Genomic DNA, 53135 nt, shown 5'->3' on the forward strand with positions numbered 1-53135 from the left:
GGGCGGCGCCTTGGCGTAGGTGATGCCGCGGTCGCCCTCCAGAACCCAGGACACATCCTCAGGCGCCTTAACGTCGGCCGCGGGGCGCCCGCCGAGGGTCACGAGGCGGCCGCGCATCATCGGCACGCGCTCGATCTGGGCATCGGTGGCCTGCTGCTTGAGAAAGTCCTCGAACGCGTCCGCCTGCTGGTTGGGGATATCGAGGAAGAAGAAGCTCGGCGCGCGCTGCGGCAGGCTCTGGGTGAGCTGCCGGGTGAGGTTGGTGTCGATGAGCGCGAGCGTCACCAGGAGGGTGATGCCGAGCCCGAGCGACAGCACCAGCGAGGGGGTGAGCGCCCCCGGCCGGTGGATGTTGGCGAGCGCGAGGCGCGGGGACGTGCTGCGGGGGCGCGGCAGGCGGCGGGCGAGCGCCATGATCCCGAGCGCCACGAGGCGCAGGAGCACGAAGGATCCGGCAGCCGCCCCGACGAACATGAGGGCGATCCGCTGGTCGTAGGCGGCCAGCACGGCAAGCCCCACGAGGGCGGCCACGGACAGCGCGAGCGCCGTAAGATACCGCTTGCGCGGCCAGCGCCGCTCGGGATCGACCTGATCGCGGAACAGGCCGGACACCTGTACGTCATGGGCTCTCCCCAAGGGAGCCAGCGCAAAGACCAGGGCCGTGAGAACCCCATAAAGAAGCGCGATGCCGAGCTCGCTCCAGGCCAGGGTCGGCTGAATCGGGATGGGCAGCAGATGGCCGAAGAGGCCCGTCACGATGAACGGCAGGGCGGCGCCGAAGGCGAGGCCGATGCCGATGCCGACCATCGCGATCAGCATCACCTGGATCAGATAAAGCATCACCACCTGCCCGCCGGGCGCGCCGAGGCTCTTCAGGGTGGCGATGGAGGCGCGCTTGCGGTCGACGAAGCCGCGCACCGCGTTGGCGACACCGACGCCGCCCACAAGGAGCGCCGTGAGGCCAACAAGCGTCAGGAACTGGGTGAAGCGCTCGATGTTGCGGGCAAAGCGCGGATCCGCATTGAGGCGCGTGCGAATGTTCCAGCCTGCTTCCGGAAGAACCCGGTTCGCCTCCGCCTCGATCCGCCCAAGCCCCTCCTCCGTGGAGAGCGCCGGCGGCAGAGTGATCCGATAGGTCCAGCGCACGAGACTGCCGGGCTGGACGAGGCCGGTGGCCTGCAAGGCCTCCTGCGAGACCAGGAGGCGCGGCCCGAAGCCGATGCCGTCGGCGATCTTGTCGGGCTCGGAGACGAGGCGCGCCCGCAATTCCACAGGAGCGCCGCCCACCGTGACCCGGTCGCCCACCTTCAGGTCGAGCCGCGCCAGAAGAGCCGGATCGACCGCGGCCCCGAAGGCGCCGTCGCGCTGGGCCAATAGCTCGGCGGGCGGGATCTGCGGATCGGTCTCGAGCGCGCCGACGGTGGGATAGCCCGCATCGACGGCCTTCAGCTCCACCAGCCCCGAACCCTTGTCGCCGGCAATCGCCATCGCCCGCATGGTGGCGATCACATTGACCCGCCCCTGCGCATCGAGAAAGGCCCTCTCGGGAGCGCCCGCCTCGCGCTGGAGCAGGGAAAAGGCCATGTCGCCGCCCAGGATCCGCCGGCCCTCCCGGGAAATGCCCTCGGTAAGCGAGCGGGACAGGGACGAGACGCCCGCAATCGCCGCAACGCCGAGGGCGATGCAGGCAAGAAAGATCCCGAAGCCCTTCAGGCCGCCGCGCAGCTCACGCAAGGCGAGGCGCAGCAGGAGAGGCAGGCGGGATGCGGATGCGGGCCGTTTCTGCGGCGTCGCGGGAAGGGTGCCGTGCATGATGCGCTTTCCTTCAAGCCACGGCCGAGGCCGCACCGGCCTCCACCTGCCCCGAGCGCAGGCGCACCATGCGGTCGCAGAGCCGGGCGAGGGCGAGATCGTGGGTGACGAGCACCAGGGTCGCGCCGCGGTCGCGCTTCAGGGCGAAGAGCAGGTCGACAATGGACTGCCCCGTGTTCTCGTCGAGATTGCCGGTGGGCTCGTCCGCCACGAGGATCGCCGGGTTGGGCACGATGGCGCGGGCAATCGCCACCCGCTGCTGCTCGCCGCCCGACAGCTGCGCCGGATAATGGTGCAGGCGGTGGCCGAGACCCACGGCCTGCAATTCGGCCTCGGCCCGCTCGAAGGCGTCGTCGTCGCCTGCAAGCTCCAGGGGCAGGGCCACGTTTTCCAGCGCCGTCATGGTGGGAACGAGGTGGAAGGACTGGAACACGATGCCGATCCGGCGGCCGCGAAAGCGCGCCAGCGCATCCTCGTCGAGGCCGGACAGATCGGTGCCGTCGACGATCACCTTGCCCGAATCGGGGCGCTCGAGGCCTGCCATGGTCATGAGCAGGGTCGACTTGCCCGAGCCGGAAGGTCCGACGAGCCCTACCGCCTCGCCCTTGGGGATATCGAGGGAAATCCCCTTGAGGATGTGCACCCGCGCGGCCCCGCGCCCGAGGCTCAAATCGACATCGTGCAGCGCGATGGCCTTGTCCTGCATGCCTACTCACCCGATCTGTTGGAAAACCGCGACGTATCCGGTTCTAGTCCGGCATAGATGGGAAGCCTATTGATGAAGCGCCAATCCGGCCCGTTCAGATCGATCATTTTTGCGTGTGCGGCGGCCCTGGCCGTGGTGATCGCCCCCTTGTCCGAAGCCTTCGCCCAGACCCGGCCCATCCGCCTCGTGGCGCTGGGCGACAGCCTGAGCGCCGGCTACGGCCTGCCGCAGGAAGCGGCCTTCCCGGTGGTGCTGGAGCGGGCCCTCAAGGCCCGGGGCCACATCGTGGAGGTTGCCAATGCGGGCGTGTCCGGCGACACCTCCTCCGGCGGCCTCGACCGGCTCGACTGGTCCGTTCCCGACGGCACCGATGGAGTCATCCTGGAACTGGGCGCCAACGACATGCTGCGCGGTCTCGATCCTGCCGTGACCCGCAGGTCCCTCGAGGCCATCGTGGAGCGCCTCAAGAGCCGCAATATCCCGGTGATGCTCGCCGGCATGTATGCCTCGCGCAATCTGGGGCCGGCCTATGTGCAGAATTTCGACAGCATCTATCAGGACATTGCGAAGAAGCACGACCTTGTGCTCTATCCCTTCTTCCTGGACGGAGTCGCCGGCGAGCGGTCCCTCAACCTGCCCGACGGCCTGCACCCGACGGCCAAGGGCATCGAGATCATCGTCGAGCGCATCCTACCCAGCGTCGAGCGTTTTCTCGCCCGCCTGTCCCAGCGCTGACACGTTTCAGTGCCCTCTTCCTGCCTGAACGCGGCGGATCGTTTCGCCGCGAGGAGTTTTGAACGATGGAATACCGCCGCCTCGGCCGCACGGACCTCAATGTCAGCCTCATCTGTCTCGGCACCATGACCTGGGGCCAGCAGAACACGGAGGCCGAGGGACACGCGCAGATGGATTACGCCCTCGACCGGGGCATCAACTTTTTCGACACCGCCGAGCTCTACCCGATCCCGCCCAAGTCTGAGACGCAAGGGGCCACGGAGCGCTTCATCGGCTCGTGGTTCAAGGCGCGGGGCACCCGCGACAAGGTGATCCTGGCGACCAAGGTCGTCGGCCGCTCCGACAACACCTGGTTCCGGGACGACGGCTCCAAGGCCGAGCTCTCGCGGGCGCAGATCGAGGAAGCGGTGAACAAGAGCCTGAAGCGGCTCGGGACCGACTATATCGACCTGTACCAGATCCACTGGCCCGACCGCCCCATGCCCTGGGGCTCGAACCCGACGATCTTCCGCCACCAGGAGGGTAACTCCCATCCTGTGGCCGAGACGGTCGAGATCATGACCAGCTTGGTGAAGGCCGGAAAGATCCGCCATTTCGGCCTCTCCAACGAGAGCGCCTGGGGCACCATGAGCTTCCTCAAGCATGCGGATTCCAAGGGCTCCGCGCGGGTGCAATCGATCCAGAACGCCTACAATCTTCTCAACCGCACCTACGAGGTGGCGCTGGCCGAGGTCACCACGCACGAGAACGTGAGCCTGCTCGCCTATTCGCCCCTGGCCCAAGGCTACCTGACGGGCAAGTACCTGGACGGCGCGCGGCCCGCGGGAGCGCGCACCACCCTGTTCGACCGGGGCCAGCGCTACGAGAACCCGACCGCCGAGGCGGCGATCCGCAAGTACCTGGCGCTTGCCCGGGAATTCGGGCTCGACCCGGCCCAGATGGCGCTCGCCTTCGTCAACTCCCGGCCCTTCGTCACGTCCAACATCATCGGCGCCACCTCCATGGAGCAGCTGAAGACGGACATCGCCTCGGTCGACGTGACGATCACGCCCGAGCTGGAAAAGCGCATCAACGCCATCCACGTCGAGCACTGCAATCCCTGTCCGTAAGTACATCTGCATGATCGTCGTGCCGGACGGCATGAGCCGATCCGGGATCGGGTGACAAGCAGAGCGCGGGCTTCCCTTGCTCCTTGTGGGGAGGAGAGCAGTTTGCACCTTGTGGATTCCGGCTCACGCAAGAGTAAGGCAGGTCTCGGGTGAGCCCGAGACCTGTGAGGAGGGCTCATTGTGCTGTCCCGGAACAAACCCCTTCACCGATCGTCTAGATCGACACTGCAAGCCCTGGGAGCTGCCGCATGCCACGCCTGTTCACCGGCATCGAGATCCCGGCCGATATCAGCCTTGCCCTTTCCGGGTATCGCGGCGGCCTTCCGGGCGCCCGCTGGGTCGAGCCCGAAAACTACCACATCACCCTGCGCTTCATCGGGGATGTCGACGAGCGCATGGCGGACGACGTGTGCTCGCTCCTAGGAAGCACGCGCAGACGAGGCCCGCTCACGATCACCATCGACGGCCTCGACAGCTTCGGCGGGAGAAAGCCCCGGGCCGTCTTCGCCCGCACCTCCGGCAGCCCTGCGTTGAGCGAGCTCCAGGCCGAGCAGGAGCAATTGATGCGCCAGGTCGGCTTAGCCCCGGAGACGCGCAAGTTCACCCCCCACGTGACCCTGGCGCGCCTGAAGAACGCCTCCGCGCTCGATGTGGCGGACTACATCGCCATGCGGGGCCATTTCCCGAAGCTGACTTTTACGGCCGAGCGCTTCGTCCTGTACTCGTCGCGCGCTTCCGTCGGCGGGGGCCCCTATGTGATCGAGGCGGCCTATCCTCTGGCCTGACTCGACCGCCATGGTCGATGCGGCTACGGTCGGCTCATGGCCCTGCTGATCTTCATCACCCATCCCGAAGTGGTCATCGACCCCGGCCAGCCCGTTCCCGAATGGCCTCTGAGCGAGACCGGACGCAGGCGCATGGCACATTTCGCAGGCCTACTGGCGGACCGGAACGTCTCGGCCGTCTACGCCAGCACCGAGCGGAAGGCGATGGACGGCGCGGCCATCGTGGCGGAACGTCTGGGTCTCCCCTATCGAACGGATGCGAATTTGGGCGAGAACGACCGATCGTCGACGGGCTATATCGCGCCGCCGGAGTTCTGGGAGGTGGTGCGCGCGTTCTTCGGCCGCCCGCACGAGAGCGTCCGCGGCTGGGAGCGCGCCATCGACGCGCAGACCAGGATAGTAGGGGCCGTGGACGGGATCGCCCGCGAAGACGAGACCTCCGGCGACATCGTCATCGTGTCCCATGGCGGGGTCGGCTGCCTGCTTGCCGCCCATCTCCAGGGGGTCGAGATCGGCCGGGAAAGCCGTCCGTCCCATCCGGGCGGCGGCTGCTTCATCGTGATCGAGCGCGAGACCCTCACCCTGCGCCAGGATTGGCGCGCAATCGAGGATGGGTTTGCGCCCTGATCCTCCTGCAGCATCTTGATCACCTGAACGTCGCTTGTGCGAATTCCGGGCTCTCGTTGTAGTCGCGCCGGAACGACCGTGATCCATTCGGGACTTGCATCGCCAGAACCTTCGGACTAGCCCCTCCAGGACGAGGCGCAGGACCACAACAACTCGATGAACCGCAACCGCATCGCGCAACTCGCGCCCGGCATCGCCTTGTGCGCTGCCATTGCGCTTGCGGCCATGGGCCTTCAGCGTCTCGAAGAGCATTGGACCGGACGGCCTTGGCTCGAGGCGCTGGTCATCGCGATCCTGCTCGGCACGATGATGAGAACCCTATGGACGCCCGATTTACGCTGGGCTCCCGGCATCGCCTTCTCGGCCAAGACCCTGCTCGAGATCGCCGTGATGCTGCTCGGCGCCTCGATCAGCTTCCAGGCCGTTCTGGATGCGGGCGCCGCGCTCATCGTCGGCATCGCGGCGGTCGTGGCAGTCGGCATCTGCGCGAGCTACGCGCTCTGCCGCTGGCTTGGCCTTCCCAAGCGCATGGCGGTGCTGGTGGCCTGCGGCAACTCGATCTGCGGAAACTCGGCCATCGCGGCGGTCGCCCCCGTCATCGGGGCGAAGCCTGGAGATGTGGCCTCGTCGATCGCGTTCACGGCGGTTCTTGGCGTGATCGTCGTGCTCACCCTGCCGCTGCTTGTGCCGCTGCTCGGCCTGTCGCACAGCCAATACGGCGTGCTCGCCGGGCTCACCGTCTATGCGGTGCCTCAGGTGCTCGCAGCCACCGTGCCGGTCGGCCTCGTCAGCACGCAGCTCGGCACGCTGGTCAAGCTCTTGCGGGTGCTGATGCTGGGGCCGGTGGTCGTCCTGCTCTCGGTTCTCGTGGGTCGCGGCGCATCAGCTCCGAAACCGGGCCTGTCGCTCGGCCGCCTCGTGCCGTGGTTCATCGCGGGCTTCTTAGGTCTTGCCCTGCTCCGGTCGCTCGGCGCCATTCCCGATATCGTCCTGCAGGCCGTGATGCCGGCCGCGACGCTCCTGACCGTCATCTCCATGGCGGCCCTGGGCTTGGGGGTGAATCTCAAGGCTCTTGGCCAGGTGGGCGGGCGGGTGACGCTTGCCGTCACCCTCTCGCTTCTCGTGCTGATCGCCATCAGCCTGGGACTGATCCGGCTGCTCGGCGTCGCCTGAGGCCTTGAAACCTCCCGCATCCGCGTCATCACTAAGGCTGATCCTATCCTCACGGTGAAGCCGGCCCATGCCCCGTTTGACTGATACCGAGCGCCAGGAGCTCCTGCCCGCCCTCGACGGCTGGACCCTCGTCGAGGGTCGCGACGCGATCCACAAGCGGTTCGTTTTCGACGATTTCAACGCCGCCTTCGGCTGGATGACCCGGGTGGCTCTCGCGGCCGAACCGATGAACCACCACCCGGAATGGTCCAACACCTACAACAAGGTCGACGTGACCCTCTCCACCCACGACGCCAAGGGCCTGACGCGCCGCGACGTCGAGCTCGCGCAGCGCATGGACCAGCTGGCCGCCGGGCTGGCAAAGAGGTAGGCCATGACGCAAGCACGCATCCTGACGGGCGGCTGCGCCTGCGGCCGGCTGACCTTCGAGACGAAGGGCGAGCCGAAGCGGGTGGGCCTGTGCCACTGCCTGACCTGCCGCAAGGTTAGTGGAGCCGCCTTCAACGCCTTCGTGATCTTCCCCGTCGATCAGGTCACGATCTCCGGCGAGATGCGGGGCTGGTCCGCGACGCCTGAAAGCGAGCGCTGCTTTTGCCCGGTTTGCGGCTCCCAGGTATTCGACCGGGATGCGGGCGACGAGATCGAGATCAAGCTCGGCGCCTTCGACGGGACGAACCTGTTCACCCCCACCTACGAAGCCTGGACGAAACGGCGCGAAGACTGGCTCTGCACCCCGGATCTCAAGAGCTTCCCCGAGAACCGGGAATGAGCGCATGAAACCGGAACCTCTCTTCCGGCCAGCCGTCCGCGATGGACATCATGGCAAGGAAAGAACCGCCATTATGCAGAAGCCGCTCGGCTCTACCGCTGCGCACAGGTGAGGCACAACGCCTGCGTTGAACGGAGGCTCACTCGAAGGAGTGCCGGATGAAACCCGCCCTGGATGACATCGAGGATACGGTGGTTCGCATGGAGCAGCGCTTCAGAGGCTCCAAGATCCCGGAGGCACGTTCCCTGATGCAGGCTTACGACGATCTCAACAGACGGTTCGAAGCCGACCTGTCGGATCGCAGGGATCTTGCCCTGAGCCGGGGCGGAGCTCTGATGCTGATCAAGGCCCTCGTCGAGGACAAATCGCCTTGACCTCCAGCGGCCAAGGCGATGGCAGCGGCGTGGCGCCTCCTCCTACTTCGGCTGCATCCGCAGCGCACCGTCGAGACGGATGCCTTCGCCGTTGAGCATGTCGTTCTCGATGATGGCCTTTACGAGGGTGGCGTACTCCTCGGGCCGTCCGAGGCGCGATGGGAACGGCACGTTGGCCTCCAGCGCCTTGCGGTAATCCTCGGCGATGCCCTCGAAGAGCGGCGTGTGGAACAGGCCCGGCATGATCGTCATCACCCGGATGCCGAAGCCGGAGAGATCGCGGGCGACGGGAAGCGTCAGACCGAGCACGCCGCCTTTGGAGGCCGAGTAGGCCGCCTGCCCGATCTGCCCGTCCTGGGCTGCCACCGACGAGGTGTTGACGATGACGCCGCGCCCGCCGTCGGGCGTCACGGGATCCAAGCCCGCCATGGCGGCGGCGCATTTCGAGATCATCGCATAGGTGCCGATCAGGTTGATCTCGACCGCGCGGCGAAAGCTCGCGAGGTCGTGGGGGATCAGCTCGCCCGTTTCACGCTTCTTGGCCACCGTGCGCTTGCCCGGCGCGATGCCCGCGCAATTGACCAGGATGCGCTCGATGCCGTTCGCCGCACGGGCCGCCTGCAGGGCCGAATCGATGGAGGCCTCGTCGGTCACGTCGGCCCGGCAGAAGACGGCGCCGATCTCCCGGGCAACCTCCTCGCCGCGCTCCGCGTTCATATCAAGGATTGCAACCCTCGCGCCCTGCGAGGCGAGCATGCGGGCCGTGGCCTCGCCGAGGCCCGAAGCGCCCCCGGTGACGACGGCTGCCATAGATTCGTCGAGCTTCATCGCTTTTCTCCCTAGGTGAGGGGATGTCTTACGGTATCCTCGTTCGCACGGGAACGCAGACCATGGAAGGAGCAGACCACATGAGCGACCCCATCCTAAAGCCTTTCAGCAAGGCGGAGATGGAGGCCATGCGCAAAGCGACCCGTGACGAGGAGGGCCTGAAGCGCCGGTTCTGGGACAAGCTCAAGCGCGTTGCGGGCAAAATCCCCTTCGCGGAGGATCTAGTCGCCGCCTTTTTCTGCGCCACGGATCCATCGACTCCGAGCCGCGTGAAGCTGATTCTTCTGGGCGCCATCGCCTATTTCGTCTTTCCGACGGATGCGATCACCGACCTCCTGCCCCTGATCGGCTTTGCCGATGACGCTGCCGTCTTGGCCGCAGCGATCACGCAAGTCGCCGGTTCCATCACGGAAGAACACAGGATCAAGGCCAGACAGGCTTTGACCGACAATTCAGAGCAAGCTTAGCATTAAGTGCGAATAGGCTTCTTTTCAGAACAAAGAATATTAACTTGTTGCAATGTTATTTCTTGTCGCTATAAGTCTTCTTCGTTCGCAAAAAAGTTATTTCAACTCCTCCGGCTTTTTAAAAGACGAACAAGCTTTTCAAAGACACCTTCAGGGTCGCTTCGGCGGCCTTTTTATTTCGCTGCCGTTCAGACGCAACCACCATGCTCCCGGTACCGCCGCGTTTGGACGCATCGCCAAGCAGGCTTTCGCCCCTTAACGGGGGTGGTGAAGAGTTCTTAACCATCCGGTTTTATGATCCGCCCCATGATTACTGCATCTCTCCAGCGCGGCATCGCCGCAGGCATCCTGTCCGCCATCGTGGCCATCGGAACCGGTCCTGCCGCTCAGGCTCAATCCCAGCGTTCGACAGGGCAATCCTCCCGTTCGGCTCCGGCCAAGCCGGCCGCGGCCTCAAAGCCTGCGGCAAAGCCGGGCTCCACGGCCAAGACCTCCCCGGCAAAGCCTGCTGCGGCTGCGGCAGCCGGGGCAGCGGCTGGCGCAGGCGCCGCCAAGGCAACCCAGGCAGCAACAGGCCCGGGTGGAGCCTCGCTGCTCACGTCCTATGGCGACTGGGGCGTCTATACCGCCCAGACCGGCCGCTCGAAGATCTGCTATGCGCTCAGCCAGCCCAAGGACCGGCTGCCCAAGAACGTGAACCGGGATCCGGCCTATCTGTTCGTGTCCTTCCGGCCCGCCGAGAACGTGAAGAACGAGGTTGCCCTGGTGCTGGGCTTCACGGCCAAGGAGAACGGCCCGGCGGAGGCTGCGGTGGGCAATGCTTCTTATGCGCTCCTCACCAAGTCCGCCAATGCCTGGCTGAAGAACCCGGCAGAGGAAGGCCAGGCCATCGCCACCATGGCGCGCAGCGGCACCGTGACCGTGAAGACGCAATCGGTCCGCGGCTCGAGCCTTACGGACCGCTACTCCCTGAACGGGTTCAGCAAAGCTCTGGAGCACGCCCGCAAGGAGTGCGCCTCCTAGAAAAGAAGTCCCACACCGGCAGATCTCACTCCCATCAACTTCGACGCATGCGCCCGGAACCGTATGCGTCGCCATGCTGTCCAATGTAACATAGTAGCGTCCGATGGGGAACGATGATAGTTTTCCTGAGGATGTGGGGTCTTCCACCCCGTTCTTGAGGGGAACAGTGTATGACCCGGTGGGTGGCGATTTTTGACGATGCTCCCGGCATGCTGCAGGTCCGCCAAGAGCATGCGGATGCCCATTTCGAATATCTGAAGCGTCATCAAGACCAGATTCGGATTGGCGGAGGCCTGCGGGAGATCCCGGGGGCTCTTTCGTTGGAGCTCTCTGGGTTCTCGAAACGGAGAGCCGCGAAGAAGCCGTGCGGTTGATCGAGGAAGATCCCTATTTTCAGACCGGCTTCAGGCGATACCGGCTGTTCGTCTGGGGCAAAGCGTTCGAAGATGTGGCCGTCACCCTTTAAAAACGTCGCGATGGACCTCACCTTTCTGACGTAATCGTGCTATAGACGATTTTCGTTCCCCACAACAAAGGCTGAGATTTCCCATGGCGACGGTGCTCGACATCGCCAAGCGTAACCCTAATGCGGCCCCGGTGGCCGTAAGCGATGCCGCGCGCGCGGCCGGGTTCATCGAAAAGACGGCGGAGCTGAGCGTGGCGGCAGGCGCCGCCCCGGGGGGCGCATCCCTTGTTGGACTCACCCGCGACCAGCTGAAGGATTCGCTCTCCGCCATCGGGGTGCCGGAGCGCGAGCTCAAGATGCGCGTGGCCCAGCTGTGGCACTGGATCTATTTCCGTGGGGCCAAAGACTTCGCCGAGATGACCAATATGGGCAAGGAGCTGCGCGCCAAGCTGGCTGCCGCCTATACGCTTGCCCGCCCGCAGGTGGTCTCCGAGCAGGTGTCGAAGGACGGCACCCGCAAGTGGCTGATCCGCATGGCCTCCACGGGCCCCCTCGACAAGGGCGCGGAAATCGAGTGCGTCTATATCCCCGAGACCGACCGCGGCACCCTGTGCGTGTCGAGCCAGGTCGGCTGCACCCTCACCTGCTCCTTCTGCCACACGGGCACCCAGCGCCTGGTGCGCAACCTCACCTCGGCCGAGATCGTGGCGCAGCTCATCGTTGCCCGCGACGCCATCGGCGACTGGCCCGACGCCGTACCGCCGGAAGGGGCCTTCGTTCCCAATGACGGTGGGCGCTTCGTGTCCAACATCGTGTTCATGGGCATGGGCGAGCCGCTCTACAACACCGACAACGTGGTGGCTGCCATCGACGTCATGTCGGACGGCGAGGGCCTCAGCCTGTCTCGCCGGCGCATCACGGTCTCCACCTCCGGCGTCGTGCCGCAGATGGAGCGTCTCGGAACCGAGGCGAACACCATGCTGGCGATCTCGCTCCACGCCGTACGCGACGAGCTGCGCGACGAGCTGGTGCCGATCAACCGCAAGTACGACATCCAGCAGCTGCTCGACGCCTGCCGCGCCTATCCGGGCCTGTCGAACGCGCGTCGCATCACCTTCGAGTACGTGATGCTCAAGGGCGTGAACGATTCGGATGCCGATGCGCGCAAGCTCGTGCAGCTGCTGAAGGGCATTCCGGCCAAGATCAACCTGATCCCGTTCAACCCCTGGCCCGGCTCGAAATACGAGTGCTCGGACTGGGAGCGGATCGAGCGCTTCTCCGAGATCGTCTACCGCGCCGGCTACGCCTCGCCCGTGCGCACCCCGCGTGGTCGCGACATCCTGGCCGCCTGCGGCCAGCTCAAGAGCGAAACCGAAAAGCTGCGCGCCCGCGCCCGCATGATGGCCGAACAGGGCATCGGGGCGGAAGGCGTCTATGCGGTGAGGGATGGGGAGTAGGTTCCTGAAGCCTCAGGCCCCGCAGTTCCCAGATGCATCAGGTTTGTGGGGCCGATAAGATGTGATAGCGTTCTCCAACTTCCCGTTGGAGAACATCATGCTGCGCACGGTGGGGGCTATCCTCGCGGCTCCCTATGTCGCATCGCTTCTCATTCACGTTCTAACCGCCCTGGTTGGCGCCTCCACCGAAACCAGCCTTCTTCTCGCAGCCCCATCGTATTTCGATGGGTTTCTTGATCTCCTCAAGTTTCTGGTGATCGGCACCTTCGGTGCCATGATGTTCGGCGTCCCGATCATTCTTGGAGCCAGCCTCGTCGCTTGTGCGCTCCATGCCTTTGCTCTGCACACGAAGCGTTACGTCATCGCGAGCGGAAGCGGGCTCGGCTGTGTGTCCCTCACCCTGCTCTTCGTGCAGGAGCGAAGCGACCCATGGATCTACCCGATGGCAGGTCTGATTTCGGGCGCCATCTGCGGCTGGGTCTACTGGCGCATCGCCATCGGGCGGACACCTGAGGGCCCGCATGCTATAGACCCGGCATGATCCGCTGGCTTCTTCTCATCCCCTTCGCGCTTCTCATCGCCATCGGCGTCAGCGGCACCTTCTTCCTCATTGCCTCCATCGTCGACCCGGCGATGGCGGTGCTGACGGGCGATGCGCTTTTTGTCGGCTTCTGGTCGCTGGTGGACGCGGTGTTTTCCGCCGAGGATCCGGGGCCCATCGTGGAGGACGCCTTTCTGGCCATCGGCCGGATAATGTTCACGCTGCTCATCTTCCCGCCGCTTCTGATTGCAGTCATCAGCGAGGTCTTAGGGATGCGCAGCCCCCTCTGGCACACCCTGGCCACCGCGGTGCTGACCGCGGCGGTGCCATGGATTCTGCGCGGTGACGCCCGCATCACCACGCCCGCGGAGCTGCATGTGAGTCTTGTGCTCGGTCTGACCGGAGCTGTTGCGGGTTTCGTCTTTTGGGCGATTGCCGGGCCCGAGCCCCGGCGCCCCAACCCTACCGCGCCGATGTCGTCAGGATCTTGATCGCAAAGACCGAGAACAGGCCCGCGAAGGAGTAGTCGATCCCGCGCATGAATTTCGGGTGGCCGCGCAGGAGCGCGATCACTTTCTCCGCGCCCAGGATCATGAGAACACCCATGGGAGCGGTGAGCGCGATGAAATAGAGCCCGAGGAACATGAGCTTGTCGGCCACGTGCGGATCGTGGGAATCGACGAATTGCGGCAGGAAAGTCACGAAGAACAGCACCACCTTGGGGTTCGTGAGGTTGATGCCGACGCCCATGAAGAAGGTCTTCCAGAACGAGACCTCCGCCCGGTCCTCCTCCTTTACGTTGAGCGCTGAGCCGTTGCGCACGGCGTCGAACGCCATCCACAGCAGGTAAAGCGCACCGACCACCTTGAGCACCGTGAAGGCAGTGACCGAAGCTGCCAGCAGGGCGGACAGGCCAAGGGCTGCCAGCAGCGTGTGGACGGCGCATCCCGCCATCGCTCCCAGCATCGAAGCCATCCCGGCCTTGCGTCCGCCTGCCATGGTTTTCGCCAGGGACAGGCTCATGTCCGGCCCAGGCGTGATGAAGAGCAGGGTGGCGGCCAGCGAGTAGGTGAGCAGGGTGCTGACATCGGGCAGAAAGGTCATCGGCGTGATCCGGTGGGCAAAGCGGCTGGATCATGCCCTAATCCGATGTGCACGGCCATAGCAAAGCGGCTTGTTCCAGGAGCAGCCCCGCCCCATGTGTTGACCCGGCAAAAAGAACAAGAATCGCAACGCGAGAAGGACACCCATGAAGGCCTTGCTTTGGCAGACCCGGATCCGCGCCGCCCTTGTCGGCATGATCCTGGCCTTCGGGCTGTCCGCCTGCGGCGTCAACGCCATCCCGACCCTGGAGGAGCAGGCCAAGGCCGCCTGGAGCGAGGTGCAGAACCAGTATCAGCGCCGGGCCGAGCTGATCCCGAACCTCCTCGACAGAGTGAGAGGCTCCGCTCAGCAGGAGCGCGAGGTGCTGACGCAGGTCGCAGAGGCCCATGCTCGCGCAGCCCGGATTCAAGCCGATGCATCGACCGTGCACGATCCTGAAAGGTTCCGGCAATTCAGGGAGGCGCAGAACCAGCTCTCAGGGGCCCTCGGGCGCTTGCTTGCCGCCGTGGAGCGCTACCCCGAGCTGAAGTCCGACGCCGGCTTCATAGCCCTGCAATCCCAACTGGAAGGCACGGAAAACCGCATTGCGGTCGCCCGGCGCGATCACATCGCGGCCGTGGAGGCCTACAACGCGGAGCTGCGCACGATTCCGGGCCGCTGGATCGCCGGGTTTCTCTATCCGGACGCCAAGCCTATGGAGACGTTCACGGCCGCCAAACCTGAGCCTGCATCGCCGCGGATCTGACTGCCTTCGACGGAAGCGTCTTCACAAGGTCTTGCTGCGGGCTAGAGACCTGGCCCCTTCGCGGCTCCAAGGATCACCCCAGGCCTTGCCGCATCGGTGCTTTGCAGAAGCACCACATAGGCGTCCCCGCCCTTCCGGGCGGTCTCGAGGGGCATCTCGAAGCGGGCTGAACCGCCGCGCCATTCGCCCAGGCGGTTGAGACCCCGCACCACGTTGGCGTAGGTGATCGTCTTGCCGCGGTTCTCGCCGCGCTCGATGGGCACCGTCTGCGTCCGCAGGACGGGCAGCACCCACACCTCGGCCTCGCGCTGGGTGGTGTCCGGCGTCTCCTCGACCTGGATGACCACCGTTCCGTCCTGCTCGTCGAGGGTCACGTTCACCGGCAGGGTCTTGCGGCCTTTCGAGGTGTACTGGATCGCCTTCTCGATCTGGGTCCGGTCGGAGCCGATGCACGACTTCTTGCCGTTCACGATCATCTGCGGCGTGAAGACCTGCCGGTCGCTGCGGGAATGGGCATAAGCCTTCTGCCGCTCGGTGAAGGCCACATGGGCCAGCGTGTCCTTCCAGCCGAGATAATCCCAGTAATTCACAGGCAGGGACAGGGCGATGATGTCCGGCTGGCGGGAATACTCCACCAGCAGTTCATCGGCCGGCGGGCAGGACGAGCAGCCCTGGCTGGTGAACAGCTCCACCACCGCACGCGGCGGATCCGCCAGAGCGGGTTGCAGGAGAGCGGCAAAGCCGAGAGCCGCCAGGGCCAATGTCAATCGAGACGCCATGATGGAAGCCATGGAACACGAATTGCGCCTCAAGGGAAACTCACGTTAGCTTGAGCGCCAGCGCATCGTGCGAAAAAGTGGACCCGGTTTTTCGCGCTCAACGATGTGCTCATTAAAGATTTAAGCATCGGATTAGATCCCAAAAGTGGAATCCACTTTTGGGTCCGATGCTTTGGCAGGCACGCGCCAGCGGCGGTGCATCCACAGCCATTGCTCCGGGTACTCCCGCACCCATTCCTCCACCACGGCGGTCATGGCCTGCATGGCGCCCTGCACGTTGATCTGACCGTCGTGATCGCGGGGCAGATCGAGGGGCGGCGTGAGCTGCAGGCGGAAGCGGTGGCCCGGGAGCCGGATCACCCGGACCCCGTGAACCGGGCAGTCGAAGCGGCGGGCGAACTTGCCGAGGATCGGGTTCACCAGGGCCGTGCGCCCCATGAAGTTCACCAGCACGCCCCGGGTGAAGTGCTGGTCGATGAGCATGCCGAGATGGCCGCCCTTCTCCAGCGCCCCCTGCATGGCGAAGGCCGCGCCCTGGCGGGCCGCCTCGAGATTGCCCATGGTCTCGCTGCGGATCTCGTGCAGCACGCGGGCGATCGCCGGATCGTTGGGCGCGCGGAACACCGCCGTGGTGTCGAGCCCGAAGCGCGCGGCGCAGATGGCCGGCAGCTCCCAGTTGGCCAGGTGGGCGGAGAAGATGAGGCCGGGCTTGCCGTCGTCCCTCAGCTTGAGGAAGTGATCGATCCCGTCGACCTCGGTGCGGCCGGGGACCTCGCTGTCGGGGTCGAAATCGAACAGGCGGCCGAGATGCGGGTACTCGCCGGCCGTGCGGCCGAGATTGCTCCAGGCGGCCATCGCCAAGGCCTTCACCTCGGCCTCGGTTTTGTCCGGATAGGCGGCGCGGATGTTGGCCAGCGCCGTCTTGTGGGCGCCAAGCAAGGGGCCGAACGTGCGGGTGAGCGCCGCGCCGACCGCGCCGGAGCGCTCGGGGCCGAGAGCCCGTGAGAAGGCGAAGACACCCCGCACGACGCCGACCATGACCGTCTCCGTGAGGCGCGAGACGAGGCTTCGGGGGCGGTGGGTCTGCTGCACGTGGTTCCGGTCCTGGCATAAAAAGCCGGCTGGGGGCCGGCCGTATGAGGGGAAAGGTCCCACGGTTTTTTGCCGGGAGCCCGTTTCGTCTAGATCTGTGGTTGCGCGGCCGTCTGTTCCAGGGGTCCGACCCGGGTTAGAACGTCACGATCACCTTGCCGAAGACCTTGCGGCCTTCAAGCCGCTCCAGCCCCTGCTGGAACTCGTCGAGCGGAAAGACCGCGTCGATGACCGGGGTCATGCCCCCGGCCATCTTGTCCAGGGATTGGGAAATGTTCTCGATCCGGCAGCCGAAGGAGCCGAAGATCCGGTATTGCTGCTGGAAGAGCTGCATCAGGTTCATGGTGGTGGAGACGCCCGAGGTGGAGCCGCAGGTGACGAGCCGTCCGCCGCGCTTGAGGCAGAGCAGAGACCCGTTCCAGGTTTCCGCGCCCACATGCTCGAACACCACGTCGACCCCTTTTCGCTTGGTGAGCTGGCGCACCTCGCCCTCGAAGCGCTCGGTGCGGTAGTTGACCACGTAATCGGCGCCCAAGGCCTTCGCCTTCTCGCCCTTCTCGTCGTCGCCCACCGTCGTGTAGACGGTGCAGCCGATGGCCTTGGCCATCTTGATGGCCGCCGTGCCGATGCCGGATCCGCCCGCATGGACGAGGATCGACTCGCCGGGCTCCAGCTTGGCGTTGTCGAACAGCATGTGCTGCACGGTGCCGAAGCCGATGGGCGCGCAGGCCGCCTGCTCGAAGGACACGCCCTGCGGCACCGGGATGACCAGACGCTCCGGCCGGTTGATCAGCTCGCGGGCAAAGCCGTCGATGTGGAAGCCCATGATGCCGGCGACGTTCTCGCAGAGATTGTCCCAGCCCTTCCGGCAGGCCGCACAATGGCCGCAGGTCTCGGCCCCGTACATGGTGACCGGATCGCCCGCCTTGAACCGCGTGACGCCCTCGCCCACCGCCGCGATCTCGCCCGAAGCCTCGACCCCCACGGCCTGAGGCATCTTGCGCTTGGCGAACGCCATGCCGCGAAAGCCCCAGACATCGAGGTAATTGAGGGCCAGCGCCTTCACCCGCACCTGAACCTCGCCGGGGGCAGGCGGCGGAGGCGCCTCGATCTCGGTGATGCGAAGGTCACGGTCGCCGAAAAGCTGAAGGGAGCGCATGCTTTAGATCCTTTTGGCCGTCACCCCCGGACGGGTTCCGGGGATCCATGTCTTTTCAGCGGTCGGTTGAAGACGTGGATGGCCGGGACAAGCCCGGCCATGACGCGAGAAACTGTTTGCGGCGGCTTAAAGGGCTGGTGGAGGAATGGCAAGTTCCAGAACCCCGAGCTGCCATCCCGGGCCGGGTTTCCAATTGTGCAAGCTTAGCGATGCACGCCCAGCATCGATGTGAGCCCGCCGTCGATGGGCAGCACCGCGCCGGTGATGTAGGCGGCGGGGTCAGACAGGAGGAAGGCGGCAAGGCCTGCGATCTCTTCCGGCTTGGCGAAGCGCCCGGCCGGGATCTGCTTTTCCATGTTCTCGCGATAAGCCGCGTAGGGCGCCATCATGTCCGTGTCGATGAAGCCCGGCGCGATGACGTTGACCGTCACGCCGCGCTTGGCAGTCTCGACGGACAATGTGCGGCAATAGGAGATCAGCGCGCCTTTCGAGGCGGCATAGGCGGCGTTGCCGGGATTGCCCTGGAGCGCCGCCACCGAACCGATGGCCACGATGCGGCCCTGCTTGGCGCGGATCATGCCGCGCATCAGCGCCTTGGCGATGCGGGTGAAGGACCAGAAGTTCACCTGCATGGCGGCTTCGGCCTTGTCCTGCTGCATCATGGCGGCGAGCGCGTCGTAGGGCTGGCCGGCATTGTGCACGAGCCCGAAGAAGCTCTCGCCCTCGATGGTCTCGCAGAAAGCGTCGAGCGCCGCCTTGTCGGCAAGATCGATCTCATGCGCCGTGACGGTGCGGCCGGAATGGGCCTCCATCAGCTCGCCGGCAAGGGTCTTCGCGGCATCGCCCGAGGAGCGGTAGGTGAAGTCGACATCGTGGCCGGCCGCGACGAGCGCCCGCACGATGGCGGCGCCCACGCCTTTGCCGCCGCCTGTGACGAGAACGCGGGTCATGATCAAGCCCCTTTTGGCTCGGCCCCGAAGACGAGGCAGGTGTTCTGGCCGCCGAAGCCAAAGGAGTTGGACAGCACGTAGGACACCTTGGCGTCACGGGCGACGTTGGGCACCACGTCGAGGGGGATCGCCGGATCGGGCACCTGATAGTTGATCGTCGGCGGGATGCGGCCTGTAGAGATGGTGAGAAGCGACATAACCGCCTCCACCGCACCGGCGGCCGTCAGCGTATGGCCGATCATCGACTTGTTCGACGAGATCGGAAGGCTCGCCATGCGCTCGCCGAAGACGGCGGTGCAGCTCATGGCTTCCATCTTGTCGTTCTCCGGCGTCGAGGTGCCGTGAGCGTTGATGTAGTCGATGTCGTCCGGCTGAACGCCCGCATCGGCCAGCGCCTGCCGGAGCGCCGCAATGCCGGGGGCGCCGTCCGGCGAGGAGCGGGTGCGGTGGAAGCTGTCGCCCCTCTCGCCGCAGCCGAGCACGTAGCCGAGAATCGTCGCGCCGCGGGCCCTGGCGGCTTCGGCATTTTCCAGCACGAGGGCCGCGCCGCCCTCGCCCATGACGAAGCCGTCGCGGTTCTTGGAGAAGGGTTTCGACGCCCCTTCCGGGTTCTCGTTCTGGGTCGAAAGCGCCGAAAGCAGCGAAAAGCGGATCAGGGATTCCGGGTTCACGGAGCCGTCAGTGCCGATGCACAGCGCCGCATCCGTCTCGCCGCGGCGGATCGCCTCGACGCCGAGCTGGATCGCGGTGGCGCCGGACGAGCAGGCGGTGGAGAGCGAAATGGGCGAGCCCCGGGTGCCGAAACGGTCGGCGACCCGGTCGGCAACCGTGCCGAAGATGAACAGATCGTGCCACGGCTTGAACGCGCCGGAGGCCGCCGCCTTCAGCAGGTCCTTGTAGGTGACGTCGCCCTCCTGGCCCGAGGCCTCGGCCAGAGCCTTGCGCTGCGGCCACTCCATCTCGACGGGCGGAACGGCGATGAAGAGCGCGCCAGGGAAATCACCCGGCGTCAGCCCCGACTGCCCGACCGCCTCTTCGGCTGCCAGCATGGCAAGGCGCTCGGAGAGCACCGGCGCGCAGAAGGGTTCCACGTCCACATGGTCGACGGTGCCCGCAATCGTGGTGCGCAGGCCATCCGTGGGGAAGCGCTCGATGCGGTGGATGCCGGACTTGCCGGCCGTGAGGGCTGCCCAGGTGTCGTCCTTGCCCTGGCCGAGGGAGGTGACCACGCCCATGCCGGTGACGGCAACGAGCGGACGTCCTTTCGTGTCGCGAAGCGCCATGTGCCTTCTCCTCAAGCCTTGGTGAGCCGGATGGCGCCCTCGCCGCGCCAGTGGCCGACGGAGGTCACGAGCGCCTCGGAGGCCTTGCGTCCGGCAATCAGACCGGCCGCGAGCGCAACGCCCGTGGGGGCCTGGGCTTCCATGGTATGGCCGACCAGATCGCCGGTGGCGTGAACCGGGGCGCCCGGAGCGATGTCCTTCAAGGCGGCCTGCTCGTCCTCGGTGATGCCCTTGATGCCGGTGGCGCCCGAAATCACCACGTCGGGCTTGGCTTCGAGCTGCTTCGCGAGCCTGTGGAGCGAAGCCTCGGCGCTGCCGGGCTTGCGGCGGCTGCGGTCGGACGCGATGCCCGCAACTGCGGCCAGCGGCTTCGCCCCGCGGGAGGCGGCGTGCTCGCGGGATTCGAGCACCATGAAGCAGGCGCCGCTCCCTAAGATCATGCCGCCGCCCTCGGCCGGGCGGTTCCAGACCGGCGCATAGGGCTTCTTCCAGAGGAAGCCGCCCATCTCGTAGATCAGGAGCACGTCGGGGCGCTCGGCATTGTAGGCGCCGCCGACAAGGAAGATGTCGTCCTGGCCCGAGGCGATGCGCTCACGGGCGATGCGGAGCGCATCGACGCCGCTCGACTCCTCGCCCATGAAGGTGCGCGACGCGCCGGTGACGCCGTGAACGATGGCGATGTTGCCGGCGAGCAGATTGGATAGTTGCGCCAGGAACAGGGTCGGGCGCAGGTCGCCCATGAGGCGCTCGTTGAGGAAGACGCCCGGATTCTCCGCGTTGCGCAGACCTGTGAGGATCTGGCCGTCCACCGCGTAATCCCGCTCGCCGCCGCCGGCCGAGACGATGAGCTGCATGCGGCCCTTCAGGGCCGCGTCCTCTTTCGCGCCGGCCGCATTGAGGGCGAGGCCCGCCGCATAGCAGCCGAGCTTCTGCCAGGGCTCCATCTGGCGCTGATCGGATTTCTTCGGGATCTGCCGGTCCCATTCGAGCGCCGTGGCCGGGTGCACCGGGAAAGGCTCGAAGGTGGCAAGATCCGTGTGCGGGGCACCGCCGCCGGAAAGCGCGTTCAGATGAGCCTCGAGACCTTCGCCCGCGGAGGAGACGAGGCCGATTCCTGTGATGACGACGTCACGCATCAAGCCGCCTCCTCCATGAGGCCGATGCGTTTGGCCTGAGCGCGCATCTGGCCGTCCATGCCTTCCGGGAAGGGCATGATCCTGAACCGCAGCTCCGCGTCGCAGATCGGCTTGCCCTCGACCACGATCCTGGCCTTCGTCACCGCATAGCCCGAGCCCTCGTGCTCGAGCTGCGCCGTGACGGTGAGCACCGTACCCGGTCCCACGAAAGTGCGAAAGCGCGCCTTGTCGACCGCCATGAGGAACGGCATGTGGGTAAAGCCCGTCAGGCCCAGCACGAGATAGCCGGAGGCCTGGGCCATGGTCTCGGTGAGGAGAACGCCCGGAACAAGGGGATGGCCCGGGAAATGCCCCTCGAAAACAGGGCTTTCCATGGGCACGGTGGAGGAAACCTCGATCCGCTTGGTCTCGCGGTCGAGGCTCGTCACCCGATCGATCATTTCAAAATATTCGAGGCGCATCGGGATCCCGTACCATGCTGCTCCCGGAAGGGCCATGACGGACAGGGAATCCATGAGGCGGGGCGCTTGATGGATCGCCTCTCCGAGCCGGCCCACGAGGCCGGCCCGCCGGGATGCAAGTGTCGTCTCTTAGGCCTATGTCGTCTCTTAGGCCTGCTTGGCGGCCACCAGGGCGTCGATGCGCGCCACGAGGTTCTTCAGCACGAAGTACTCCTCGGCGGGCGCCTTGCCCTCGTTCACTTCCTGCGTCCACTGCTCCAGGGGCAGCTTGATGCCGAAAGCCTTGTCGATCGCAAAGGCGATGTCGAGGAAGGCGAGCGAGTCGATGCCCAGATCCTCGATGGCATGGCTTTCGGGCGTGATCTGCTCGCGCGGGATATCGGCGGTGTCTGAAATGATGCCGGCGACGGTCTCGAAGGTGGACGACATGACGCCGCTCTCCTAAAAATGCGTGGTCTCGACGATAGGGCCCCGCCAAGCCTTAAGGCCCGGTTTCCAGCCGCTCTTTTCGCCAAGGAGGGTTGTTTCGAACGGCACCCCTTACACGACGGGCGGCAGACCGGCAACCGATTGGTTGCATTCCCTTGCCGTCGGCCCATCCCGGAGCGCCCGATTTCGCCTGCGGCAACGGCTTGAGGGGCAACCGATTGATTATTCGGCGCCTATCGTCGATAAGGGCCGCCTCCGGCCGAAAGGCCGGTTTACCCTTTCTAGGCACCCATCGCTGGATCAACGTGCTCAACAGGTTCCGCAGACCTGCCGTCCGTCGCGCGCGACGCATGGCCCGCATCGCTCGATGGAATAAGCCCATCGAGGGCCCTGCCGGCCGCCTGCGCGCCTGGGCCCACATGCTGCTCGTCGATCACGGGGTGTTCCGCCTCTTCTACCTGAACAAGCACCAGGTCACCGACCGCCTGTGGCGATCCGCCCAGCCGGCGCCGCACCAGATCGCGGCGCTGAAAGCCGAGGGCGTCCGCACCATCATCAACCTGCGCGGCGGCCGGGAGCACGGCTCCTGGCAGTTGCAGAAGGAGGCCTGCGAGCGGCTCGGGATCCATCTGGTGGAGTTCGTCGTCCGCTCCCGCGGCGCGCCGGACCGGCAGACCCTGCTCAACGCCAAGACCTTCTTCGACACGGTGGAATATCCGGCCGTCCTGCACTGCAAGTCGGGCGCGGACCGGGCCGGCTTCGTCGCCGCCCTTTATCTCGTGGTGTACGAGGGAAAGTCCATCGACGAGGCCCAGCGCCAGCTCTCCATGCGCTTCGGGCATTTCCGCTTCTCGAAGACCGGCATCCTGGACGCATTCTTCGACATGTACCGCCGGGAGGGCGAGGCCAAGGGCATTCCGTTCCTCACCTGGATCGAAACGCAATACGACGCCGAGGCCCTGGAGCGGAGCTTCCGCCCCGGCTTCTGGTCCCATCTGCTGGTCGACCGGATCATGCGGCGGGAATAGGCCGAAACCGGCCAGGCACTGTCGTCCCGGGGCTGCGCCGGAGCAGGTGGTTCTCCCTGAACACGGATGCTTCATCAGGCTGCGATCCCCGGAAACGATCCGGGACTGGGTGCAGGATGAGGCTCGGTTTCCCTCCCCTTTGTGGGAGGGCCAGGGTGGGGGTGTGAGCGATAGCCTATCCGCGTGTGGCGCCCACACCCCCACCTCCAACTCCTCCCCACAAAGGAGAGGAGGGCTCCCGCGAGATAGCTGTGATGCGGTCCCGGATCTTCGCTCATGCTTCATCCGGGGTGATGCTGGAGCGACTTGTCAAAGATCCAGCGCCTTCGGGCCCGCAGCCTTGGGCTGCGAGCCTGAAGAGCACACGAGGGTGGCGCGCGATGCAGCCCGGCTCGCTGTGGTATGAAAGGGAAGAGCCGAACTGCCTCTTCGCGCACGGTTCTTTTCAGGCGGACTGGTGCGCCCGGTGCGGCGCTGGCCCAAGGCGGCCATGCTGGAGGCCCTGGGCCCAACCCGCTTCCGGCCCCTCACCAGGGCCTCCTGCCCCATGAGCCTGCGTCACGCTCATGCACAGGACCGTGCCTGCTCCCACACTGCGACGCCTCGCGAGCGCGCCCCTCGTCAGGACCAGGCTGTGCAACGATATAGCCAAGGTTGCAGCAGAAGTCAAGAACAAATACGGAACATAAGCCGCATCAGGAGGAGACCGCCAGGTGGGCTTCCCCGTCGTCGGAGAGCTGCAGGCGGTGGAGGCGGGCGTAGGCTCCCGCCCGGGCGATCAGCGCCTCGTGCGAGCCCGTCTCCACGATGCCCCCGTTTTCCATCACCACGATCTTTTCCGCGTTGCGCACGGTGGAGAGGCGGTGGGCGATGACGAGGGTCGTGCGGCCCCGCATGAGCTTGCGGATGGCGTCCTGCACCAGGCGCTCCGATTCGGAGTCGAGCGCGCTCGTCGCCTCGTCGAGCAGCAGGATCGGAGCATTCTTCAGGAAGGCCCGCGCCAGCGAGATGCGCTGGCGCTCGCCGCCGGACAGGCGCCCCCCGCCGGGCCCCACCACCGTGTCGTAGCCCTCGGGCTGCTTGAGGATGAAATCGTGGGCCGCAGCCGCTTTCGCCGCCTCCACGATCTCTTCGTCGGAAGCGCCCGCCTGCCCGAAGGCGATGTTGGCCCGGATGGTGTCGTCGAAGAGAACCACGTCCTGGCTGACCACCGCGATGGCGCCGCGCAGGCTTTTCAGGGTCACGTCCCGGATATCCTGCCCGTCGATCAGGATCCCGCCGTCCGTCACGTCGTAGAGGCGCGGCACCAGGGACAGGAGGGTCGACTTGCCCGAGCCCGAGCGGCCCACCAGAGCCGTGGTCTGGCCGGCTTCGGCCGTGAGATCCACGCCTCGCAGAGCGGCCGCTTCGCCGGTATAGGAGAAGGACAGGTTCGAGAACCGGATCTCCCCGCCCGCCAGGGCGAGCGGCCTGGCCTCCGGCTTGTCCTGGATCGCCGGCGCATCGTCCATCATGGCAAAGGTGCGCTGGAGGGCAGCGGCCGCCTCCTGCACGATGGCGTTGAGGTTGCCCAAGGCCCGAATCGGCTGCGCCGCCATGACGAGCGCGCTGACGAAGCCGGTAAAATCGCCGACCGTGCTGTCGCCGGAGAGAATCCGCTGGCCGATCAGCACCAGCACGGCGGCCACCGCGAGGCCGCCGCCCGTCTCGAGCAGGGGATCGAGACGGCCTCGGGCGTTGGCCGCCTTCATCTTGAGGCCGCGCACATCGTCGAAAGTTTTGGCGGCCTTGGCCTTGAGGTAGCCCTCGAGCCCATAGGTCTTGGCGATCCGGGTGCCGGCGAGGCTCTCGGTGATGAGGCTTGCCATCTGGCCCGTCTGCTCCTGGGTCGAGGCGGCCACCCGGCGCAGCTTGCGGCCGATCTTCTCGATCGGGTAGGCGAAGAAGGGCGCGGCGATGCCGGCCACGAGCGTCAGCACCGGATCGATCCAGAGCATGGCGGCGATGAGCGCGATGACTGTCGAGACCTCGCGCAGGAACACCGTGGAGAGGCGGGTCAGCGCCTCACGGATGAAGGAGAAGTCCGTGGTGAAGCGCTGGGTGAGCGCCGCCGGGCTCTCGCGCCCGATCTGCGCAAGGTCCGCTTCGATCATGTGCCCGTAAAGGGCGGTCTGCATGTCGGCCTCGATGCGCGTGACCACCCGGTTGGTGAGAACGGTGAGCGCCAGCAGCGAAAAGCCTTTGACGGATGTGACCGCGATCACGAAGAGCGGCGCCAGCATGATGGCGCTCACGTCCTTGGCGTCGAAGGCGTCGAAGGCCGCCTTGATCAGCACCGGGTAGAGGCCTGTCGCGCCCGCCACCAGGAAGACGAACACCAGCACCAGGGCCAGCGTCTTCGCATGCGGACGCATCCAGTCCCGCCACAGGCGGCGGATCAGGGGAAGGGTATCGCCTCGGATGAGGCTTTTGCGGGCCATGATCGCTTGGAACTCTCGCGCTGAAGGGCCCGCGGTTACCACGCAAAGCCCCTCAGCGGCAAATTCCGCCCTGCCGCACCCGTCACACCGCCTTCAAATGCCGGATCGGCCGCCCCGGCGCGATCATCTCGGCGGCCGAGATGATGCCCTGGGCGTCGATGCCGAAGTGGCGGTAGAGGTCCTTGACCGTGCCGGTCTGGCCGAAATGCTCCACGCCGAGCGAGCGGGTGCGGTGGCCCATGACGGAACCCATCCAGGCGAGCGTCGCCGGATGGCCGTCGATCACCGTGATCAGTCCGCAATGGGGCGGCACGTCGGCGAGCAGGCGCTCCACATGGGACCGCGCATGAACAAGGCCGCGCTCGCGGGCGCGCTGCGCCGCCGTCCAGCCCGCGTTGAGCCGGTCGGCCGACGTGATGGCGAGAAGCCCGATGTCGCGCCGGTCTTCGGCCATCAGGCCCACCGCCTCGATGGCCTCCGGCGCCACGGCGCCCGTATAGGCGACGACCACCTGCGCGTTGGGCCCGGGCTTCCTGAGCCAATAGGCGCCGGCCCTGATGTCATCGGCCAGGTCCGGCGTCATCTCCCGCTGCGGCTGCTCCAGGGTGCGGGTGGACAGGCGCAGATAAACCGAGCCGCCGGTCTCGTCGCGCAGCCAGGTCTTCTCGTCGGGCTCGCCGCCCTCCCGCTGCATGTAGTCGAAGGCCCAGCGCATGATGACGGCCAACTCGTCCACGAAGGCGGGCTCGAAGGAGGCGAGCCCGTCCTGCGCCATGCCGACCAGCGGGGTGCCGATGGATTGATGCGCGCCGCCCTCGGGCGCGAGCGTCACGCCGGAGGGCGTGGCCACGATCATGAAGCGGGCATCCTGGTAGCAGGCATAGTTCAGGGCATCGGCGCCGCGATAGATGAACGGATCGTAGAGGGTGCCGATGGGCAGGATCCGCTCGCCGAACAGGGAGTGCGACAGGCCCAAGGCCGAGAGCACGATAAACAGGTTCATCTCGGCGATGCCGAGCTCGATATGCTGGCCGGACGGCGAGAACTCCCAATTGTAGGTCGAGGGAATCCGCTCCTTCTTGAAGGTGTCGACCAGGCTCTCGCGGGCATAGAGCCCGCGCCGGTTCACCCAGGCGCCGAGATTGGTCGACACCGTCACGTCCGGCGCGGTGGTGACCACGCGGGAGGCGAGCGCATGATCGGAGCGGGCGAGCTCGTTGAGGATGAAGCCGAAGCCCTGCTGGGTCGACATGGCCGCATTGGCCGGAAAGGTGAGCTTTTCCGGCACCGGCACCTGGGGGGCGCTATACCGGCGGGTGCCCTTTTGGACGAAGGGAACTTCGGCCAAGAAGCGCTCGACCTCGGCCTGGGATGTCCTCATCCCCTCGAACTTGTCCCATTCGTGGCCCGGCCGCACCCCTTGGGCCGTACGCCAAGCCTCCATCTGGGTGGGCGTGAGCAGGCCGGAATGGTTGTCCTTGTGGCCGGCGAGCGGCAGGCCGAAGCCCTTGATGGTATAGGCCAGGAAGCACACCGGCCGGTCGTGCTCCCGCGCCTTCTCGAAGGCGTCGAGCAGGCTCGGCAGATCGTGCCCGCCGAGATTGGACATGAGCCGCGCCAGCTCCTCGTCGGAGCGCTTCTCGATGAGGCGGGTCACCGGCCCCTGATCGCCGAGATCGTCCAGCAGGCGCTTGCGCCAGGCGGCGCCGCCCTGGAACGTCAGGGCCGAGTAGAGCTGGTTCGGGCACGAGTCGATCCAGTCGCGCAGGCGCTCGCCGCCGGGCTCCTTGAACGCCTCCTGCATCAGGGAGCCATGCTTGAGGATCACCACGTCCCAGCCGAAATTGCGGAAGAGCGCCTCGAACCGCTCCCACAGGCCCTCGCGGATCACCGCGTCGAGGCTCTGGCGGTTGTAGTCGATGATCCACCACGTGTTGCGGATGCCGTGCTTCCAGCCCTCGAGCAGCGCCTCGAAGATGTTGCCCTCGTCCATCTCGGCATCGCCCACGAGCGAGATCATGCGGCCCTCGGGCCGGTCCTTCATCCAGCCATGGGCCTTCACGTAGTCCTGCACGAGGCTGGCAAAGAGCGTCTGGGCGACCCCTAAGCCCACCGAACCGGTGGAGAAGTCCACGTCGTCAATGTCCTTGGTGCGGGACGGATAGGATTGCGCGCCCTTGTAGCCGCGGAAGTTTTCCAGCTTCTCGCGGGTCTGGCGGCCGAAGAGATACTGGATGGCGTGATAGATCGGGCTGGCATGGGGCTTGACCGCCACCCGGTCCTCCGGCCTTAAGCCCGAGAAGTAGAGGGCACTGAGGATCGTGGACAGGGAGGCCGAGGAGGCCTGGTGCCCGCCGATCTTCATGCCGTCTTCGCTGGCGCGCAGGTGATTGGCGTTGTGAATGGTCCAGGTGGAGAGCCAGAGCACCTTGCGCTCGAGTTCCTCCAAGATGCTCAGGTGCCGCGCGTCAGCCATGTGGTCTCTCCCGGTTTCACCGAGATATAAGCCTGAAGAATTGGCGAGGCGAGGCCAAAGCCCACGCACCGGATCGTCTTTTGGAATGAGGCAAGGGGCCTTGGAAAAACGAAAAGCCCGCCTGACGGCGGGCCTTCGTAAAACTCTCATCTCTGAGAGAATGGAGCGGGCGAAGGGATTCGAACCCTCGACCCCAACCTTGGCAAGGTTGTGCTCTACCCCTGAGCTACACCCGCGCTCCGCGGCGCCGAAGCACCGTTGCGAGGCCGCTGATTTGCCCCAAAACGCGGCGCATTGCAAGGGGGTCCTGTCGATCTTTTCAACGGAAGCCTTGAGCCTGCTTCATCCGGTCGCTAGAACCTGGGCCCGTATGGAGGTTGCAAGCTTGGCCCATCTGTCCCCGCAGAACCTTTTGGATCGACTGAGCGAACTCGGCATCAAGGCCGAGACCGTCGAGCACGACCCAGTCTTCACGGTAGCCGAATCGGCCTCGGTGAAGGAGCAAATTCCAGGGGCTCATTCCAAGAACCTGTTCGTGAAGGACAAGAAGGGGCGCTTCTTCCTGATTTCCGCCAAGCACGACACCGCCATCGACCTGAAGCGGACGCACGAGGCCATCGGCGCCTCGGGCCGCCTGTCCTTCGGCTCCGCCGACCAGTTGCGCGCGCTCCTCGGGGTGGAGCCGGGTTCGGTGACGGCCTTCGCCGTGGTGAACGATACGGACGGCAAGGTGACGATGGTGCTCGACGCCAATCTCATGGAGCACGAGCGGGTCAATTTTCACCCGCTCGTCAATTCCATGACCACCGGGGTGTCGCGGGACGACCTGGTGGCGTTCCTGCGGGCCACGGGGCACGACCCGCTCATCCTGCGCCTGCCCGAACCGCCGGCGGAATTGCCAGACGACACCCAAGCTCCCATGTAAAGCATCGGACCCATAAGTGGGCACCACTTTTCGGGATACAGCCGACGCTCATTCATGCCGAACGCATGGCTGGGCGCGGAAAACCGGGACCACTTATCCGCGCGATGCGCTAAGACGTTCTTCTCACGATGTTCACCCTTCGAGGATCGCATGCTGTCCGATAACCCCACCCCCTCCGACGATCTCGTGAAGGACACCACCACGGCGACGTTCCGCCAGGACGTATTGGCCGAGTCCATGCAGCAGCCGGTGCTCGTCGACTTCTGGGCGCCCTGGTGCGGCCCCTGCAAGCAGCTGACGCCGATCCTGGAGAAGGCCGTGCGCGCGGCGGGCGGCAAGGTGAAGCTCGTGAAGATGAACATCGACGAGCATCCGCAGATCGCGGGCCAGCTCGGCGTGCAGTCGATCCCCGCCGTCTTCGCCTTCCAGCGCGGCCAGCCCGTGGACGGCTTCATGGGCGCGCTGCCCGAAAGCCAGATCAAGGGCTTCATCGAACGCCTCGTCGGACCGCTCGGTCCCAGCGCCGTGGAGGAAATTCTCGCCGAGGCCGACCGCCTGGCCGCCGAAGGCGACATGGGCGGAGCTGCCGAGCTCTATGCCGCCGTCCTGTCCCAGGACCCGGAAAACGTTGCGGCCCTCGCGGCCCTCGTGAAGCTCCATGTGGAGGTGGGCGACCTGGAGGGCGCCAAACGCTTTCTGGCCATGGCCCCGGAGGCCAAGGCGGGCGACCCGGCCCTTGCCGGCGCCCGCGCCGCCATCGAGCTCGCCGAGCAGGCGGGCTCGCTCGGCGACCTTGCCGACCTCCAGCGAAAGGTAGAGGCGGATCCCGCCGACCATCAGGCTCGCTTCGATCTCGCCATCGGGTTGAACGCCCGCGGGCGGCGCGGAGAAGCTGTCGATCACCTCCTTGAAATCGTCCGGCGCGACCGCAATTGGAACGAGGACGGCGCGCGCAAGCAGCTCGTTCAGTTCTTCGAGGCCTGGGGCCCGATGGACGAGATGACCCTGGCGGGACGGCGGAGGCTCTCCTCGCTCCTGTTCGCTTGACGCTGCCCACAGTTTGGGAGATCGGAATGGGAATGAACGCGGTATACCGGGGGCCAGAGGATTGCCCGTCGGTCATTCCCGTCTTCCCCCTTCCCGGCGCCCTTCTCCTGCCGCGCGGGCAGATGCCGCTCAACATCTTCGAGGCGCGCTACCTGGCGATGGTGGATGAAGCGCTCAGGGGCAGCCGGATCATCGGCATGGTGCAGCCCGATGCGGACAACGACCCTCATGCATCCGTGCCCAAACTCTATCGCACCGGCTGCGCCGGCCGCATCACCCAGTTCGCCGAGACCGGCGACGGCCGCTATCTCATCACCCTGATCGGCATCTCGCGCTTCAGGATCGAGGAGGAGCTGCCGCCGATCGACCTGTTCCGCCGGTGCCGCGTGACCTTCGAGCCCTTCGCCTCCGACTTCACGGCCCGCGCCGGGGAGAACGAGGTGGACCGGGCGGGGGTGGTCAAGGCCCTGCGCGATTTCGTCGATACGGTGCATGTGAAGGTGGACTGGCGCGGCATCGAGGAGGCGCCCAACGAGGCCCTCGTCAACGCCCTGTGCATGATGAGCCCCTTCGGCGTGCGCGAGAAGCAGGCGCTGCTCGAAGCGCCCAATCTCAAGTCCCGCGCGGAGGTTCTCATCGCGCTGACCGAGATCGAGCTCGCCCGCGGCGGCGTGGGCTCGGACTCGACCCTGCAATAGGAACAGCCCCGATGGTACCGGACACACCCGAGACGCCCCAGGCCGTGGAGGCCACGCGGATCGACCCCAAGCTCCTCGAGCTTCTCGTCTGCCCCCTCACCAAGGAAACCCTGGAATACGACGCGGCCCGCCAGGAGCTGATCAGCCGGCGGGCGAAGCTCGCCTACCCGATCCGCGACGGCATCCCGATCATGCTGCCCGAAGAGGCGCGGCCGCTGGGGGATTGAGCGCAGGCCAGCGGTTGTTCCGCCAGACGGTCTACGTTACACCGTGTCGGGTCATTTCGCCCCGCAACGGAGTTGCCTTCGCAATGCCTCACTTGCTTCTGGAATACACGAAGAACCTGAACCTCCTCGATGAGCAGGAGGTTCTATTGAGGCTCAACAAGGCACTCTTCGGATCCGGCCAGTTCGATGAGATTGACATCAAGGCTCGGGCCGTCGCCCTGGATGATTTTGTAATCGGCGTCACTCCGGCCGGGAGAGCTTTCGTTCATGCAAAACTCTCCCTATCCAGCGGCCGATCCCCCGAGGTGAAGCGTGATCTCTCCAGCGCCTTGCTTCAGGAATTGCGCAGCATCTTTTCAGGTCCCTCGAATCACCACATCCAGCTCTGCGCCGAAATCATCGACATCGACCGGGACAGCTACGCAAAGGATATGATCGCGCCGAGCTCATGAGCGGCGCTTAGGCTCGAGCTGCGATTGCCTCACCCAGCGCCAGCACGCGCCTGGCCATCTCCACATGGAGCCGCTCGACCATGCGGCCGTTATGGCTGACGGCGCCTTTGCCCGCATGTTCCGGCTGCTCGAAGAGCGCCACGATGGCGCGGGCGTTGTCCACCTCCTCGGCCGACGGCGCGAAGACGGCGTTGGCCGCGGCGATCTGATCCGGATGGATCAGGGTCTTGCCGTCGAAGCCGCAGTCGCGGCCCTGCTCGCATTCCGCCCGAAAGCCGTCGGCGTCGGACAGGCTGTTGTAGACCCCGTCGAGAATGTCGATGCCGTGGGCCCGCGCTGCCGCGAGCGCCGTCATGAGCCAGGGGAGCATCGCCGCGCGTCCCGGCAGCAGGCGGGCCCGGGTGTCCTTGGCGAGATCGTTGGTGCCCATGACCAGGCAGTCGAGGCGCGTGCTCGCATCGCGGGCCGCCCTGGCGATCGCCTCCACCTGGAGGATCGCAAGCGGCGTCTCGATCATCGCCCAGATTCGGGTACGCTCCGTTGCTCCGAGCCGGCCCAGGCCCACGGCCGCAAGCGTTTCCGCCGACGACACCTTCGGCACGAGGATCGCATCGGGCGCCGCCGCGACGGCGGCCGCGAGGTCGGCCTCGCCCCAGGGCGTCTCAGGGGCGTTGATGCGAATCACCAGCTCCCGCCGGCCATAGCCGCCCGCCCGCACGGCGGCGCAGACCTGCTCGCGCGCCTGAGCCTTCATGTCGGGCGCCACCGCATCCTCGAGGTCGAAGATCACCACGTCGGCTGCCAGGGTCTTCGCCTTCTCGATGGCACGGGCGTTCGAGCCGGGCATGTAGAGCGCGCTGCGGCGGGGACGGATCGTAATCATGATTTTTCCTTGGACGGCAGATCGGTTGTAATCCTCTCGCGAGCGTCCGCAATGGAGAAGCCAAACGATGTGGGTGGCAGGGGTCGACGGCTGCCGGGCCGGGTGGATTGCGGTGTTCATGCGGGCTGACGATCCGCGCACCCACCGCATCGTGACGGCACCGACGATTGCCGGCATCGTCGACGCGCCGGAAGGGCCTGCAATCGTTGCGGTCGACATGCCCATCGGCCTGCCTGACCGGACATCGGGCTCGGGCCGGCCCCCGGAGCAGCTGATCCGCCCGCTGCTGGGGCAGCGGCAATCCTCCGTCTTCGCCATTCCGTCACGCCAGGCCGTCGAGGCGGGAGATTACGGAGAGGCCTGCACGATTGCGGCCGCCACATCGGATCCGCCGCGAAAGGTGTCGCGGCAGGGCTTTGCCATCTTCCCGAAAATCCGCGAGATCGACGCGCTGCTGCGCGCCCGGCCGGATCTCGTGCCGAGAATCCACGAGGTGCATCCCGAGCTTGCCTTCTGGTCGCTTAACGGGTGCAAGGCCCTCGACCGGCCGAAGAAGGTGAAAGGCACACCCTTTGAAGCCGGCATGGCTCTGCGGCGGGATCTGCTCATGCGGTCCGGTCTCCTGCCCGACGAGCTGATCCATGCGCCCCCTCCCCGCGGCGCCGCCCGGGACGACCTGCTCGATGCGCTGGCGGGGTTGACCGTGGCGCTGGATCTCGCGAGAGGTGGAGGACAACCGTTTCCCGACCCGCCCGGCCGCGACGCCCACGGCCTGCCGGTCGCCATCTGGACGCTCCGCAGGTAGGTCATGAGCATCACACGCGCCGAGATCGAAGACGCCCACGCCCGCATCGCCTCCCATATCCGGCGCACGCCAGTCATGAGCCTCGGCAAGGCCTTCGGCCATGACGGGCCGGTGAGCCTGAAGCTGGAGTTCCTGCAGCATGCGGGCTCGTTCAAGACCCGCGGCGCCTTCAACGCCCTGCTGTCGCAGGAGGTGCCCTCAGCCGGCGTGGCGGCAGCCTCCGGCGGCAATCACGGCGCAGCGGTGGCCTATGCGGCCAAGCAGCTGGGCGTGAAAGCCCGCATCTTCGTGCCGGAGATCTCCAGCCCCGCCAAGATCGCCGTCATCCGCTCCCATGGCGCCGAGGTGGTGATCGGCGGCGCGCGCTATGCGGATGCTCAAGCAGCCTGCGATCTGCATGTGGCAGAGGCCGGTGCGCTTCGTGTCCATCCTTTTGCGGCGGAAGGCACCATGATCGGTCAGGGAACCGCCGCCCTCGAATGGGAGCAGGACGAACCCCATCTCGACACCGTCCTGGTCGCCGTCGGCGGTGGCGGGCTCATCAGCGGCGTCGCCAGCTGGTGGGCGGGCCGCGTGAAGGTGGTGGGCGTCGAACCGGAAGGCTCGCGCGCGCTTCATGCCGCGCTCGAAGCGGGCGGCCCGGTGGATGTGGACGTCGACTCGGTGGCTGCCGATTCGCTGGGAGCCCGCAACACCGGCGATCTGGTTTATTCGGTCTGCAGCAAGACGGTGGATCACGTGGCGCTTGTCACCGACGAGGCGATCCGCGATGCGCAGAGGCTGCTCTGGCAGGACTACCGCATCGCCTCCGAGCCAGGGGGCGCCGCGGCTCTGGCGGCGCTGGTCTCGGGCGCGTATAAACCCCGGTCAGGCGAGCGGGTCGGCGTGCTCCTGTGCGGAGCCAATGTCGAACTCGCAAAGCTTGCTCAGGTTGCCGAGGAAAGCGCTACCTCTTAGCCTCGAAGGCCATCCTCACGGCAAGTCCGCCCAGCACGGTGGCCATGCTCCAGCGTTGGACGACGATCCAGCGCGACTGCCCGGACAGGAAGACCGTGACGGCTCCCGCTGCTGCAATGATCAGCGAATACGTGACCACGGCGACAACGATCTGGGTCAGACCCAGCAGCACGGACTGCACGAGGACGTATCCGCGGGACGGGTCGATAAACTGGGGCAGAAGAGACAGGTAGAACAAGGCTGCCTTCGGGTTGAGGACGCTTGTGACCAGCCCCATGGTAAAAAGCTTGCGATTGCTGTCAGGCGGCAGGTTCCGCAGCTGGAATCCGGCGCGTCCGCTCGGCTTCACAGCCTGCCATGCCAGATAGAGCAGATAGGCGGCGCCAGCGAGGCGAAGCGCGTCATAGGCATAAGGAAGCGCCATGACGATCGAGGTGATGCCGAGCGACGTGGAGACGATGTAAAACAACGAACCGCCGGCAATCCCGGTCAGCGAGATGAAACCGGCAGCCCGTCCTTGGCAGATCGACCGTGAAACCAGATAGATCATGTTTGGACCGGGCGTCAGGGCGCTTGCCAACGCAATGATCGCTACAGCGGCGAGGGTTGAGGAACTCAGCATGGATGCCCTGTCGCAAGATTTGATACTACATTGCCTATCTTGAGCTTAACCGGAAGCCTGGCTTTGGCAAGGGTTATGGCAAGGGTTATGGATTGCCAATCACGTTCGGATCGGCCAAGTGATCAGCCAAGTGACGAGACAGACAAGGAGCACGACATGTTCCCGCAACGCCTGACCGAAGGCTATCGCGCCTTTCTCGACGAGCGCTTCCCGCGCGAGAAGAACCGCTTCGAGGCGCTTGCCGAAAAAGGCCAATCGCCGGAGGTGATGGTGATCGGCTGCTGCGACAGCCGCGTGTCGCCGGAGGTGATTTTCGATGCAAGCCCCGGCGAGCTCTTCGTGGTGCGCAACGTGGCCAACCTCGTGCCGCCCTTCGAGACCGGCGGCGATTATCACGGCACCTCGGCGGCGCTCGAGTTCGCCGTGCAGGCGCTCAAGGTCAAGCACATCGTGGTGCTGGGCCATGCCCGCTGCGGCGGCGTGCGCGCCTTCGCCGACGAGACCGCGCCTCTTTCGCCGGGCGATTTCATCGGCCGCTGGATGAACCTGATCAAGCCTGCCGGCGAACGGCTCGGGCCCCCTGACGGCGACCTCGAATCCTATCTGCCGCGCCTCGAACTCGCGGCCATCGAGAACAGCCTGAAGAACCTGATGACGTTTCCCTGCGTGCGCATCCTGGTGGAGCGCGGCAAGCTGCAGCTCCACGGCGCCTATTTCGGCGTGGCCACCGGCGTGCTGATGGTGCGCGATCCCGAAACCGGCGAGTTCAAGCCGGCGGTGGAGAACATGCCGGAGCGCGTGTCGATGTTTTCAGCGCGCCCGGTCGAGGGCTAGGACGCTCGAAGCCGCCCCGTTCCGCTCACGTCCAGGGAACTCCCGATGCCGACCATTCGCAATCCCATCCTGCCGGGCTTCAACCCGGATCCGGCCTTCTGCCGCGTGGGCGACGACTACTACATCGCGACCTCGACATTCGAATGGTATCCGGGCGTCCAGATCCACCACTCGCGCGACCTTGCGAACTGGCGCCTGGTTGGCCGTCCGCTCAATCGCCGGTCGCAGCTCGACATGCGGGGCAATCCCGACAGCTGCGGCGTCTGGGCGCCTGCCCTCACCTATGCGGATGGCCTGTTCTGGCTGATCTACACCGACGTGAAGCGGCGCCTCGGCAACTTCAAGGACACGCACAACTACCTGGTGACCGCGCCCTCCATCGAGGGTCCGTGGTCCGACCCGGTCTATATGAACTCCTCCGGCTTCGACCCGTCCCTGTTCCACGACGAGGATGGCCGGAAGTGGTTCGTCAACATGGTCTGGGACCACCGCCGCCGCCGCAGCTCCTTCGACGGCATTCTGCTCCAGGAATACTCAGCCACCGAGCAGCGCCTCGTCGGCCCCATCAAGAACATCTTCAAGGGCAGCCCGCTCGGGCTCGTCGAAGGGCCGCATCTGTGGAAGCGGAACGGCTGGTACTACCTGACGGTGGCCGAAGGCGGCACCGCCTACAACCATGCGGTCACGATGGCGCGCTCCCGCACCATCGACGGCCCTTACGAGCTTCACCCCAACGCGCATCTGATCACCAGCAAGGACGCCCCGGACGCCCCGCTCCAGCGGGCGGGCCACGGCTTCTATGTGGAGACATCCACGGGCGAGGTGTTCCACACCCATCTGTGCAGCCGGCCGCTGCCCGGAACGCGGCGCTCGCCGCTCGGCCGCGAGACGGCGATCCAGCGGGTGGTGTGGAACGAGGATGGCTGGCTCTATCTGGCGCAAGGCGGGCAGGTGCCGGCCCTCGAGGTCGAAGGCCCCGATCTTCCGCCGCATCCGTTTCCGCCCGAGCCCGATCGCTACGACTTCGACGACGGGGAGCTTCCGTCCGTGTTCCAGTGGCTGCGCACGCCCGAGCCGGACCGGATCTTCTCGACCACGGCCCGGCCCGGTCACCTGAGGCTCTATGGGCGCGAGTCCATCGGCAGCTGGTTCGAACAGGCACTGGTGGCCCGCCGTCAGACCTCGTGGATCTATTCGGCCGAGACCTCGGTGGAGTTCCAGCCCGAAACCTATCAGCAGCTGGCAGGCCTGATCTGCTACTACGACCGCGCCCGCTTCCATTACCTGGCCGTCTCGACCGGAGATGACGGAGGGCGCGTGCTTCAGGTCATCTCCTGCCTTGGAGATCACCCCGACGCGCTGATGACCTACGCGTTGGAGAGCGACCTGCCTCTGCCGGCAAGCGGCCCGGTTCATCTCGGCGTCGACGTCCGACAGGCGGAGCTGCAGTTCCGCTGGTCGATGGACGGCGTGACCTGGACGCCCGTCGGCCCGGTTCTCGATGCGAGCATCCTGTCCGACGAGGCGGGGCCGGGTGCCCACGGCTCGTTTACGGGAGCGTTCGTGGGCATGGCCGCCCACGACATGACGGGCCGAGCCCTGCCGGCGGATTTCGATTTCTTCCGCTATCGTGAGAAGCCCTCGAGCACGATCTGATCGCCGCGCACAGACGATGCCGAGGGTCCTGCGTAATCAGTTCGCCAGCGAGACGGAGCGCTCTTCGCGCTCCTTCTGATCCCGTTCAGAGGGCGGGATGCCACACGGACCCGCTGCCAGCTCGCAACCGCAGGACTCATCGAGCAGAAATTCACGCATGGCGACGAGCCGGGCGTCGTCGACGAGAGCCCCGGGCCAGAGGGCCACGAAGGTGGTCGAAGCCATCATCCTGACGTCCCCGAAAGGTCGGACGAGCCGACCAGCCGCGAGTTCCGCGTCGATCATCGGGGAGCGGCCGAGCACCAGACCCGCTCCGTCGATGGCGGCACGCAACGCAAGGCCAAAATGGCTGAAGCGGGGACCGTGCGCTTCTTCGCCCTCGAGGCCCAGGAACTTGAGCCAGACGTTCCAGTCGAGTTCCGGCCTTACCGGACTGAGATCCGCATCGCGATATCCATCCTCGCGCAGCAACGCATGATGCTTCAGGTCTTTGATGGAAAGCCTGCCATCGCCATCGAGCAAAGCGGGGCTGCAGACGGGGAACACCTCCTCCCGAACAAGAGGCATGCTGGTCGCGCTCAGATGGGCCTTTGCCGAAGGCTGCGCCACAATGGCAAGATCGACACCGTCACGGGCGAAATCCGGCATGTTCTCCATCGCGGCAATCCGGACCTCGATCCGAGGGTGACGAATGGCGAATCGGCCGAGCCTGGGAACAAGCCACCATGTAGCAATCGATGTGGGCGCGGAGACCGTGAGAAGCCCCGTCTGACCACGGGTCCTGACGCGATGCACTGCCGCGCGGATGTGCTGGAGGCCATCGGACACCCCGGCAAGCAGGGTCCGTCCATCCTCGGTCAGCTCGATCCCCGGATTGTTGCGCCGGAACAGCCGGCATCCGAGATGCGCCTCGAGCTGCCGCACCTGATGGCTGACAGCGCTCTGCGTCACGCATAACTCGTCGGCGGCTTGGGTTGAAGCTGAGATGGCGCGCCACGGCCTCGAAGGTGCGAAGCCAAGGCAAGGGCGGAAGAGGCGAAGATCGGCCCGTCAAAAGCACCTCATGAATCTGGCTCATGCACTGGTGAGAAAGTGCCATTCGCCACTCCCACCATCAAAGCCTAGCTTCTCTCGAACAGTGTTTCAAGAGAGGCTCGTCATGAGGATGCTTCATGCCTGGAAGGCAATTCGCTGCTTCGTACGCAATTGGAGAAGCAGCAGACCTCGAATCCTTTCGTCCGATCTCCAGCGTTTGAACGATTACATCCTGCGCGACATCGGACTTGAGCAGCACCCGGGAAGCCGGACCAAGGACCGGTGGCGAAGGGAACCAACGCCCGCCCATGAATCTGAGGATCGCCAGCAATGAAAAGGCCGCCCGGAGGCGGCCTTGAGGAGGAGCTTTTTAGGCCGCCTGCTTCTTCGGCTTCAGCAGGCCGCGATTGGCCATGGCTTCGGCGATCTGCACGGCGTTCAGCGCCGCGCCCTTGCGCAGGTTGTCGGACACGCACCAGAAGGATAGGCCGTTCTCCACCGTGATGTCCTCGCGGATGCGGGAGATGTAGGTGGCGTCCTCGCCCGCCGCCTCGTGCGGGGTGATGTAGCCGCCGGGCTCGCGCTTATCGATCACCAGAACGCCCGGCGCCGAACGCAGGATATCCCGCGCCTCGTCGGCCGAGAGCGGGTTTTCGAACTCCACGTTCACGGCTTCCGAGTGGCTGATGAAGACCGGCACGCGCACGCAAGTGGCGGTGAGCTTGATCTTCGGGTCGAGGATCTTCTTCGTCTCGACCATCATCTTCCACTCTTCCTTCGTGTACCCGTCCTCCATGAACACGTCGATATGGGGGATCAGGTTGAAGGCGATGCGCTTCGGGAACTTCTTCTCCTGCACATCCTGGAGCGAGTAGAGCGCCTTGGTCTGGCGGTCGAGTTCGTCCATGCCGTCCTTGCCGGCGCCGGAGACCGACTGGTAGGTGGCCACGACCACGCGCTTGATGGTGGCGCGCTCGTGCAGGGGCTTCAGGGCCACGACGAGCTGGGCGGTGGAGCAGTTCGGGTTGGCGACGATGCCCTTCTTGATCTCGCGCAGGGCCTCGGCATTCACCTCGGGCACCACCAGCGGCACGTCCTGGTCGTAGCGCCAGGCGGAGGAGTTGTCGATCACTACGGCGCCCTGGGCCGCGATCTTGGGCGACCACTCCTTGGACACCTCGCCGCCGGCCGACATGAGGCACAGATCGACGTCGGAGAAGTCATAGGTGTCCAGCGTCTTGGTCTTCAGGATCTTGTCGCCGTAGGAGACTTCCGACCCCTGGCTGCGGCGGGAGGCCAGCGCCACCACCTCGTCGGCCGGAAAGGCCCGCTCGGCGAGGATGCTCAGCATCTCGCGGCCCACATTGCCGGTCGCACCGACGACGGCGATCTTAAAACCCATTGGACTTCTCCTGTTTTGGCTCTCCCCGGAACCTAAAAACCCTGTTCGGGTGCTGCCTCTCGCCCCGTGGGGAGAGAGGACCGGGGACGACGAGGCTTATTCGGCCGTGGTTTTCACGGTCGTTGTGGCGGTTTTCGTTTTGCTCGTCGTAAAAGTGAGCAGCGCCATTGCCATCGTCCATCCAAAAGCCCGCTCCGGGCTTCGATCAGCGCCAGCAACACACCAAAGACACGCTTGCGTCAAGCGTTTCCTGGTGCGGCAAGCGTTCAACCGCCCGTCAGCACGTCGGTCGACAGGTTGAACCGGTAGAAGACCTTATTCATCCGCTCGGCCCCAAGCCGCTCGTAAAACGCCTGTGCGCCCGTGTTGGTGCCATCGGTGGTGAGATCGATGCGGGTGATGCCCCGGATGCGGGCGTAATCGGCAAGCCAACGCATCAATGCGGCGCCCACTGCCCGCCCCCGGACCGGCTCTGCGATGAAGAGCTCCTTCACGAAAAGAAGGCCCGTGAGCCGGAAGCCGGGCCTTAACAGCGCGAAACATGCCAGTCCCACCGGCTGACCATCGGCAAAGGCGAGCGCATATCGCGTTCCCTCCTGCTCGGTCATGGAGGCCTGCACCATGGCGAGGGTGTCCTCCACCGGGCAGGCTTGGCCTTCCCCGCCGTAGTGGCCTTCGAGCGCATGGACGAGTTTTGCGATGGCCCCTGCATCCTGCGGATCGGCGAGGCGGACAATGGTCTCGGGCATGCGGGCGCTCGTCAGGTTCGCGGGAAAAGGTAAGCTTTGGTTTACTTTGATTAGCAAAATCTTTCGAAACCCCGCCAGCGTTACGGTAGAACTTGTTGATGGGGTGATCCACGGGCTTGATTGGTTGAGCGATGCCGAGGGCGGGCTATGCCGAATGGGATGAGGACGACGCGTTCGACATGGTCGACGAACGCCCCTCCCGTCGCCTGAGGCGGACGCGCCTGCCCTGGCTGCGGATCGTCCTGATGTCTGCATGCAGCATCGCGGGTCTGGCCTACCTTGCCCTGGAGCAGGAGCGGACAGCCCGCCCGGCCGGGCGGGCAAAGGCCGTCCCGTCCTCCGTTCTGGTCACGCCGGCTCCAGCCTGGAAGCCGTTGGCGCCCTCTCCTGGGGTCTATGCGCTCGCCGGTGCTTCCGGCTCCGTCACCTCGGAGGCGCGTCAGCACACGAGCGGCGCGCGCGAGGATACGGTGGCCCTCGGGCGCTTCGGCGATTACCGCTACGCTCAGCTTGCCCTGGTTCAAGGTACGACCGAAGCCGCCGGAAGCTTCTACGTCGATACTGTTCGCCACGCGGCCAGGGCGGGCCTCGCCGTTGCGCATCAGGGACAAGGCCGGATGGTCGCGACCAAATTCGGCTCCGTGGAGGCTGCTCCCATGACGCTCTCCGGCAAAGGGGAGCAAGCCTGCCAAGCGTTCCGTTATGCAGACCCGGAGGCGGATTTCAGCTTCCAGGGCTGGCTGTGCGGATCCTCCGCTCCCGACGAGGCGCAGCTTGCCTGCTTCATTGACGGCATCGCGCTTACGGGCCCCGCCAGCCCTTCCCTGAGAGCGGTTTTCGCCCAGGCCGAGCACGGCCGCACGGATGCCTGCGGGACAGGCGCCCGCACCACCACGGTTGCCGTCAAACCTCCGGCCCGACCGTGATTGCCACCCGGTGCATGACGTTGCAGCCGTAGCCGTTCGGGTTCCAGTGGGCGGCGCGGAAGGGCTGGGCGCGGCCTTGGGCGTCCGTGGCACGGGCGAAGATCTCGTAGAAGCCGTCCCCCGGCAGGGTTAGCGAAACCCGCCACCGCACCCAATCGTAGCGGTTGCGCGGGGGCTGCATGTCGGCCGCCGTCCAGGTCGCGCCACCATCCGCCGTCACGTCGACCCGCGCCACCGTCTCGTCTCCGGCCCAGGCAGCGCCCCGGACCTCGACGGTTTGTGTCCCCTCGGGATAGCAGCTTCCATCGGCCGGCGCCGTGACGATGCTGCGAACAGGCATCGATTCGAGAATCCGGGTCTCCACGCCCTGCCCGTCCGAACCCGGCGGCAGCGGGTGCACCGGCAGGCGGTAGGACAGGCCCGTCATGCCCGGGCCGTCATGCTCCCGGTCGCGGATCCAGATCCGCTTGAGCCATTTCTGGCTCAACGATCCGGGCCAGCCCGGCACGACGAGGCGCAACGGGCCGCCGTGAATGAAGGGCAGCGGCTCGCCGTTCATGGCCCAGACCAGGAGCGTGTGATCCTCCAGGGCTTTTGCGATGGGCACCCCGCGGGACATGGCCTGCCGCTCGAAGCTCCCGGTCTTGTCGGGATCGGCGCCGAAGTGACCTGTGAACAGCGCCGCCTCCGTCAGGCCCGCCTCGCGCAGAACGTCGCCCAGCGACACGCCCGTCCATTCCGCGCAGCCGACCCCGCCATGGGTCCAGGGATTGCCCTCGGCCTTTGGCTCGAGGAAGGAACGGCCGTTGCCGCCGCATTCCAGCACCATGCGAAAGGTCTTGTGGGAGAAGCGTTTCTTCAGCTCCGCCAGGGTCAGGTGCAGCGGCCGCTCCACCTCGCCGTCGACCGTGAAAGTCCAGGCCTCCGCATTCTCCGCAGGCTCGGGCAGCAGGCCGTTGTTGCGCACGAAAAAGCGCGACAGCGGCGTCGTCTCGTCGTCGAGAAACTCCTCGGGGGTCTCCGCCACCAGCGGCACCTCGCCCAAGGGGCTCAAGTCCTCCTTGCCGGCAAGGGCAGCATCGGTTCGAGGCTTGTCCTGCATGGGTTGCCTTCCTGTCACCTGCTTGTGAACGGCATGATTCGACGGAACCATTTTAAGAGGGTCGCCTTGTTCTGACAGTGTTTGAACTTTGTCATGGCGCACCACCGAAAGGTTGGCGCGCCGCTGTTGGAGATTGACCTATGCGCCGCTTCGCACTTTTGGGTCTGGCTTCGCTCGCTGCGCTCACGACCGTCTCGGTGGTGGACCACGCGCAAGCCCAGGACCGTCCTCTTGTCCTGCGCGTTCAGCCCCGCAGCTTCCTGGACCCCGGCCCTGTAGCGCCTGTGGGAACCCTCAACCGTTACGTCACGCAGCCGCAGCTGTCCTACATGACGAACCCGCCCTGGAGCCACCAGCGCGACCGCTTCGGCGAGGGCTCCCTGCCGGATCCGATCGGCGGACCTTTCGTGGGCGCCCGCAACCCCTTCGACGATGTGGAGACCACCGGCTCCATTCCGTAACGATGGTTTTTTAGACAAAGCCCCGGGTGCTGCCCGGGGCTTTGTCTTGTCTTAGGACTGAGCCTCCAGCTCCTTGACGATGGCGTCGCCCACATCCTGGGTGCCGACCGCATTCATGCCGGGACCTGCGATGTCCTTCGTGCGGGTGCCGGAGGCCAGCACGTTGGCGATGGCCGTGTCGAGGCGGTCGGCTTCGTCGGTGAGGCCGAAGGAGTAGCGCAGCGCCATGCCGAAGGAGCCGATCATGGCGATGGGGTTCGCCAGCCCCTTGCCGGCGATGTCCGGCGCGGAGCCGTGGACCGGCTCGTAGAGGGCTTTCCGCTTGCCCGTGGCCGGATCCTCAGCGCCAAGCGAAGCGGACGGCAGCATGCCGAGCGAGCCGGTGAGCATGGCGGCGATGTCGGACAGAATGTCGCCGAACAGGTTGTCGGTGACGATCACGTCGAACTGCTTCGGCCAGCGCACCAGCTGCATGGCGCAGTTGTCGGCCAGCACGTGCTCGAGCTCCACGTCGGAGAACTCCGCCTTGTGGATGCGGGTGACCACCTGGCGCCAGAACACGCCGGTCTTCATCACGTTGAATTTTTCCGCCGAGGAGACCTTGTTGCGGCGCTTCTTGGCGAGATCGAAGGCCACGCGGGCGATCCGCTCCACTTCGTGCGTGTGGTAGAGCTGCGTGTCGACGGCGCGCTGGGAGCCGTCCTCGAGGGTCACGATCTCCTTCGGCTCGCCGAAATAAACGCCGCCGGTGAGCTCGCGCACGATCATGATGTCGAGGCCTTCCACCACCTCGCGCTTGAGCGAGGAAGCATCGGCGAGCGCCGGGTAGCAGATCGCCGGGCGCAGATTCGCGAACAGGCCGAGATCCTTGCGCAGGCGCAAGAGGCCGGCCTCGGGGCGGACCGCATAAGGCACCGTGTCCCATTTGGCGCCGCCGACCGCGCCGAAAAGCACCGCATCGGCCGCTTGAGCCAGCTTCATGGCGTCTTCCGAAATCGCCGCGCCGTGCGCGTCGTAGGCCGAGCCGCCGACGAGATCCGTCTCGGTCTCGAAGCCGACGCCGCGCTTGCGGAACCAGCCCACAATCTTCTCGACCTCGCGCATGACCTCGGGGCCGATGCCGTCGCCGGGGAGAAGGAGAAGCTTGTGCGTTGCCATGGGAAGACCCCTGTTCTGTCGTGGGAGAATGCAGGGCTCTTAAAAGACCGAATGGGCTGCTTGGCAAGCATTTGTCGCGTTGGCCGTTAAACCAAGGCCGTTCAGCCGTTCTCCGCCCGCCGGTCCTTGGGCGTCCTGACCACGGTGACGGAGCACGGCGCTTCCGCCACCACCTGGGACGAGACGCTCCCCAGGTAACGGCGCAGGGCGGAGGAGGCCCTTGCGCCGATCACGATGTGGTCGACGTTATTGTGGCGGGCGTAATCGACGAGCGCCGCTGCCGGATCCGGCGCCTCCAGCACGCTGTAGGAAATCCGCTCCTTGGGAATGTCGAGGGAGGCGCCCCAATGCCTGAGCTGCACGAGCCGCTGCACATGGAGGCTGCGCCCCTCCTCGTCCTCCAGGATATCGACGGCGATGCGCGAGGTCTTCAGGACGTTGACGCAGGCGATGCGGGCCTCGGTCTCGATGGACAGGATGCGCCCGACCATCATGCGCAGGGAATCGGCAAGATCCTCGCTTCCGGGCGAGAGATCGACCGCCGCGAGCACGATGGGCGCACGGGACAGCTGGCCTGCGATATTGGGGCTTTCCAGCGGTTGGGCCTTACGGGCCTTGAGCCAGCGCCGGAAGGTTTTCATGCCGCCGTCTTTTTCGAGCCGCGTGGCACGCTCGGTGAGCCTGACCTGCTCGGGGTTTTCCAGGTCCAGCGCGAGCTGGGCCGCCGTGGCGTAGCGGTCGGCCGGGTCAACCTCCAGGCAGCGCAGGATGACCTCCTGCAGCCACGGCGGGCAGTGCGGGTTCAGGGCCCGCGGCGGAACCGGATTGCGCCACAGGCGCCGGCGGATCTGACCGCCGCGAGGCGTGCCATAGGGCCGCTCGCCGGAGACGAAGAAGTACAGCATCACGCCGAGCGCGAAGAGATCGCTGCGCGGATCGGCCCTGTCCTGCAGCACCTGCTCCGGAGCCATGTAGGGGGTGGTGCCGAACGGCTCGCGGAACTCCTCGGCCAGAAGATCGGGCAGACGCTCGTGACGGGCGAAGCCGTAATCGATGAGAACGACCTCGCCGGTCTCGCGGATCATGATGTTGCTCGGCTTCACGTCGAGATGAATCACATGCTGGAGATGGAGATCGTGCAGCGCATGAGCGACCTTGGCGCCGATCCCGGCCACCTCCGTCCAATCCAGGGGCACCTCCTCAAGGCGGCTTTTGAGGGATTGGCCCGGAATCCGCTCCATGACGATGTAAGGCATGGGATCGAGGGGGCCTGCCGCCACGAAGCGCGGCACGTGCGGTCCGGTGAGGCGCGGCATGATCATCTGCTCCGTCTCGAAGCAGACGATGGGCAGGGGATCGTCGCCGTCGACCAGGAGCGGGATCTTCATGACGAGCGGGACCGGATCGTCAGGACGGGACACCGTCCAGAGCTGCGCCATGCCGCCGGTGCTCAAGTGCTCCTGGAGTTCGAAGCCGTCGATCACGGTTCCCGGGCTCAGGCGCCAGCGCATGCTAGCGGCCCTGCTCGAGGCGCAGCGCCAGCTTCTCCGGCAGCCCGGCCTCCCGCACCTTGCGGGCCGCCGCTGCTGTGTCATAGGGAACGCGCAGATAGCGCAGGGTCTGGCGGGCCGTGTCGAAGACGGCATAGTTTGCCGCCGCAACCCCGTCCCGCGGCTGCCCGACCGCGCCGACCACCGCAAGCCAGGCGCGGGTCGCAAGGAGCGGGATGTCGTTGTTGGCGACCGGCGCGAAGGTGCCGATCTTGGCGGTCGTGCTCATGTGGTAGAGCATGGGCACATGCACATGCCCGCAGAAGGTGACATGGGCCTCCACCCGGCTGAAATGGTGAACCGCCTCCATGGGCCCGGACATGTAGTCCCAGTTGCGCGGCGCATAGCCGTTGGCGTGAACATAGAGAACGCTTCCCTCCTCATGGGTGAGGGGCAGGCCCTCGAGGAACCGGCGCTGCTCCTGGCCGAGCTGGCCACGGGTCCATTGGATCGCCTCCCGGGCGAGGCTGTTCATGTCCTCGTCCGAGCCGTCGATGGCAGCGTCGTGATTGCCCAGGAGCGCGACGGTGCCTTCCGCCACAAGGGTCCTGACCCGATCGACCACCCAGGCCGGGTCGGCGCCGTAGCCCACATAATCGCCGAGAAGGATCAAGCGGTCCGCCCCGAGCAGGCGCGCATGCGCGAGACAGGCCTCGAAGGCCTCTCGGTTGCCGTGGATATCGGTCATGATGGCGATCAGCATGGGGGCAGTACAACCCCAAACACACCGCCGCCGCAAGCTGGCCGATGGGCGGCGGGGGTTTAACCCCGCAGCGCCTCCAGCACCTTGCCGCCGGGGCGTCCGCGCGGTTCGAGGCCGATGCGGCGCTCCACGTCCTTGATGGCCTCGCGGGTCTTGGCGCCGATCTTGCCGTCCGGCTCGCCCACATCATAGCCGCGAGCGGTCAGGAGCTGCTGCAGCTCGCGGCGCTGGGCGCGGGACAGGGGCGGATCGTCGGTGGGCCAGGCGGTCTGGATGCCCGGCAGGCCCTTGAGACGGTCGCCCAGGATCGCGATGGCCAGGCCGTAGGACTCGGCGGCGTTGTAGGAATAGACCGCGTCGAAGTTCTTGGTGACCAGGAAGGCCGGGCCGTTGACGCCTGCCGGGATGATGATGCCGGCGGCATAACTGCCCGAGAGCGGGCGCCCGTCGACGCGGGTCACGCCCATGGCGGCCCAAGTGCCCAGCGGCTTCTTGTTCTTGCGCCCGGCAAGGCCTGCGTTGAAGCTGGCCGGCAGGCGCACCTCGTAACCCCATGGGAGGCCATTCACCCAGCCGGCTTTCTTGAGGAAGTTGGCGGTCGAATGCACCGCATCCGGCACGGAGGCCATGATGTCGCGCCGCCCGTCGCCGTCGCCGTCGACGGCAAGGCGCTGGAAGGTGGACGGCATGAACTGGGTGTGGCCGAAGGCGCCTGCCCACGAGCCACGCAAGTTTGCCGGGTTGATGTCCCCGTCCTGCACGATTTTCAACGTGGCCATCAGCTCGCCGGTGAAATACTCGCGCCGGCGCGGGCCGTAGCAGGCAAGCGTCGAGAGCGACTGCACGAGAGGCCTGCCGCCGATATCCTTGCCGAAATTGGATTCCACGCCCCAGACGCCTGCGATCGCATGACGGTCGACGCCGAAGCGCGCTTCCGCCGCAGCCAGAGCCTGGCCCCATTGCCGCATGGCGTTCCGGCCGTCCTGCACCCGCTCCTCGTCGACGAGGGCCGAGAGATAGTCCCAGATTGCCGTCTTGAACTCCGGCTGGTTGTTCATGAGATCGAGGATCGTCAGATCCGGCGTGACGCCGCGGGTCGCGACGTCGAAAGCCTGGCCGGACACGCCTTTGGCGGCAGCCTGGCTGCGCAAGGAGGCAAGGCACGAGCCGAAATCGGCCTGGGCCGACGCCGGCGTCGCAAGGCAAAGGCCTGCGAGAGCGAGGAGAGTGGGGGCGAGAACATGCTTCATGCCCGCGAACTTGCAGGCAATTTGGTTAATCTTATGGAAACGGGGCTGCAGCTCACGCTTTTGTCATGCTCGCCCCAGACTGCCCGCCCCAGACTGCCCGTCTCCTGCAGCTCAGCCGAGTTCAGGATCAGGAAGGTCAGTCTGGATCCAGCGGTCACTGACGTGGATATCGGTGGTCTCGAGAACACCTGGGCCGAGATTCTTGAACTTGTGCGGAACTCCAGCCGGTCCGAAGACGATCTGGCCCGCTTCGCACGAGAAGGTCTCGTCACCGACCGTGAAAAGCGCTCGCCCCTGACGGATGATGAAGATCTCGTCGTAGGGATGCACGTGCCATTTCGGCCCGACGCCCACCTCCTCGGTCGCATAAAAGAGCACGGTGACGCCGGTGCCGAGCGTATGCCCTTCGACACGCCCCTTCCAAAGATCAGGGTGTGAGGCCCAGTCTGCACGATTGATGACCTGGGGCTTGCCTTTTGTCATAGTCGATCCGGCTAGAGTTGACGCGAGGAGTAATAATATCCTCCCAAATCAGGCCGTCTTGCAAGCTGTATCGAGTTTGCCCCTCAGGCTCGGCTTCGGTTCCGGCAAGCCAAAAACAAGTGGCCGGGACGAACCCGGCCATGAACAATGCGATTGTGAGGAAGCGTTAAGCCCATGCCCTCTCCGACAGCTTCTTCTCGAAGCTGTCGATGGCGGTGGCCTTTTCCATGGTGAGGCCGATGCCGTCGAGGCCGTTGAGCATGCAGTGCTTCTTGAACGGGTCGATGTCGAAGGTGATCGAGCCGCCGTCGGGGCCGCGGATCTCTTGGCGTTCCAGATCGATGGTGAGCGTGGCGTTGGCGCCGCGGCTGGCATCGTCGAAGAGCTTTTCCAGGTCTTCCGGCGAGACCTTGATCGGCAGGATGCCATTCTGGAAGCAGTTGTTGTAGAAGATGTCGGCGAAGCTCGTGGAGATCACGCAGCGGATGCCGTAATCGAGCAAGGCCCAGGGGGCATGCTCGCGCGACGAGCCGCAGCCGAAATTGTCGCCCGCCACCAGGATCTTGGCGTTGCGGTAGGCCGGCTGGTTGAGGACGAAGTCCGGGTTTTCCGAGCCGTCCTCGCGGTAGCGCATCTCCGAGAACAGGCCGGTTCCAAGGCCCGTGCGCTTGATCGTCTTCAGGTACTGCTTGGGGATGATCATATCGGTGTCGATGTTGATGATCCGCAGCGGTGCCGCGACGCTTTCCAGCACGGTGAACTTGTCCATGGTCCTGCCATCCTTCGGGCGGCCAACGGGCCGCTGTCAGGTGCCTCATATCAAAGGCTTTTAAGGACGGCTAGGGCAACGATGGTCGCGGCGAGCAAAGACTTTTCGTCTACCGCACTTCTCGCGCAATTTCATAAGCATTACGCAGCCCCCGCCTCGATGGCCTCCATGTCCTCGTCGGACAGGCCGAAATGGTGGCCGATCTCGTGGACCAGCACGTGGGTGACGATGTGGCCCAGGCTCTCCTCGTGCTCGGCCCAGTAGTCGAGGATCGGGCGGCGGTAGAGCCAGACCATGTTGGGGAACTGGCCGGTCTGCATCAGCCCGCCGCCCTGGGCGAGGCCCAAGCCGCGGAAGAGGCCGAGCAGGTCGAAGGGCGTCTCGCAGCTCATCTCCCGCAGGGTCTCGTCGTCGGGAAAATCCTCGACCCGGATGACGACACCCTCGCAGAGGGCGCGAAACTCCTCCGGCAGGCGGGCATAGGCTGCCTCGGCCAGGGCTTCGACATCGTCGATGGACGGTGCATGGAAATCGGCCCACGTGGTCATAGCGCTACAGGATCCCGAGCTGAACCAGAAGCCACAGGCCGAGGACCACCACGCCCACGAGGGACAGGCCCCGACCGATGCGGCGGCCCCAGAGCTCGACCGGATCGGTGCCGCCGTCCTCGGATGAGCCGACCGCATCCTTGCCGCCGAAATGATCTCCGGCTCGCCGGCCCATGCGGGCGAGAGCGGAGGATCCGAGGGTCTCCGAATCGCGCTGAACACGCTCCAGCGCCTCGCGGGCTTCCCGGTCTCTGTCGGTCATGCATCCCTCCGGCGGATCGTTACCTTTGCTTTACCATGGCGCGACCGTGGGCTCCTTGCAACGGAACGCCCGGAACACTTGGCCGTTAACTGCCTCGAATAGCCAACAGATAGTGAGGCAACAATGCGTAAGATTCTTGGTGTCCTGGCTGTGGCCGGGTTGACGGTTCTCGGCGCCGGCACGGCATCGGCCCAGGGCGTAGGCGTGCAGATCGGCCCTGGCGGCGTTCGCGTGGTGCAGGAGCGGCATCACGCCCCCCGGTATCGCGAGCGCGTCATCGAGCGCCGCGTGGTGCGTCCAGCCCGGACCCGCACCGTGTGCCGCACGGTAATGGAGGAGCGCGTCCGCCCGAGCGGCGTGGTGGTCCGTCGTCCCGTGGAGCGCTGCCGCGAGGTGGTTGCCGGCCGTCGGGTCTATGTCGACTGAGCCATGAGGCTTCCCGCATGAAAAAGGCCGTGGCTCGCCCGAGCCACGGCCTTTTCGTTTGTTCTCAGAGCATGAAGATCAGCCGAAGGTGCGGATATCCACGAAGCGGCCAGCGATCGCCGCCGCCGCCGCCATGGCGGGCGACACCAGGTGGGTGCGGCCCTTGAAGCCCTGACGGCCCTCGAAGTTGCGGTTCGAGGTGGAGGCGCAGCGCTCGTGGGGCGCCAGGCGGTCCGCGTTCATGGCCAGGCACATGGAGCAGCCGGGCTCGCGCCAGTCGAAGCCTGCCGCCTTGAAGATCTTGTCCAGGCCCTCGGCCTCCGCCTGCATCTTCACGATGCCGGAGCCGGGCACGATCATGGCGCTGACGGTCTCGGCGACCCGCTTGCCCTCGACCACCTTGGCGACCGCCCGCAGATCCTCGATGCGCCCGTTGGTGCAGGAGCCGATGAACACGCGGTCCAGGGTGATGTCGGTGATCTTCTGGCCGGGGGTCAGGCCCATGTATTCGAGCGCGCGCCACTTGGAGCGGCGCTTGTTCTCGTCCTGGATGTCGTCCGGGTTCGGCACGACGCCCGCCACCGAGACCACGTCCTCAGGGCTGGTGCCCCAGGTCACGATGGGGGGGAGGCTTGCGGCATCGAGACGGATCTCCGTGTCGAAGAACGCGCCCTCGTCGGTGCGCAGGCTGTCCCAATAGCGCACGGCCGCATCCCAGGCCTCGCCCTTGGGGGCCTTGGGGCGGTCCTTGAGGTAGGCATAGGTCTTCTCGTCGGGCGCCACCATGCCGGCGCGGGCACCGCCCTCGATGGCCATGTTGCAGACCGTCATGCGGCCTTCCATGGACAGGGACCGGATGGCCTCGCCCGCGTATTCGATCACGTGGCCGGTGCCGCCGGCGGTGCCGATCTCGCCGATGATGGCGAGGATGATGTCCTTGGCGGTGACGCCGGCGGGCAGCTGCCCGTCCACGGTCACGCGCATGTTCTTGGCCTTCTTCTGGATCAGCGTCTGCGTGGCGAGCACGTGCTCCACCTCGGACGTGCCGATGCCGTGGGCGAGCGACCCGAAGGCGCCATGGGTCGAGGTGTGGCTGTCGCCGCACACGATGGTCATGCCCGGAAGCGTGAAGCCCTGCTCCGGGCCCACCACGTGCACGATGCCCTGGCGGGTGTCGAGCTCGTTGAAGTACTCGACGCCGAAGTCCTTGGCGTTTTGGGCCAGGGCCGCAACCTGGGTGGCGGCTTCGGGATCGGCGATGCCTTGCGAGCGGTCGGAGGTCGGCACGTTGTGATCGACCACGGCCAGGGTCTTGTGCGGCTGGCGCACCTGACGACCCGTCATGCGCAGGCCCTCGAAGGCCTGCGGGCTCGTCACCTCATGGACGAGGTGGCGGTCGATGTAGAGAAGGCACGTCCCGTCATCCTGCTGATCGACGACGTGATCGTCCCAGATCTTGTCATAGAGGGTACGGGCTTTAGCCATGGTTCTCTTCCAACGGTCAAAAAGGGTTGTCCGGCGTGTTTAGCGGGAGACGGCCCGAACGAAAAGGTGTCTCGGGCGCGCACCGCCTTTGAAACGATCGCATAGCAGACGCAATGCATCGCGCAATAATATTTTTGGCGCGGGGCGCTTTCCGCAAAGCTTGCCCCGGAATGCAAAAAGCGCGGCCAGAGCCGCGCTTTTATCAAAATTCCGGTTCGACGAAACCTTACTCGGCGGCAGCCGGGGTCTCGGTCTTCTTCTCGGCGCGCTCGGCGATACGGGCCGACTTACCGCGACGGTCGCGCAGGTAGTACAGCTTGGCGCGGCGGACGGCGCCACGGCGCACCACCTTGATGGACTCGACGTTCGGCGAATAGATCGGGAACACGCGCTCCACGCCTTCGCCGTAGGAGATCTTGCGGACCGTGAAGCTCTCGTGGAGGCCGCCGCCGGAACGGGCGATGCAGACGCCTTCATAGGCCTGGATACGCGAGCGCTCGCCTTCCTTGACCTTCACGTTCACGATGACGGTGTCGCCGGGCTGGAACTCGGGAATGGTCTTGGCGAGCTTGGCGATCTGCTCCTGCTCGAGCTGCTGAATGAGGTTCATTGTCATACTCCTGCCGTTGCAAGGTCTTGGAAGCCCAAGCCTGCTGGATTTCGGCGTCCTGTTTTAAGTTAAGGCCGCGCCTATACAGGAGTTTGGCGGGATTGTCGATGCGGAAATCCAGCCGCCGGGATTTTATCCGATGGGCGGCTGCCTTCGCTTGACCGGCGACGTCTTGACGATGGAGGTGCTGGTCTGGGCCCGCTGGGCGATCCGCTCCAGGATGGGATCGAGCTCCTCGATGGAGCGCAGGAGATAGCGGGCGACGAAGCAATCCTCGCCGGTGACCTTGTCGCACTCGACCACCTCGGGGCTCTCGATCAGGAGTCGCTCGACCGCATGCAGCTGGCCCGGCAGCGGCCGGATGCGAACGATCGCCGTCAGCGTATAGCCTAGGGCTTTCGGGTCGAGCTCGACCGTGTAGGCCTTGACCACCCCGTCCTCCTCGAGCCGTCGCAGCCGTTCGGCGACGCTTGGGGCCGACAGCCCGACGCTGCGGGCGAGCTCCGCCGTGGGAAGCCTGGCATTGTCGGTGAGGAGGGCGATCAGCGCCTGATCCACCTCGTCCAGGGTGAGATTTTTGTTTCTGAGGTTCTTCGCTGAAAGTGCCATTGCTTCGAAGGTGAAAAGCCGGTTCCGTTTTCGAACACTAAGGTACGGCCTTTCACCTGGAAGATAAAGTTCTGCCCTCATTCAACGAGGTGCAGCCATGAAACGGCCATTGAGGCTTTCCGGACGGTTGGAGATGATCATCGCGATGGCGCTGTCGGGCACCATCGGGTTCTTCGTGGTCGAGTCCCAACAGAGCGTCTGGAATGTGGTGTTCTTCCGCTGCCTGTTCGGCGCCATGAGCCTGTTCTTGTATTGCTGGGCCAAGGGCCTGCTCGTGCCCTGGCGCTTCTCCACGCGCACCCTCTCGCTCGCGCTCCTGAGCGGGGCTGCCATCGTGCTGAACTGGGTGCTGCTGTTTTCCTCCTACGGCCATGCGTCGATCTCGATTGCAACGGCCGTCTACAACACCCAGCCCTTCTTCCTCATCCTTCTCGGCATGATCCTGTTCGGCGAGCGGCCGACGGCCGATGCCCTGGGCTTCATTGCGCTAGCCTTCATCGGGCTTCTGATGGTGACGCAGATCGAATCCGGCAGCACGGCCTGGACGGGCGGCTATATCGTCGGGCT

Annotated in this window: 60 protein-coding genes and 1 tRNA gene (1 of these 61 running past the window's edge); 29 read left to right on the forward strand and 32 right to left on the reverse strand. The window is 65.7% G+C overall.

Features of this window, described 5'->3' with window-relative positions; all coding sequences use genetic code 11:
• Together JKG68_RS05600 and JKG68_RS05605 are read right to left on the reverse strand one after the other, a co-directional pair.
• A partial coding sequence (locus JKG68_RS05600) for an ABC transporter permease (protein ID WP_202056804.1) occupies positions 1–1812 on the reverse strand: 1812 nt, incomplete at its 3' end.
• A gap of 13 nt (positions 1813–1825) precedes the next feature.
• Complete coding sequence (locus tag JKG68_RS05605) at positions 1826–2518, reverse strand: ABC transporter ATP-binding protein (RefSeq protein WP_202056805.1); 693 nt, start codon at positions 2516–2518, stop codon at positions 1826–1828.
• Positions 2519–2590: 72 nt separating this feature from the next.
• Between JKG68_RS05605 and JKG68_RS05610 the strand changes: the two genes are divergently transcribed.
• From JKG68_RS05610 to JKG68_RS05645, 8 genes are all read left to right on the forward strand, one after another.
• Complete coding sequence (locus tag JKG68_RS05610) at positions 2591–3253, forward strand: arylesterase (RefSeq protein ID WP_202056806.1); 663 nt, start codon at positions 2591–2593, stop codon at positions 3251–3253.
• Positions 3254–3318: 65 nt separating this feature from the next.
• Positions 3319–4362: an aldo/keto reductase gene (locus JKG68_RS05615; protein WP_202056808.1), complete on the forward strand. Its 1044-nt coding sequence runs from the start codon at positions 3319–3321 to the stop codon at positions 4360–4362.
• 248 nt (positions 4363–4610) lie between these two features.
• Entirely contained in the window at positions 4611–5147 is a 537-nt protein-coding gene (gene thpR, locus JKG68_RS05620) for an RNA 2',3'-cyclic phosphodiesterase (RefSeq protein ID WP_202056817.1), read from the forward strand.
• A 36-nt stretch (positions 5148–5183) separates the two neighbouring features.
• Positions 5184–5774 carry a histidine phosphatase family protein gene (locus JKG68_RS05625; protein WP_202056819.1) on the forward strand — a complete coding sequence of 197 codons (591 nt, stop codon included), beginning with the start codon at positions 5184–5186 and terminating at the stop codon, positions 5772–5774.
• A gap of 156 nt (positions 5775–5930) precedes the next feature.
• The gene (locus JKG68_RS05630; protein WP_202056821.1) at positions 5931–6947 is read left to right on the forward strand and encodes a YeiH family protein; all 1017 of its coding nucleotides are present in this window, start codon (positions 5931–5933) and stop codon (positions 6945–6947) included.
• A gap of 67 nt (positions 6948–7014) precedes the next feature.
• Positions 7015–7317 (forward strand): 4a-hydroxytetrahydrobiopterin dehydratase, encoded by a 303-nt coding sequence (locus tag JKG68_RS05635; protein WP_202056823.1) that lies wholly within the window; start codon positions 7015–7017, stop codon positions 7315–7317.
• A 3-nt stretch (positions 7318–7320) separates the two neighbouring features.
• A complete protein-coding gene (locus tag JKG68_RS05640) occupies positions 7321–7716 on the forward strand; it encodes a GFA family protein (RefSeq protein ID WP_202056825.1) in 396 nt (131 codons plus the stop codon).
• Between the two features lie 158 nt (positions 7717–7874).
• The gene (locus JKG68_RS05645) at positions 7875–8090 is read left to right on the forward strand and encodes a hypothetical protein (protein WP_202056827.1); all 216 of its coding nucleotides are present in this window, start codon (positions 7875–7877) and stop codon (positions 8088–8090) included.
• A gap of 42 nt (positions 8091–8132) precedes the next feature.
• On the opposite strand, the gene JKG68_RS05650 is transcribed toward JKG68_RS05645, so the two are convergent.
• Complete coding sequence (locus JKG68_RS05650) at positions 8133–8918, reverse strand: SDR family NAD(P)-dependent oxidoreductase (protein ID WP_202056830.1); 786 nt, start codon at positions 8916–8918, stop codon at positions 8133–8135.
• 80 nt (positions 8919–8998) lie between these two features.
• Here JKG68_RS05650 and JKG68_RS05655 point away from each other — a divergent pair, with 80 nt between their 5' ends.
• The 6 genes from JKG68_RS05655 (at position 8999) to JKG68_RS05685 (ending at position 13303) form a co-directional block, all read left to right on the forward strand.
• Complete coding sequence (locus JKG68_RS05655; protein ID WP_202056831.1) at positions 8999–9385, forward strand: YkvA family protein; 387 nt, start codon at positions 8999–9001, stop codon at positions 9383–9385.
• A gap of 52 nt (positions 9386–9437) precedes the next feature.
• On the forward strand, positions 9438–9644 hold the full coding sequence (locus JKG68_RS05660) for a hypothetical protein (RefSeq protein ID WP_202056832.1): 207 nt from the start codon (positions 9438–9440) through the stop codon (positions 9642–9644).
• A gap of 47 nt (positions 9645–9691) precedes the next feature.
• Positions 9692–10408 (forward strand): hypothetical protein, encoded by a 717-nt coding sequence (locus tag JKG68_RS05665; protein WP_202056833.1) that lies wholly within the window; start codon positions 9692–9694, stop codon positions 10406–10408.
• Between the two features lie 549 nt (positions 10409–10957).
• Entirely contained in the window at positions 10958–12271 is a 1314-nt protein-coding gene (gene rlmN, locus JKG68_RS05675; protein ID WP_210346238.1) for a dual-specificity RNA methyltransferase RlmN, read from the forward strand.
• 97 nt (positions 12272–12368) lie between these two features.
• Positions 12369–12812 (forward strand): hypothetical protein, encoded by a 444-nt coding sequence (locus tag JKG68_RS05680; protein WP_202056834.1) that lies wholly within the window; start codon positions 12369–12371, stop codon positions 12810–12812.
• Positions 12809–13303: a hypothetical protein gene (locus tag JKG68_RS05685; protein WP_202056836.1), complete on the forward strand. Its 495-nt coding sequence runs from the start codon at positions 12809–12811 to the stop codon at positions 13301–13303. Before JKG68_RS05680 ends, JKG68_RS05685 begins: the two co-directional genes overlap by 4 nt.
• Here the strand turns inward: JKG68_RS05685 and JKG68_RS05690 are convergent.
• Positions 13275–13916 carry a LysE family translocator gene (locus JKG68_RS05690; protein WP_202056837.1) on the reverse strand — a complete coding sequence of 214 codons (642 nt, stop codon included), beginning with the start codon at positions 13914–13916 and terminating at the stop codon, positions 13275–13277. The genes JKG68_RS05685 and JKG68_RS05690 overlap by 29 nt on opposite strands.
• Positions 13917–14061: 145 nt before the next feature.
• Here JKG68_RS05690 and JKG68_RS05695 point away from each other — a divergent pair, with 145 nt between their 5' ends.
• Positions 14062–14661: a LemA family protein gene (locus tag JKG68_RS05695; RefSeq protein ID WP_202056838.1), complete on the forward strand. Its 600-nt coding sequence runs from the start codon at positions 14062–14064 to the stop codon at positions 14659–14661.
• Positions 14662–14702: 41 nt separating this feature from the next.
• Here the strand turns inward: JKG68_RS05695 and JKG68_RS05700 are convergent, their stop codons facing one another.
• The 8 genes from JKG68_RS05700 to JKG68_RS05735 all read right to left on the reverse strand — a co-directional run bounded on the left by JKG68_RS05700 (position 14703) and on the right by JKG68_RS05735 (position 21950).
• Positions 14703–15440, reverse strand: a complete 738-nt coding sequence (locus tag JKG68_RS05700) for a DUF1223 domain-containing protein (protein ID WP_202056839.1) — start codon at positions 15438–15440, stop codon at positions 14703–14705.
• A gap of 132 nt (positions 15441–15572) precedes the next feature.
• The gene (locus JKG68_RS05705) at positions 15573–16532 is read right to left on the reverse strand and encodes a lipid A biosynthesis lauroyl acyltransferase (protein WP_312890737.1); all 960 of its coding nucleotides are present in this window, start codon (positions 16530–16532) and stop codon (positions 15573–15575) included.
• A gap of 136 nt (positions 16533–16668) precedes the next feature.
• The gene (locus tag JKG68_RS05710) at positions 16669–17691 is read right to left on the reverse strand and encodes a zinc-binding dehydrogenase (RefSeq protein WP_202056840.1); all 1023 of its coding nucleotides are present in this window, start codon (positions 17689–17691) and stop codon (positions 16669–16671) included.
• A 203-nt stretch (positions 17692–17894) separates the two neighbouring features.
• Positions 17895–18641 (reverse strand): SDR family NAD(P)-dependent oxidoreductase, encoded by a 747-nt coding sequence (locus tag JKG68_RS05715; protein ID WP_202056841.1) that lies wholly within the window; start codon positions 18639–18641, stop codon positions 17895–17897.
• A gap of 2 nt (positions 18642–18643) precedes the next feature.
• Complete coding sequence (locus JKG68_RS05720; protein WP_202056842.1) at positions 18644–19924, reverse strand: beta-ketoacyl-ACP synthase; 1281 nt, start codon at positions 19922–19924, stop codon at positions 18644–18646.
• Positions 19925–19935: 11 nt separating this feature from the next.
• On the reverse strand, positions 19936–21060 hold the full coding sequence (locus JKG68_RS05725; protein WP_202056844.1) for a beta-ketoacyl-ACP synthase: 1125 nt from the start codon (positions 21058–21060) through the stop codon (positions 19936–19938).
• The gene (locus JKG68_RS05730; protein WP_202057163.1) at positions 21060–21521 is read right to left on the reverse strand and encodes a 3-hydroxyacyl-ACP dehydratase FabZ family protein; all 462 of its coding nucleotides are present in this window, start codon (positions 21519–21521) and stop codon (positions 21060–21062) included. The genes JKG68_RS05725 and JKG68_RS05730 overlap by 1 nt, the downstream gene beginning before the upstream one ends.
• 147 nt (positions 21522–21668) lie before the next feature.
• On the reverse strand, positions 21669–21950 hold the full coding sequence (locus JKG68_RS05735; RefSeq protein ID WP_202056846.1) for an acyl carrier protein: 282 nt from the start codon (positions 21948–21950) through the stop codon (positions 21669–21671).
• A 305-nt stretch (positions 21951–22255) separates the two neighbouring features.
• On the opposite strand from JKG68_RS05735, the gene JKG68_RS05740 reads away from it, so the two are divergent.
• A complete protein-coding gene (locus JKG68_RS05740; protein WP_202056848.1) occupies positions 22256–22978 on the forward strand; it encodes a fused DSP-PTPase phosphatase/NAD kinase-like protein in 723 nt (240 codons plus the stop codon).
• A 695-nt stretch (positions 22979–23673) separates the two neighbouring features.
• Here JKG68_RS05740 and JKG68_RS05745 read toward each other — a convergent pair.
• From JKG68_RS05745 to JKG68_RS05755, 3 genes are all read right to left on the reverse strand, one after another.
• Positions 23674–25458 (reverse strand): ABC transporter ATP-binding protein, encoded by a 1785-nt coding sequence (locus JKG68_RS05745; protein ID WP_202056850.1) that lies wholly within the window; start codon positions 25456–25458, stop codon positions 23674–23676.
• 82 nt (positions 25459–25540) lie between these two features.
• Entirely contained in the window at positions 25541–27934 is a 2394-nt protein-coding gene (locus tag JKG68_RS05750; RefSeq protein WP_202056852.1) for a thiamine pyrophosphate-binding protein, read from the reverse strand.
• 161 nt (positions 27935–28095) lie between these two features.
• A tRNA-Gly gene (locus JKG68_RS05755) sits at positions 28096–28170 on the reverse strand.
• Positions 28171–28319: 149 nt separating this feature from the next.
• Between JKG68_RS05755 and JKG68_RS05760 the strand changes: the two genes are divergently transcribed.
• The 5 genes from JKG68_RS05760 to JKG68_RS05780 all read left to right on the forward strand — a co-directional run bounded on the left by JKG68_RS05760 (position 28320) and on the right by JKG68_RS05780 (position 31283).
• The gene (locus tag JKG68_RS05760) at positions 28320–28859 is read left to right on the forward strand and encodes a prolyl-tRNA synthetase associated domain-containing protein (protein ID WP_246515127.1); all 540 of its coding nucleotides are present in this window, start codon (positions 28320–28322) and stop codon (positions 28857–28859) included.
• A 150-nt stretch (positions 28860–29009) separates the two neighbouring features.
• Complete coding sequence (trxA, locus tag JKG68_RS05765; RefSeq protein ID WP_202056858.1) at positions 29010–29906, forward strand: thioredoxin; 897 nt, start codon at positions 29010–29012, stop codon at positions 29904–29906.
• 26 nt (positions 29907–29932) lie between these two features.
• Positions 29933–30604 (forward strand): LON peptidase substrate-binding domain-containing protein, encoded by a 672-nt coding sequence (locus tag JKG68_RS05770; protein ID WP_202056860.1) that lies wholly within the window; start codon positions 29933–29935, stop codon positions 30602–30604.
• 11 nt (positions 30605–30615) lie between these two features.
• The gene (locus JKG68_RS05775; protein WP_190846049.1) at positions 30616–30831 is read left to right on the forward strand and encodes a Trm112 family protein; all 216 of its coding nucleotides are present in this window, start codon (positions 30616–30618) and stop codon (positions 30829–30831) included.
• Between the two features lie 83 nt (positions 30832–30914).
• A complete protein-coding gene (locus JKG68_RS05780) occupies positions 30915–31283 on the forward strand; it encodes a 5-carboxymethyl-2-hydroxymuconate Delta-isomerase (protein WP_202056862.1) in 369 nt (122 codons plus the stop codon).
• Between the two features lie 7 nt (positions 31284–31290).
• Here the strand turns inward: JKG68_RS05780 and JKG68_RS05785 are convergent, their stop codons facing one another.
• Positions 31291–32166 carry an HpcH/HpaI aldolase/citrate lyase family protein gene (locus JKG68_RS05785; protein ID WP_202056864.1) on the reverse strand — a complete coding sequence of 292 codons (876 nt, stop codon included), beginning with the start codon at positions 32164–32166 and terminating at the stop codon, positions 31291–31293.
• Between the two features lie 67 nt (positions 32167–32233).
• Here JKG68_RS05785 and JKG68_RS05790 point away from each other — a divergent pair, with 67 nt between their 5' ends.
• Positions 32234–32971: a DUF429 domain-containing protein gene (locus tag JKG68_RS05790; RefSeq protein WP_202056865.1), complete on the forward strand. Its 738-nt coding sequence runs from the start codon at positions 32234–32236 to the stop codon at positions 32969–32971.
• Between the two features lie 3 nt (positions 32972–32974).
• The gene (locus tag JKG68_RS05795; RefSeq protein WP_202056866.1) at positions 32975–33928 is read left to right on the forward strand and encodes a threonine/serine dehydratase; all 954 of its coding nucleotides are present in this window, start codon (positions 32975–32977) and stop codon (positions 33926–33928) included.
• On the opposite strand, the gene JKG68_RS05800 is transcribed toward JKG68_RS05795, so the two are convergent.
• Complete coding sequence (locus tag JKG68_RS05800; protein ID WP_202056867.1) at positions 33918–34550, reverse strand: LysE family translocator; 633 nt, start codon at positions 34548–34550, stop codon at positions 33918–33920. The genes JKG68_RS05795 and JKG68_RS05800 overlap by 11 nt on opposite strands.
• A 156-nt stretch (positions 34551–34706) precedes the next feature.
• Between JKG68_RS05800 and JKG68_RS05805 the strand changes: the two genes are divergently transcribed.
• Together JKG68_RS05805 and JKG68_RS05810 are read left to right on the forward strand one after the other, a co-directional pair.
• Positions 34707–35384, forward strand: a complete 678-nt coding sequence (locus JKG68_RS05805) for a carbonic anhydrase (protein ID WP_202056868.1) — start codon at positions 34707–34709, stop codon at positions 35382–35384.
• A 45-nt stretch (positions 35385–35429) separates the two neighbouring features.
• On the forward strand, positions 35430–37040 hold the full coding sequence (locus tag JKG68_RS05810) for a glycoside hydrolase family 43 protein (protein WP_202056869.1): 1611 nt from the start codon (positions 35430–35432) through the stop codon (positions 37038–37040).
• Between the two features lie 36 nt (positions 37041–37076).
• On the opposite strand, the gene JKG68_RS05815 is transcribed toward JKG68_RS05810, so the two are convergent.
• From JKG68_RS05815 to JKG68_RS05825, 3 genes are all read right to left on the reverse strand, one after another.
• Positions 37077–38027, reverse strand: a complete 951-nt coding sequence (locus tag JKG68_RS05815; RefSeq protein WP_312890740.1) for a LysR substrate-binding domain-containing protein — start codon at positions 38025–38027, stop codon at positions 37077–37079.
• 418 nt (positions 38028–38445) lie between these two features.
• Positions 38446–39477, reverse strand: coding sequence for an aspartate-semialdehyde dehydrogenase (locus JKG68_RS05820; protein WP_202056872.1), 1032 nt, complete (start codon positions 39475–39477; stop codon positions 38446–38448).
• A 266-nt stretch (positions 39478–39743) separates the two neighbouring features.
• Positions 39744–40226, reverse strand: coding sequence for a GNAT family N-acetyltransferase (locus tag JKG68_RS05825; protein ID WP_202056873.1), 483 nt, complete (start codon positions 40224–40226; stop codon positions 39744–39746).
• Between the two features lie 131 nt (positions 40227–40357).
• Here JKG68_RS05825 and JKG68_RS05830 point away from each other — a divergent pair, with 131 nt between their 5' ends.
• Positions 40358–41152 carry a hypothetical protein gene (locus JKG68_RS05830; RefSeq protein ID WP_202056876.1) on the forward strand — a complete coding sequence of 265 codons (795 nt, stop codon included), beginning with the start codon at positions 40358–40360 and terminating at the stop codon, positions 41150–41152.
• Here JKG68_RS05830 and JKG68_RS05835 read toward each other — a convergent pair.
• Positions 41130–42254, reverse strand: coding sequence for a sulfite oxidase (locus JKG68_RS05835; protein WP_202056878.1), 1125 nt, complete (start codon positions 42252–42254; stop codon positions 41130–41132). The two genes, JKG68_RS05830 and JKG68_RS05835, sit on opposite strands and share 23 nt — an antisense overlap.
• A gap of 140 nt (positions 42255–42394) precedes the next feature.
• Here JKG68_RS05835 and JKG68_RS05840 point away from each other — a divergent pair, with 140 nt between their 5' ends.
• Positions 42395–42715 carry a hypothetical protein gene (locus JKG68_RS05840; protein WP_202056880.1) on the forward strand — a complete coding sequence of 107 codons (321 nt, stop codon included), beginning with the start codon at positions 42395–42397 and terminating at the stop codon, positions 42713–42715.
• A gap of 51 nt (positions 42716–42766) precedes the next feature.
• Here JKG68_RS05840 and leuB read toward each other — a convergent pair whose 3' ends face one another.
• From leuB to JKG68_RS05880, 8 genes are all read right to left on the reverse strand, one after another.
• Positions 42767–43873 carry a 3-isopropylmalate dehydrogenase gene (gene leuB / locus JKG68_RS05845; protein ID WP_202056885.1) on the reverse strand — a complete coding sequence of 369 codons (1107 nt, stop codon included), beginning with the start codon at positions 43871–43873 and terminating at the stop codon, positions 42767–42769.
• Between the two features lie 101 nt (positions 43874–43974).
• On the reverse strand, positions 43975–45384 hold the full coding sequence (locus JKG68_RS05850; protein WP_202056886.1) for a serine/threonine protein kinase: 1410 nt from the start codon (positions 45382–45384) through the stop codon (positions 43975–43977).
• A 1-nt stretch (position 45385) separates the two neighbouring features.
• A complete protein-coding gene (locus JKG68_RS05855; protein ID WP_202056887.1) occupies positions 45386–46126 on the reverse strand; it encodes a metallophosphoesterase family protein in 741 nt (246 codons plus the stop codon).
• Between the two features lie 59 nt (positions 46127–46185).
• A complete protein-coding gene (locus tag JKG68_RS05860; RefSeq protein ID WP_202056889.1) occupies positions 46186–47376 on the reverse strand; it encodes a lytic murein transglycosylase in 1191 nt (396 codons plus the stop codon).
• Positions 47377–47487: 111 nt separating this feature from the next.
• A complete protein-coding gene (locus JKG68_RS05865) occupies positions 47488–47859 on the reverse strand; it encodes a cupin domain-containing protein (protein WP_202056891.1) in 372 nt (123 codons plus the stop codon).
• Between the two features lie 166 nt (positions 47860–48025).
• Complete coding sequence (gene leuD / locus JKG68_RS05870) at positions 48026–48628, reverse strand: 3-isopropylmalate dehydratase small subunit (RefSeq protein ID WP_202056893.1); 603 nt, start codon at positions 48626–48628, stop codon at positions 48026–48028.
• 140 nt (positions 48629–48768) lie between these two features.
• Positions 48769–49176 carry a metallopeptidase family protein gene (locus tag JKG68_RS05875; protein ID WP_202056895.1) on the reverse strand — a complete coding sequence of 136 codons (408 nt, stop codon included), beginning with the start codon at positions 49174–49176 and terminating at the stop codon, positions 48769–48771.
• Between the two features lie 4 nt (positions 49177–49180).
• Positions 49181–49438 (reverse strand): hypothetical protein, encoded by a 258-nt coding sequence (locus JKG68_RS05880; RefSeq protein WP_202056896.1) that lies wholly within the window; start codon positions 49436–49438, stop codon positions 49181–49183.
• A gap of 123 nt (positions 49439–49561) precedes the next feature.
• Between JKG68_RS05880 and JKG68_RS05885 the strand changes: the two genes are divergently transcribed.
• Positions 49562–49864: a hypothetical protein gene (locus JKG68_RS05885; RefSeq protein ID WP_202056897.1), complete on the forward strand. Its 303-nt coding sequence runs from the start codon at positions 49562–49564 to the stop codon at positions 49862–49864.
• Between the two features lie 78 nt (positions 49865–49942).
• Here the strand turns inward: JKG68_RS05885 and leuC are convergent, their stop codons facing one another.
• From leuC to JKG68_RS05900, 3 genes are all read right to left on the reverse strand, one after another.
• Complete coding sequence (gene leuC, locus JKG68_RS05890; protein ID WP_202056898.1) at positions 49943–51349, reverse strand: 3-isopropylmalate dehydratase large subunit; 1407 nt, start codon at positions 51347–51349, stop codon at positions 49943–49945.
• Positions 51350–51575: 226 nt separating this feature from the next.
• On the reverse strand, positions 51576–51959 hold the full coding sequence (rplS, locus tag JKG68_RS05895) for a 50S ribosomal protein L19 (protein ID WP_202056899.1): 384 nt from the start codon (positions 51957–51959) through the stop codon (positions 51576–51578).
• 132 nt (positions 51960–52091) lie between these two features.
• Positions 52092–52568, reverse strand: a complete 477-nt coding sequence (locus JKG68_RS05900; RefSeq protein ID WP_202056900.1) for an Lrp/AsnC family transcriptional regulator — start codon at positions 52566–52568, stop codon at positions 52092–52094.
• 97 nt (positions 52569–52665) lie between these two features.
• Between JKG68_RS05900 and JKG68_RS05905 the strand changes: the two genes are divergently transcribed.
• A protein-coding gene (locus tag JKG68_RS05905) for a DMT family transporter (protein WP_202056902.1) crosses the window boundary here: on the forward strand, positions 52666–53135 show its 5' portion. It continues 439 nt past the right edge of the window; the window shows 470 of its 909 coding nt (coding positions 1–470); its start codon is at positions 52666–52668; its stop codon lies beyond the right edge, outside the window.

Origin of the sequence: Microvirga aerilata, from assembly GCF_016743775.1 — a bacterium.
GTDB lineage: Bacteria > Pseudomonadota > Alphaproteobacteria > Rhizobiales > Beijerinckiaceae > Microvirga > Microvirga aerilata.

Excerpts from the sequence above, each read along its gene's own strand:
- JKG68_RS05605 (WP_202056805.1), bottom strand. The coding sequence starts at position 2,518 with ATGCAGGACAAGGCCATCGCGCTGCACGATGTCGATTTGAGCCTCGGG.
- JKG68_RS05610 (WP_202056806.1), top strand. The coding sequence starts at position 2,591 with ATGAAGCGCCAATCCGGCCCGTTCAGATCGATCATTTTTGCGTGTGCG.
- JKG68_RS05615 (WP_202056808.1), top strand. The coding sequence starts at position 3,319 with ATGGAATACCGCCGCCTCGGCCGCACGGACCTCAATGTCAGCCTCATC.
- thpR (WP_202056817.1), top strand. The coding sequence starts at position 4,611 with ATGCCACGCCTGTTCACCGGCATCGAGATCCCGGCCGATATCAGCCTT.
- JKG68_RS05625 (WP_202056819.1), top strand. The coding sequence starts at position 5,184 with ATGGCCCTGCTGATCTTCATCACCCATCCCGAAGTGGTCATCGACCCC.
- JKG68_RS05630 (WP_202056821.1), top strand. The coding sequence starts at position 5,931 with ATGAACCGCAACCGCATCGCGCAACTCGCGCCCGGCATCGCCTTGTGC.
- JKG68_RS05635 (WP_202056823.1), top strand. The coding sequence starts at position 7,015 with ATGCCCCGTTTGACTGATACCGAGCGCCAGGAGCTCCTGCCCGCCCTC.
- JKG68_RS05640 (WP_202056825.1), top strand. The coding sequence starts at position 7,321 with ATGACGCAAGCACGCATCCTGACGGGCGGCTGCGCCTGCGGCCGGCTG.
- JKG68_RS05645 (WP_202056827.1), top strand. The coding sequence starts at position 7,875 with ATGAAACCCGCCCTGGATGACATCGAGGATACGGTGGTTCGCATGGAG.
- JKG68_RS05650 (WP_202056830.1), bottom strand. The coding sequence starts at position 8,918 with ATGAAGCTCGACGAATCTATGGCAGCCGTCGTCACCGGGGGCGCTTCG.
- JKG68_RS05655 (WP_202056831.1), top strand. The coding sequence starts at position 8,999 with ATGAGCGACCCCATCCTAAAGCCTTTCAGCAAGGCGGAGATGGAGGCC.
- JKG68_RS05660 (WP_202056832.1), top strand. The coding sequence starts at position 9,438 with ATGTTATTTCTTGTCGCTATAAGTCTTCTTCGTTCGCAAAAAAGTTAT.
- JKG68_RS05665 (WP_202056833.1), top strand. The coding sequence starts at position 9,692 with ATGATTACTGCATCTCTCCAGCGCGGCATCGCCGCAGGCATCCTGTCC.
- rlmN (WP_210346238.1), top strand. The coding sequence starts at position 10,958 with ATGGCGACGGTGCTCGACATCGCCAAGCGTAACCCTAATGCGGCCCCG.
- JKG68_RS05680 (WP_202056834.1), top strand. The coding sequence starts at position 12,369 with ATGCTGCGCACGGTGGGGGCTATCCTCGCGGCTCCCTATGTCGCATCG.
- JKG68_RS05685 (WP_202056836.1), top strand. The coding sequence starts at position 12,809 with ATGATCCGCTGGCTTCTTCTCATCCCCTTCGCGCTTCTCATCGCCATC.
- JKG68_RS05690 (WP_202056837.1), bottom strand. The coding sequence starts at position 13,916 with ATGACCTTTCTGCCCGATGTCAGCACCCTGCTCACCTACTCGCTGGCC.
- JKG68_RS05695 (WP_202056838.1), top strand. The coding sequence starts at position 14,062 with ATGAAGGCCTTGCTTTGGCAGACCCGGATCCGCGCCGCCCTTGTCGGC.
- JKG68_RS05700 (WP_202056839.1), bottom strand. The coding sequence starts at position 15,440 with ATGGCGTCTCGATTGACATTGGCCCTGGCGGCTCTCGGCTTTGCCGCT.
- JKG68_RS05710 (WP_202056840.1), bottom strand. The coding sequence starts at position 17,691 with ATGCGCTCCCTTCAGCTTTTCGGCGACCGTGACCTTCGCATCACCGAG.
- JKG68_RS05715 (WP_202056841.1), bottom strand. The coding sequence starts at position 18,641 with ATGACCCGCGTTCTCGTCACAGGCGGCGGCAAAGGCGTGGGCGCCGCC.
- JKG68_RS05720 (WP_202056842.1), bottom strand. The coding sequence starts at position 19,924 with ATGGCGCTTCGCGACACGAAAGGACGTCCGCTCGTTGCCGTCACCGGC.
- JKG68_RS05725 (WP_202056844.1), bottom strand. The coding sequence starts at position 21,060 with ATGCGTGACGTCGTCATCACAGGAATCGGCCTCGTCTCCTCCGCGGGC.
- JKG68_RS05730 (WP_202057163.1), bottom strand. The coding sequence starts at position 21,521 with ATGCGCCTCGAATATTTTGAAATGATCGATCGGGTGACGAGCCTCGAC.
- JKG68_RS05735 (WP_202056846.1), bottom strand. The coding sequence starts at position 21,950 with ATGTCGTCCACCTTCGAGACCGTCGCCGGCATCATTTCAGACACCGCC.
- JKG68_RS05745 (WP_202056850.1), bottom strand. The coding sequence starts at position 25,458 with ATGGCCCGCAAAAGCCTCATCCGAGGCGATACCCTTCCCCTGATCCGC.
- JKG68_RS05750 (WP_202056852.1), bottom strand. The coding sequence starts at position 27,934 with ATGGCTGACGCGCGGCACCTGAGCATCTTGGAGGAACTCGAGCGCAAG.
- trxA (WP_202056858.1), top strand. The coding sequence starts at position 29,010 with ATGCTGTCCGATAACCCCACCCCCTCCGACGATCTCGTGAAGGACACC.
- JKG68_RS05770 (WP_202056860.1), top strand. The coding sequence starts at position 29,933 with ATGGGAATGAACGCGGTATACCGGGGGCCAGAGGATTGCCCGTCGGTC.
- JKG68_RS05775 (WP_190846049.1), top strand. The coding sequence starts at position 30,616 with ATGGTACCGGACACACCCGAGACGCCCCAGGCCGTGGAGGCCACGCGG.
- JKG68_RS05780 (WP_202056862.1), top strand. The coding sequence starts at position 30,915 with ATGCCTCACTTGCTTCTGGAATACACGAAGAACCTGAACCTCCTCGAT.
- JKG68_RS05785 (WP_202056864.1), bottom strand. The coding sequence starts at position 32,166 with ATGATTACGATCCGTCCCCGCCGCAGCGCGCTCTACATGCCCGGCTCG.
- JKG68_RS05790 (WP_202056865.1), top strand. The coding sequence starts at position 32,234 with ATGTGGGTGGCAGGGGTCGACGGCTGCCGGGCCGGGTGGATTGCGGTG.
- JKG68_RS05795 (WP_202056866.1), top strand. The coding sequence starts at position 32,975 with ATGAGCATCACACGCGCCGAGATCGAAGACGCCCACGCCCGCATCGCC.
- JKG68_RS05800 (WP_202056867.1), bottom strand. The coding sequence starts at position 34,550 with ATGCTGAGTTCCTCAACCCTCGCCGCTGTAGCGATCATTGCGTTGGCA.
- JKG68_RS05805 (WP_202056868.1), top strand. The coding sequence starts at position 34,707 with ATGTTCCCGCAACGCCTGACCGAAGGCTATCGCGCCTTTCTCGACGAG.
- JKG68_RS05810 (WP_202056869.1), top strand. The coding sequence starts at position 35,430 with ATGCCGACCATTCGCAATCCCATCCTGCCGGGCTTCAACCCGGATCCG.
- JKG68_RS05820 (WP_202056872.1), bottom strand. The coding sequence starts at position 39,477 with ATGGGTTTTAAGATCGCCGTCGTCGGTGCGACCGGCAATGTGGGCCGC.
- JKG68_RS05825 (WP_202056873.1), bottom strand. The coding sequence starts at position 40,226 with ATGCCCGAGACCATTGTCCGCCTCGCCGATCCGCAGGATGCAGGGGCC.
- JKG68_RS05830 (WP_202056876.1), top strand. The coding sequence starts at position 40,358 with ATGCCGAGGGCGGGCTATGCCGAATGGGATGAGGACGACGCGTTCGAC.
- JKG68_RS05835 (WP_202056878.1), bottom strand. The coding sequence starts at position 42,254 with ATGCAGGACAAGCCTCGAACCGATGCTGCCCTTGCCGGCAAGGAGGAC.
- JKG68_RS05840 (WP_202056880.1), top strand. The coding sequence starts at position 42,395 with ATGCGCCGCTTCGCACTTTTGGGTCTGGCTTCGCTCGCTGCGCTCACG.
- leuB (WP_202056885.1), bottom strand. The coding sequence starts at position 43,873 with ATGGCAACGCACAAGCTTCTCCTTCTCCCCGGCGACGGCATCGGCCCC.
- JKG68_RS05850 (WP_202056886.1), bottom strand. The coding sequence starts at position 45,384 with ATGCGCTGGCGCCTGAGCCCGGGAACCGTGATCGACGGCTTCGAACTC.
- JKG68_RS05855 (WP_202056887.1), bottom strand. The coding sequence starts at position 46,126 with ATGCTGATCGCCATCATGACCGATATCCACGGCAACCGAGAGGCCTTC.
- JKG68_RS05860 (WP_202056889.1), bottom strand. The coding sequence starts at position 47,376 with ATGAAGCATGTTCTCGCCCCCACTCTCCTCGCTCTCGCAGGCCTTTGC.
- JKG68_RS05865 (WP_202056891.1), bottom strand. The coding sequence starts at position 47,859 with ATGACAAAAGGCAAGCCCCAGGTCATCAATCGTGCAGACTGGGCCTCA.
- leuD (WP_202056893.1), bottom strand. The coding sequence starts at position 48,628 with ATGGACAAGTTCACCGTGCTGGAAAGCGTCGCGGCACCGCTGCGGATC.
- JKG68_RS05875 (WP_202056895.1), bottom strand. The coding sequence starts at position 49,176 with ATGACCACGTGGGCCGATTTCCATGCACCGTCCATCGACGATGTCGAA.
- JKG68_RS05880 (WP_202056896.1), bottom strand. The coding sequence starts at position 49,438 with ATGACCGACAGAGACCGGGAAGCCCGCGAGGCGCTGGAGCGTGTTCAG.
- JKG68_RS05885 (WP_202056897.1), top strand. The coding sequence starts at position 49,562 with ATGCGTAAGATTCTTGGTGTCCTGGCTGTGGCCGGGTTGACGGTTCTC.
- leuC (WP_202056898.1), bottom strand. The coding sequence starts at position 51,349 with ATGGCTAAAGCCCGTACCCTCTATGACAAGATCTGGGACGATCACGTC.
- rplS (WP_202056899.1), bottom strand. The coding sequence starts at position 51,959 with ATGAACCTCATTCAGCAGCTCGAGCAGGAGCAGATCGCCAAGCTCGCC.
- JKG68_RS05900 (WP_202056900.1), bottom strand. The coding sequence starts at position 52,568 with ATGGCACTTTCAGCGAAGAACCTCAGAAACAAAAATCTCACCCTGGAC.